General features: G+C 53.4%; 53 protein-coding genes (2 of these 53 running past the window's edge). 23 read left to right on the top strand and 30 right to left on the bottom strand.

Translation table 11 applies throughout. The annotated features are described in order from the left end of the window. Positions 1 to 265 carry the 5' portion of an aminopeptidase PepB gene (gene pepB, locus CBE72_RS02490; RefSeq protein ID WP_100142162.1) on the bottom strand. It extends 1,013 nt beyond the left edge of the window, so the window shows 265 of its 1,278 coding nt (coding positions 1-265); it begins with the start codon at positions 263 to 265; its stop codon lies off the left edge, out of view. A gap of 164 nt (positions 266 to 429) precedes the next feature. Between pepB and sfsA the strand changes: the two genes are divergently transcribed. From sfsA to CBE72_RS02530, 8 genes are all read left to right on the top strand, one after another. Then, the gene (sfsA, locus tag CBE72_RS02495; protein WP_100142163.1) at positions 430 to 1,134 is read left to right on the top strand and encodes a DNA/RNA nuclease SfsA; all 705 of its coding nucleotides are present in this window, start codon (positions 430 to 432) and stop codon (positions 1,132 to 1,134) included. 168 nt (positions 1,135 to 1,302) lie between these two features. Beyond that, positions 1,303 to 1,746: an RNA polymerase-binding protein DksA gene (dksA, locus tag CBE72_RS02500; protein ID WP_100142164.1), complete on the top strand. Its 444-nt coding sequence runs from the start codon at positions 1,303 to 1,305 to the stop codon at positions 1,744 to 1,746. A 68-nt stretch (positions 1,747 to 1,814) separates the two neighbouring features. Continuing rightward, positions 1,815 to 2,684, top strand: a complete 870-nt coding sequence (gene gluQRS / locus CBE72_RS02505) for a tRNA glutamyl-Q(34) synthetase GluQRS (RefSeq protein ID WP_100142165.1) — start codon at positions 1,815 to 1,817, stop codon at positions 2,682 to 2,684. A 113-nt stretch (positions 2,685 to 2,797) separates the two neighbouring features. Beyond that, on the top strand, positions 2,798 to 4,183 hold the full coding sequence (gene pcnB / locus CBE72_RS02510) for a polynucleotide adenylyltransferase PcnB (RefSeq protein WP_229672014.1): 1,386 nt from the start codon (positions 2,798 to 2,800) through the stop codon (positions 4,181 to 4,183). 1 nt (position 4,184) lies between these two features. Further along, positions 4,185 to 4,673 carry a 2-amino-4-hydroxy-6-hydroxymethyldihydropteridine diphosphokinase gene (gene folK, locus CBE72_RS02515; protein WP_100142167.1) on the top strand — a complete coding sequence of 163 codons (489 nt, stop codon included), beginning with the start codon at positions 4,185 to 4,187 and terminating at the stop codon, positions 4,671 to 4,673. Between the two features lie 77 nt (positions 4,674 to 4,750). Beyond that, positions 4,751 to 5,545 (top strand): 3-methyl-2-oxobutanoate hydroxymethyltransferase, encoded by a 795-nt coding sequence (gene panB, locus CBE72_RS02520; RefSeq protein ID WP_100142168.1) that lies wholly within the window; start codon positions 4,751 to 4,753, stop codon positions 5,543 to 5,545. A 21-nt stretch (positions 5,546 to 5,566) separates the two neighbouring features. Then, on the top strand, positions 5,567 to 6,412 hold the full coding sequence (panC, locus tag CBE72_RS02525) for a pantoate--beta-alanine ligase (RefSeq protein WP_100142169.1): 846 nt from the start codon (positions 5,567 to 5,569) through the stop codon (positions 6,410 to 6,412). A 163-nt stretch (positions 6,413 to 6,575) separates the two neighbouring features. Further along, on the top strand, positions 6,576 to 7,082 hold the full coding sequence (locus CBE72_RS02530; RefSeq protein WP_100142170.1) for a DUF4124 domain-containing protein: 507 nt from the start codon (positions 6,576 to 6,578) through the stop codon (positions 7,080 to 7,082). Between the two features lies 1 nt (position 7,083). Here CBE72_RS02530 and CBE72_RS02535 read toward each other — a convergent pair whose 3' ends face one another. The 5 genes from CBE72_RS02535 to mpl all read right to left on the bottom strand — a co-directional run bounded on the left by CBE72_RS02535 (position 7,084) and on the right by mpl (position 11,474). Beyond that, the gene (locus CBE72_RS02535) at positions 7,084 to 7,854 is read right to left on the bottom strand and encodes an ABC transporter permease (RefSeq protein ID WP_071238549.1); all 771 of its coding nucleotides are present in this window, start codon (positions 7,852 to 7,854) and stop codon (positions 7,084 to 7,086) included. Further along, positions 7,851 to 8,789 carry an ABC transporter ATP-binding protein gene (locus CBE72_RS02540; RefSeq protein WP_100142171.1) on the bottom strand — a complete coding sequence of 313 codons (939 nt, stop codon included), beginning with the start codon at positions 8,787 to 8,789 and terminating at the stop codon, positions 7,851 to 7,853. Before CBE72_RS02540 ends, CBE72_RS02535 begins: the two co-directional genes overlap by 4 nt. 126 nt (positions 8,790 to 8,915) lie before the next feature. Further along, positions 8,916 to 9,446, bottom strand: a complete 531-nt coding sequence (gene hpt / locus CBE72_RS02545; RefSeq protein WP_025010043.1) for a hypoxanthine phosphoribosyltransferase — start codon at positions 9,444 to 9,446, stop codon at positions 8,916 to 8,918. A 7-nt stretch (positions 9,447 to 9,453) separates the two neighbouring features. Continuing rightward, positions 9,454 to 10,095 carry a flavin prenyltransferase UbiX gene (locus CBE72_RS02550; RefSeq protein WP_025010042.1) on the bottom strand — a complete coding sequence of 214 codons (642 nt, stop codon included), beginning with the start codon at positions 10,093 to 10,095 and terminating at the stop codon, positions 9,454 to 9,456. Further along, entirely contained in the window at positions 10,092 to 11,474 is a 1,383-nt protein-coding gene (gene mpl, locus CBE72_RS02555; RefSeq protein WP_100142172.1) for a UDP-N-acetylmuramate:L-alanyl-gamma-D-glutamyl-meso-diaminopimelate ligase, read from the bottom strand. The genes CBE72_RS02550 and mpl overlap by 4 nt, the downstream gene beginning before the upstream one ends. Positions 11,475 to 11,726: 252 nt before the next feature. On the opposite strand from mpl, the gene CBE72_RS02560 reads away from it, so the two are divergent. Then, the gene (locus CBE72_RS02560) at positions 11,727 to 14,801 is read left to right on the top strand and encodes a DUF2339 domain-containing protein (RefSeq protein ID WP_100142173.1); all 3,075 of its coding nucleotides are present in this window, start codon (positions 11,727 to 11,729) and stop codon (positions 14,799 to 14,801) included. Positions 14,802 to 14,932: 131 nt separating this feature from the next. On the opposite strand, the gene CBE72_RS02565 is transcribed toward CBE72_RS02560, so the two are convergent. The 5 genes from CBE72_RS02565 to CBE72_RS02585 all read right to left on the bottom strand — a co-directional run bounded on the left by CBE72_RS02565 (position 14,933) and on the right by CBE72_RS02585 (position 20,158). Then, positions 14,933 to 16,222, bottom strand: a complete 1,290-nt coding sequence (locus tag CBE72_RS02565) for an O-acetylhomoserine aminocarboxypropyltransferase/cysteine synthase family protein (RefSeq protein WP_100142174.1) — start codon at positions 16,220 to 16,222, stop codon at positions 14,933 to 14,935. Positions 16,223 to 16,353: 131 nt separating this feature from the next. Further along, positions 16,354 to 16,968, bottom strand: coding sequence for a disulfide bond formation protein B (locus CBE72_RS02570; RefSeq protein ID WP_100142175.1), 615 nt, complete (start codon positions 16,966 to 16,968; stop codon positions 16,354 to 16,356). Positions 16,969 to 16,978: 10 nt separating this feature from the next. Continuing rightward, on the bottom strand, positions 16,979 to 17,593 hold the full coding sequence (locus CBE72_RS02575) for a thiol:disulfide interchange protein DsbA/DsbL (protein WP_229672013.1): 615 nt from the start codon (positions 17,591 to 17,593) through the stop codon (positions 16,979 to 16,981). A 48-nt stretch (positions 17,594 to 17,641) separates the two neighbouring features. Next, complete coding sequence (locus tag CBE72_RS02580) at positions 17,642 to 19,402, bottom strand: aryl-sulfate sulfotransferase (protein WP_100142176.1); 1,761 nt, start codon at positions 19,400 to 19,402, stop codon at positions 17,642 to 17,644. A gap of 15 nt (positions 19,403 to 19,417) precedes the next feature. Beyond that, the gene (locus tag CBE72_RS02585; protein WP_100142177.1) at positions 19,418 to 20,158 is read right to left on the bottom strand and encodes a nucleoside-specific channel-forming Tsx family protein; all 741 of its coding nucleotides are present in this window, start codon (positions 20,156 to 20,158) and stop codon (positions 19,418 to 19,420) included. A 213-nt stretch (positions 20,159 to 20,371) separates the two neighbouring features. Here CBE72_RS02585 and CBE72_RS02590 point away from each other — a divergent pair, with 213 nt between their 5' ends. The 4 genes from CBE72_RS02590 (at position 20,372) to CBE72_RS02605 (ending at position 24,220) form a co-directional block, all read left to right on the top strand. Then, positions 20,372 to 21,100 carry a TetR/AcrR family transcriptional regulator gene (locus CBE72_RS02590; RefSeq protein ID WP_157929025.1) on the top strand — a complete coding sequence of 243 codons (729 nt, stop codon included), beginning with the start codon at positions 20,372 to 20,374 and terminating at the stop codon, positions 21,098 to 21,100. Positions 21,101 to 21,331: 231 nt separating this feature from the next. After that, entirely contained in the window at positions 21,332 to 22,669 is a 1,338-nt protein-coding gene (locus CBE72_RS02595) for a Na+/H+ antiporter NhaC family protein (protein WP_100142179.1), read from the top strand. A gap of 103 nt (positions 22,670 to 22,772) precedes the next feature. Continuing rightward, positions 22,773 to 23,447, top strand: coding sequence for a hypothetical protein (locus CBE72_RS02600; protein ID WP_100142180.1), 675 nt, complete (start codon positions 22,773 to 22,775; stop codon positions 23,445 to 23,447). Between the two features lie 59 nt (positions 23,448 to 23,506). Then, positions 23,507 to 24,220, top strand: coding sequence for an RNA pseudouridine synthase (locus CBE72_RS02605; protein ID WP_100142181.1), 714 nt, complete (start codon positions 23,507 to 23,509; stop codon positions 24,218 to 24,220). A 60-nt stretch (positions 24,221 to 24,280) separates the two neighbouring features. Here CBE72_RS02605 and CBE72_RS02610 read toward each other — a convergent pair whose 3' ends face one another. The 3 genes from CBE72_RS02610 to CBE72_RS02620 form a co-directional block, all read right to left on the bottom strand. Beyond that, positions 24,281 to 25,900, bottom strand: coding sequence for a hypothetical protein (locus tag CBE72_RS02610; protein WP_229672012.1), 1,620 nt, complete (start codon positions 25,898 to 25,900; stop codon positions 24,281 to 24,283). 126 nt (positions 25,901 to 26,026) lie between these two features. Then, positions 26,027 to 26,536 (bottom strand): hypothetical protein, encoded by a 510-nt coding sequence (locus CBE72_RS02615; protein WP_100142182.1) that lies wholly within the window; start codon positions 26,534 to 26,536, stop codon positions 26,027 to 26,029. Further along, positions 26,529 to 27,278: a winged helix-turn-helix domain-containing protein gene (locus CBE72_RS02620; RefSeq protein WP_100142183.1), complete on the bottom strand. Its 750-nt coding sequence runs from the start codon at positions 27,276 to 27,278 to the stop codon at positions 26,529 to 26,531. Before CBE72_RS02620 ends, CBE72_RS02615 begins: the two co-directional genes overlap by 8 nt. Before the next feature lie 431 nt (positions 27,279 to 27,709). Between CBE72_RS02620 and CBE72_RS02625 the strand changes: the two genes are divergently transcribed. Next, the gene (locus CBE72_RS02625) at positions 27,710 to 28,531 is read left to right on the top strand and encodes a cytochrome c3 family protein (protein ID WP_100142184.1); all 822 of its coding nucleotides are present in this window, start codon (positions 27,710 to 27,712) and stop codon (positions 28,529 to 28,531) included. A 10-nt stretch (positions 28,532 to 28,541) separates the two neighbouring features. Beyond that, positions 28,542 to 29,087, top strand: coding sequence for a hypothetical protein (locus tag CBE72_RS02630; protein WP_100142185.1), 546 nt, complete (start codon positions 28,542 to 28,544; stop codon positions 29,085 to 29,087). Here CBE72_RS02630 and CBE72_RS02635 read toward each other — a convergent pair. The 7 genes from CBE72_RS02635 to CBE72_RS02665 form a co-directional block, all read right to left on the bottom strand. Beyond that, positions 29,084 to 29,692: a hypothetical protein gene (locus tag CBE72_RS02635; RefSeq protein WP_100142186.1), complete on the bottom strand. Its 609-nt coding sequence runs from the start codon at positions 29,690 to 29,692 to the stop codon at positions 29,084 to 29,086. The genes CBE72_RS02630 and CBE72_RS02635 overlap by 4 nt on opposite strands. Then, the gene (locus tag CBE72_RS02640) at positions 29,685 to 30,476 is read right to left on the bottom strand and encodes a hypothetical protein (RefSeq protein ID WP_100142187.1); all 792 of its coding nucleotides are present in this window, start codon (positions 30,474 to 30,476) and stop codon (positions 29,685 to 29,687) included. Before CBE72_RS02640 ends, CBE72_RS02635 begins: the two co-directional genes overlap by 8 nt. Before the next feature lie 156 nt (positions 30,477 to 30,632). Continuing rightward, on the bottom strand, positions 30,633 to 32,087 hold the full coding sequence (gene nhaD, locus CBE72_RS02645) for a sodium:proton antiporter NhaD (protein ID WP_100142188.1): 1,455 nt from the start codon (positions 32,085 to 32,087) through the stop codon (positions 30,633 to 30,635). 221 nt (positions 32,088 to 32,308) lie between these two features. Continuing rightward, positions 32,309 to 33,046 (bottom strand): DUF481 domain-containing protein, encoded by a 738-nt coding sequence (locus tag CBE72_RS02650; protein WP_100142189.1) that lies wholly within the window; start codon positions 33,044 to 33,046, stop codon positions 32,309 to 32,311. Between the two features lie 152 nt (positions 33,047 to 33,198). Beyond that, complete coding sequence (locus CBE72_RS20580; RefSeq protein WP_338091990.1) at positions 33,199 to 33,381, bottom strand: DUF2474 family protein; 183 nt, start codon at positions 33,379 to 33,381, stop codon at positions 33,199 to 33,201. Next, positions 33,365 to 34,372, bottom strand: coding sequence for a cytochrome d ubiquinol oxidase subunit II (gene cydB, locus CBE72_RS02660; protein ID WP_100142190.1), 1,008 nt, complete (start codon positions 34,370 to 34,372; stop codon positions 33,365 to 33,367). The genes CBE72_RS20580 and cydB overlap by 17 nt, the downstream gene beginning before the upstream one ends. Before the next feature lie 2 nt (positions 34,373 to 34,374). Then, positions 34,375 to 35,772 carry a cytochrome ubiquinol oxidase subunit I gene (locus tag CBE72_RS02665; RefSeq protein WP_100142191.1) on the bottom strand — a complete coding sequence of 466 codons (1,398 nt, stop codon included), beginning with the start codon at positions 35,770 to 35,772 and terminating at the stop codon, positions 34,375 to 34,377. Between the two features lie 141 nt (positions 35,773 to 35,913). Between CBE72_RS02665 and CBE72_RS02670 the strand changes: the two genes are divergently transcribed. Next, positions 35,914 to 37,329: an aminotransferase-like domain-containing protein gene (locus CBE72_RS02670; protein WP_100142192.1), complete on the top strand. Its 1,416-nt coding sequence runs from the start codon at positions 35,914 to 35,916 to the stop codon at positions 37,327 to 37,329. Between the two features lie 162 nt (positions 37,330 to 37,491). Here the strand turns inward: CBE72_RS02670 and fba are convergent, their stop codons facing one another. The 4 genes from fba to tkt all read right to left on the bottom strand — a co-directional run bounded on the left by fba (position 37,492) and on the right by tkt (position 43,078). Continuing rightward, the gene (gene fba, locus CBE72_RS02675) at positions 37,492 to 38,559 is read right to left on the bottom strand and encodes a class II fructose-bisphosphate aldolase (RefSeq protein WP_100142193.1); all 1,068 of its coding nucleotides are present in this window, start codon (positions 38,557 to 38,559) and stop codon (positions 37,492 to 37,494) included. Between the two features lie 113 nt (positions 38,560 to 38,672). After that, on the bottom strand, positions 38,673 to 39,848 hold the full coding sequence (locus CBE72_RS02680; protein ID WP_100142194.1) for a phosphoglycerate kinase: 1,176 nt from the start codon (positions 39,846 to 39,848) through the stop codon (positions 38,673 to 38,675). A gap of 87 nt (positions 39,849 to 39,935) precedes the next feature. Continuing rightward, positions 39,936 to 40,952 (bottom strand): erythrose-4-phosphate dehydrogenase, encoded by a 1,017-nt coding sequence (epd, locus tag CBE72_RS02685; protein WP_039033068.1) that lies wholly within the window; start codon positions 40,950 to 40,952, stop codon positions 39,936 to 39,938. Between the two features lie 131 nt (positions 40,953 to 41,083). Then, positions 41,084 to 43,078 (bottom strand): transketolase, encoded by a 1,995-nt coding sequence (gene tkt / locus CBE72_RS02690; RefSeq protein ID WP_100142195.1) that lies wholly within the window; start codon positions 43,076 to 43,078, stop codon positions 41,084 to 41,086. 445 nt (positions 43,079 to 43,523) lie between these two features. On the opposite strand from tkt, the gene metK reads away from it, so the two are divergent. Next, entirely contained in the window at positions 43,524 to 44,675 is a 1,152-nt protein-coding gene (gene metK, locus CBE72_RS02695; RefSeq protein ID WP_100142196.1) for a methionine adenosyltransferase, read from the top strand. A 59-nt stretch (positions 44,676 to 44,734) separates the two neighbouring features. Here metK and CBE72_RS02700 read toward each other — a convergent pair whose 3' ends face one another. Continuing rightward, a complete protein-coding gene (locus CBE72_RS02700) occupies positions 44,735 to 46,057 on the bottom strand; it encodes a dicarboxylate/amino acid:cation symporter (protein WP_100142259.1) in 1,323 nt (440 codons plus the stop codon). Between the two features lie 268 nt (positions 46,058 to 46,325). Between CBE72_RS02700 and CBE72_RS02705 the strand changes: the two genes are divergently transcribed. Then, positions 46,326 to 46,775 (top strand): GNAT family N-acetyltransferase, encoded by a 450-nt coding sequence (locus CBE72_RS02705; RefSeq protein WP_100142197.1) that lies wholly within the window; start codon positions 46,326 to 46,328, stop codon positions 46,773 to 46,775. Positions 46,776 to 46,777: 2 nt separating this feature from the next. Here the strand turns inward: CBE72_RS02705 and CBE72_RS02710 are convergent, their stop codons facing one another. The 3 genes from CBE72_RS02710 to CBE72_RS02725 all read right to left on the bottom strand — a co-directional run bounded on the left by CBE72_RS02710 (position 46,778) and on the right by CBE72_RS02725 (position 52,449). Further along, complete coding sequence (locus CBE72_RS02710) at positions 46,778 to 48,142, bottom strand: L-serine ammonia-lyase (protein WP_100142198.1); 1,365 nt, start codon at positions 48,140 to 48,142, stop codon at positions 46,778 to 46,780. 15 nt (positions 48,143 to 48,157) lie between these two features. After that, positions 48,158 to 49,471 (bottom strand): aromatic amino acid transport family protein, encoded by a 1,314-nt coding sequence (locus tag CBE72_RS02715; protein ID WP_100142199.1) that lies wholly within the window; start codon positions 49,469 to 49,471, stop codon positions 48,158 to 48,160. 416 nt (positions 49,472 to 49,887) lie between these two features. Beyond that, positions 49,888 to 52,449, bottom strand: coding sequence for an acylase (locus CBE72_RS02725; protein WP_100142201.1), 2,562 nt, complete (start codon positions 52,447 to 52,449; stop codon positions 49,888 to 49,890). A gap of 233 nt (positions 52,450 to 52,682) precedes the next feature. Between CBE72_RS02725 and yjjX the strand changes: the two genes are divergently transcribed. Continuing rightward, entirely contained in the window at positions 52,683 to 53,219 is a 537-nt protein-coding gene (gene yjjX / locus CBE72_RS02730) for an inosine/xanthosine triphosphatase (RefSeq protein WP_100142202.1), read from the top strand. A gap of 238 nt (positions 53,220 to 53,457) precedes the next feature. Further along, on the top strand, positions 53,458 to 54,435 hold the full coding sequence (locus CBE72_RS02735; protein WP_100142203.1) for a bifunctional helix-turn-helix transcriptional regulator/GNAT family N-acetyltransferase: 978 nt from the start codon (positions 53,458 to 53,460) through the stop codon (positions 54,433 to 54,435). A 130-nt stretch (positions 54,436 to 54,565) separates the two neighbouring features. Here CBE72_RS02735 and CBE72_RS02740 read toward each other — a convergent pair whose 3' ends face one another. After that, complete coding sequence (locus tag CBE72_RS02740) at positions 54,566 to 54,943, bottom strand: hypothetical protein (protein WP_100142204.1); 378 nt, start codon at positions 54,941 to 54,943, stop codon at positions 54,566 to 54,568. Positions 54,944 to 55,183: 240 nt separating this feature from the next. Here CBE72_RS02740 and CBE72_RS02745 point away from each other — a divergent pair, with 240 nt between their 5' ends. The 3 genes from CBE72_RS02745 to CBE72_RS02755 form a co-directional block, all read left to right on the top strand. Continuing rightward, positions 55,184 to 56,224, top strand: a complete 1,041-nt coding sequence (locus CBE72_RS02745) for an NADP(H)-dependent aldo-keto reductase (protein WP_100142205.1) — start codon at positions 55,184 to 55,186, stop codon at positions 56,222 to 56,224. Between the two features lie 79 nt (positions 56,225 to 56,303). After that, the gene (locus CBE72_RS02750; RefSeq protein ID WP_100142206.1) at positions 56,304 to 57,518 is read left to right on the top strand and encodes an aminotransferase class V-fold PLP-dependent enzyme; all 1,215 of its coding nucleotides are present in this window, start codon (positions 56,304 to 56,306) and stop codon (positions 57,516 to 57,518) included. Positions 57,519 to 57,521: 3 nt separating this feature from the next. Beyond that, a protein-coding gene (locus tag CBE72_RS02755; protein WP_100142207.1) for a SufE family protein crosses the window boundary here: on the top strand, positions 57,522 to 57,671 show its beginning. The gene runs 300 nt beyond the window's last position; 150 of the gene's 450 nt are visible here — the first part of the coding sequence; it begins with the start codon at positions 57,522 to 57,524; the stop codon falls past the right edge of the window.

The raw sequence follows: 57,671 nt of genomic DNA on the forward strand, positions 1-57,671 counted from the left end.
CCCACTGGATCTCATGACCGCCTTTGGCAGTGACAAAGCCCTGGGCAAAGGCCCACTGACTGTTGAGGTCCCACCCCTCTCCCACCAAAGACACCTGATTGATCCCCTGGTTACGCAGCTTGCGGGCAGCCATCTGAATTTGTCGCAGGGCATCGTTTCCCTGCAGATGGATCTGAGCCTGCTCAGCATTGTAGGTGACATCGGCCTTGCCCCAATGGGCCGCTGGGGCCTCATGGGTCAGCGCTATCTTCATGGATTGACTCATTTCGATTCCTTCTTCTTTTATATGTAGTGAACGCTAGGCGCCACAATTACGTCCAGTGTACTGCATTCCAGCCCGGCACTTGAAGCCCCGCGCCGAATGAGAATTGTTGCCAACTGTAAAGCCTGCTAGGCTTTGGAGTTTTCAGTCACTTCAGGGAGATGGGGATGGAGTTTATCCCACCACTGCAATCCGGCATTTTGATCCAAAGGTATAAACGCTTTCTGGCCGATGTCAGGCTGGATGATGGCACTGAGATTACTCTGCACTGCCCCAATACGGGTTCAATGAAGAACTGCCAGTTCCCAGGGGAGCGGGTTTGGTTCTCCTTTTCTGACAATCCCAAGCGTAAGTACGCCCACACCTGGGAACTGATGCAAACCCCTGGAGGCGACCTGATTGGAGTCAACACTGGCCGGGCCAATGCTCTGGTAGAGGAAGGGATCCAAACGGGTGTCATCAAGGAACTACAGGGATACCAAAACCTCAAGCGGGAAGTGAAATACGGGGATGAAAACAGCCGTATCGATATCTTTCTCAGCGAAGGGGCAGAGGCCGATTGCTATATCGAAGTGAAGAACACCACACTCTTGGAAGCGGGGCGTGGTTACTTTCCCGATGCCGTCACCAGCCGCGGTCAAAAACACTTGCGGGAACTGCTGTCCGTGGTCAAAAGTGGCCAACGAGGGGTATTGGTGTTTTTAGTGCAACATACCGGCATAAAAACCGTATCAGCGGCCCGCCATATCGACTCAAAATATGCCGATTTATTGAACGAAGCCATAGAGGCCGGGGTCGAAGTGCTGGCCTATGCTACAAGCCTTTCACCTCAAGGCTTCAGGGTGGAGTCTCGGCTCAAATTTGTCCGTTAGCGCGACACTCAAAAGTGATAAAAAGTTGATTTAATCGGGTTTAGCAGACATATTCAAATAATTAACAATAAGTAAATCGAAATATTTGCCTAGGTAGAGAGATTCTGATATAGATAGCGGCCGTTCATAAGAATGCCCTACGACGCAAATGGAAACAGGAGATGCGTTATGCCTGAAGGCACTAAAAAACTTGGTGTACTCGCTATCGCTGGTGTAGATCCTTACCAGGAAAAACCCGGTGAGGAGTATATGAACCCGCAACAACTGAGCCACTTCAAGACCATTCTTGAAGCCTGGCGGAATCAGTTGCGTCAAGAGGTGGACCGTACTCTCACTCATATGCAGGATGAAGCTGCAAACTTTCCGGATCCGGTCGACCGTGCCGCCCAGGAAGAAGAGTTCAGCCTCGAACTGCGCGCCCGCGATCGCGAACGCAAATTGATCAAAAAGATCGAAAAGACACTGCAGAAAATTGAAGAAGATGACTTCGGTTTCTGCGAATCCTGTGGCGTTGAAATCGGCATCCGTCGTCTGGAAGCCAGACCAACAGCCGATCTGTGTATCGACTGCAAAACGCTAGCAGAGATCAAAGAAAAGCAGATGGCAGGTTAATCTAATCTGCCACAGCGCGGGGCCTAGTGTTAAACTGGCCCCGCGATTTTTTTGTTACTCAGCCCTTAATGAACACCACTTCCTACATAGGCCGTTTCGCCCCCTCGCCTTCAGGCTCTTTGCATTTTGGCTCTCTTGTTGCCGCCCTCGGCAGTTATCTACGCGCCCGCTCAAAGCAAGGGCTGTGGTTGCTGCGAATAGAAGATATCGACCCACCAAGAGAAGTCAGCGGCGCAGCCGATGACATCATGCGCACACTGGAAGCCTTCGGCTTACACTGGGATGGCGAAGTGCTGTACCAAAGCCGACGCCTGCAAGACTATCAGCAACATATTGATGCCTTACTGGAATCCAATCAGGCCTACTATTGCCAGTGCACCCGCAAGCAGATCCAGCAAAGAGGTGGCGTTTACGACGGCCGCTGCCGGGAGTTGCAACTCAAACAAGGCGCCATTCGTATTCACAACCAACTGGCGGTGGCTCAGTTTACTGATGGTCATCTGGGTGAAGTCTGTGTCGACCCGGCCTTCGCCGCAGAAGACTTTATTATCAAGCGCAGCGATGGTCTGTACGCCTATCAACTGGCGGTAGTGCTGGACGATGCCTTTCAGGGCATCACAGAAATCGTCCGCGGCGCCGATCTCTTGGAGGCCAGTTGCCGACAGATAAGCCTGTTTCGGCAATTCGGGTTTCAGGAACCGAGTTTTTTTCATCTGCCGCTGGCCAGCACCCAGGCAGGACTCAAGCTATCCAAGCAGAACCATGCCACGCCGGTGGATAAACGCCATCCACAGCCGGCGCTGCTGGCGGCACTCGAGTTTCTCGGCCAGGCGGCTGTCACGCCCCAAACCGATGTGACTCAGATGTTGTCCCAGGCGGTGGCTCAGTTTGATCCAGACAGCATTCCCAAACAGACAGAGATCCTCATCGGCCGCTGATATACTCATCGCCCGCTATTTGGTATATCATAGCCGCCAGTTTTTAACCCTTATTTTGCGTTAACGTTCCGAGGTGTCCCATTTTTCGCCGTATCAGTCAGTTTTGTAAGCAGTTGTTTGACGACAGTCAGACAGCCAAGGCTCAACAAGAAGACAACACAGACACAGGTTTAAGCCTGGAGGTTATCCCGCGCGATGGCCACAGCATTTCCCGCAGACAGATTAGCGAGAATGCGCTCAAGGTTTTGTATCGCCTGCATAAGTCTGGCTTTAACGCCTATCTGGTCGGTGGCGGCGTACGCGATCTGCTACTGGGACTGGAGCCGAAAGACTTTGACGTGGTCACCAATGCCACTCCGGAAGAGATCAAGAAGCTGTTTCGCAACTGCCGACTGGTTGGTCGTCGTTTCCGCCTGGCCCATATCGTCTTTGGCCGGGATGTTATCGAAGTGGCTACCTTCCGCGGCCACCACGGCAACAGCGAAGAGAAGATTTCCAAGGTCAATTCGGCCGGACGACTGCTGCGCGACAATGTTTATGGCGACATAGACGAAGACGCCGAGCGCCGCGACTTTACCGTCAACGCCCTCTATTACAATATTGCCGACTACTCCATTCGCAGCTATGGCGGCGGTATTCATGATCTTAAGGCCAGAACCCTGCGACTGATTGGCGATCCCGAGACCCGTTATCGGGAAGACCCAGTGCGTATGCTGCGGGCCGTGCGCTTTGCCACCAAGCTTGGGATGTCCATCGAAAAACGCACTGCGGCCCCGATCAAGAACCTGGCTCCGCTGCTTAAAGATATTCCGGCGGCGCGTATGTACGAAGAAGTACTCAAGCTGTTCTTCGCCGGTAAGGCACTGAACAACTATCAGATGATGCGCGAATATCAACTGTTTGCACCGATATTCCCTCTGGTGGAAAGCCTGCTGCGGGACGACCCTAAGGGCCCTGCCGGCAGACTGCTGAGCGAAATGATGCACAACACAGATGTGCGCGTCGGTGAAGACAAGCCTGTGACTCCGGCCTTCTTCTATGCCGCACTCCTTTGGTATCCGCTGCAAAACCGCGCCCAGGATATCGCTCTGGAAAGCGGTCTCAGCCCCTATGATGCCTTCTTTGCCGCCATGGGCGATGTACTCGAGCAGCAGTGCCGCTCGGTGAGCATTCCCCGCCGCTTCAGTACCCCGGCCCGGGATATCTGGCAGTTACAGATGCGTTTTGAACGCTCTCAAGGCGGCCGCGCCTTTAAGCTGATGGAACATCCCAAGTTCCGCGCCGCCTACGATCTCTTGCTGCTCAGGGCCAATGCCGAAGGCGGCAATCTGGCCAAGCAGGCCAGTTGGTGGCAACAGTTTGTCGAGTCTGATGACGATAAGAGGCAGCAACTGGTACGCAGCGGTAACAAAACAAGCGGCAGCCGCAACCGTAACGCCAATCAGCGCCGACGCCGCAAGCCACGTCGCCCAAGTGAAAAACCACAGGCGGCCGAGTAAGATGATCGGAGTCTATGTGGCGCTGGGCGCTAACCTGGACTCTCCCGAGCGCCAGCTTGATAGTGCTTGTCTAGCGCTGCAACAGCTGGCGCAGCAAAACAGCTTTCGCGTTTCATCTTACTATCGCTCGGTTCCCATGGGCGATATTCCCCAGCCGGACTATATCAACGCGGTGGCCTATTTCGAGACCGAACTGGCACCGCTGGAACTCCTTGACGCCTTGCAGGAAATCGAACTGCAACAAGGGAGGCAACGTTTAGTGCGCTGGGGCCCCAGAACCCTGGATCTGGACCTGCTGCTCTACGGCGATCAGCAGATACAGACTCCAAGGCTCACAGTGCCGCACTACGGCATCAAGAGCCGCGAGTTTGTCCTCATTCCACTGGAAGAGCTCAATCCTTCACTGGTGCTGCCCTGCGGCACCGGCATAGCCACACTGATCACTAATGCCATGCGTCAATCGCTGCAATTGATCCATCCCTCAGGCTGAGAACCTGAGCCGGATCGTTGCAGTCCCAGTCCGCATGGCATATAACACCACTTCACTCGGTTAATAAGAAGAGCATTATGTCCAAAATAACCACAGCTACCCTGCGCAAGTTCAAGCAGGAAGGCAGAAAATTTACCGCTCTGACCGCTTATGACGCCAGTTTTGCCGCCGCTTTTGACAGCGAAGGCGTAGACGTCCTGCTGGTAGGAGACTCATTGGGAATGGTTCTGCAAGGTCACGACGATACCTTGCCGGTCAGTGTCGAGGAGATGGCCTACCACACCCGTTGTGTTCGCCGTGGCATCAGTCGCTGTCTGTTGATGGCCGATCTGCCCTTCATGAGCTACGCCACCCCCGAACAGGCGATGACCAATGCCACCAAGCTGATGCAGGCCGGTGCCAACATGGTCAAGATTGAAGGTGGCCAATGGTTGCTGGAAACGGTTTCCATGTTGACCGAGCGCGGCATTCCCGTCTGTGCTCACTTGGGACTGACACCACAATCGGTGCACGTTTTTGGTGGTTTCAAGGTGCAAGGCCGCGATGCCGACAACGCCCAACGGATCCTGGATGAGGCCAAGGCGCTGGAAGGTGCCGGGGCCCAGCTGCTGGTACTCGAATGTATCCCGGCAGCGCTGGCAAAACAGATAACCGACGCGCTGCAAATTCCGGTGATCGGCATAGGGGCCGGCAAGGATACTGATGGTCAAATCCTGGTGATGCACGATGTACTCGGGATCTCCAGCGGCTATATCCCACGCTTTTCCAAGAACTACCTTAAGCAGACAGGTGAAATCCGTGAGGCCGTGAAGGCCTATATCAACGAAGTTCAGCAGGGACAATTCCCCGCTGAAGAACACACCTTTAACTGAGCCGGGGAGTTTCGCAAGATTATGCTGACCACAGCCAAAATAGACGAGATCCGCACCCGAGTGCGGGAGTGGCGCCAAAAGGGAGAAACCATAGCCTTTGTCCCTACCATGGGCAATCTGCACCAAGGGCATGTGAGTTTAATCCTAGAAGCCGCGCGCCGCGCCGATCACGTGGTAGCCTCGATTTTTGTCAACCCATTACAGTTTGGCAAGAATGAGGATCTCGATGCTTATCCCCGCACTCTGGGCGCCGATCAACAGAAACTGACCGAAGCCGGCTGCGAGCTACTGTTTACCCCAACACCCGAGCTTATCTACCCCAAGGGGCTGGACGCCCAGACCTTTGTGGAAGTCCCCGGGATCTCCGATGAACTTTGCGGCGCCAGCCGTCCAGGGCATTTTCGCGGGGTCGCGACCATAGTCTGCAAGCTATTCAATATAGTACAGCCGGATATCGCCCTGTTTGGCCGTAAGGACTACCAACAGCTTCAAGTGATCAAGACCATGGTGAGCGATCTGTCGCTGCCCATTGAGGTCATAGGGGTAGAAACTGTTCGCGAGGATTCCGGCCTAGCGCTGAGTTCGCGCAATGGTTACCTCACCGAGGCCGAAAAGGCACGGGCGCCCAAGCTCAAGGCCGCCATGGATAAACTGGCCGAGGCGATTGTACTGGGGCAGGATATCGACCAGGCCGTCAACGATGCCAAGGAGTTTCTGCGCGCCGCCGGGCTTGAACCCGACTATCTGGAAGTGCGTGAGGCTTCAAGCCTCAAACCCGTGAGCAGCGATGACAAGTCGCTGGTGATCCTGGCCGCCGCTTATCTGGGAAAGGCCCGCCTCATAGACAATATGACGCTGTCACGCTGATCTCTTTTCTTTAAAAGGGGGGAATCCTCCCCCCTCTTTCTTCCGAAGACCTTTTTCCAGGTCGCCAAAAAAATTTCCTTAGTCAAAAACTGGTCTTCAATAAAGGTTTGAGTCATATTGGTTACACTTGTTTTAAATACGTAACCCAAGGATTCCCGTTCCCATGTTGCCCGGACAGCTCAGATTCTGGCTCTTTACGGCGCTGCTGCTCTCTTGGCAAATTCAAGCCGCTACCGTCTATAAATGTATCAAAGAAGACAAGGTGGTATTCAGCCAGCAGCCCTGCCCGCAAGCCTTTACCCAGCACAGAATTGAATATCAGTATGGCTTGACTACGGAAACGGCCGAGGGAGAAAGCGTTGATCCGCTGCAATCCCTTTTGGAGAACGACAGCCTGCCCGAAGACAAGCTGTTGCGCCGACTGGAAGCCGAAGTCTATCGGCTGCAACAACAAAACAGCTATCTGGAAATACTGCGGGCCAGTGAGCTACAAAAGCAGGAGCGGCAAGGCTATTGGCAGAAACTGGCGCGGGAAGATCCCGCGTTTATTGAGCAGCGCGACAAGATAAACGCCCACTTTGATGAGCTCAAACGCGCCAATGATGACAAGATAGCCAAGCTGCAGCAACACAGACAGTTGCTGCAGCAGAAAGCCGAGGCTCAGCCCTGAATCAGCTGCGCAGCCCTATCCCACGAGAGATCAGGTAATAGGCCAACAACCACAGACCCACACAGAAGCCCAGCATCACGCCAATGGACAGCGGCACGCTCATATCGGCAAATCCCAGGAAACCGTAGCGGAACACGTTGATCATATACACCACAGGGTTCAGCGCCGATACGCCACGCCAAAAGTCAGGCAACAGCGACAACGAGTAAAACACCCCACCAAGATAGGTCAGCGGCGTCAACACAAAGGTGGGGATAATGCTGATATCATCGAAACTCTTGGCAAACACGGCATTGATAAGGCCGCCAAGGGCAAACAGCACTGAGGTCAGAAACACAGTGACTATCACCAACCCCAAGTGCTGCACACTGAGATCGACAAAGAACATGGCTACCAGGGTCACTATCAGGCCCACCAACAGTCCACGGGCGACACCGCCACCGACATAGCCTGCGATCATCACATAGTGGGGCACAGGCGCCACTATTAGCTCTTCCAGGTTACGCTGAAACTTGGCGCTAAAAAAGGAAGATGCCACATTGGAATAAGAGTTGGTGATCACCGACATCATGATAAGGCCCGGGGCGATAAACTCCATATAGGACACCCCGCCCATCTCACCGATGCGACTGCCCACCAGATTACCGAAGATCAAGAAATACAATGTCATAGTGATCGCCGGCGGTACCAGCGTCTGTACCCAAATGCGGGTAAAACGGGTAATTTCCTTGATTAAAATACTCTTGAAGGCAACCAGATACAGACCTCTCATGCCTTGCCTCCTTGGGCATTTTCAACCAGTTTCACAAACAACTCCTCCAATCGATTGGCCTTGTTACGCATGGATAGCACCTCAATCCCCTGTTCGCTCAGTAAACCGAAGACGGCGTTCAAGCTGTGGGACTTCACCAAGTCCACTTCCAGGGTCATAGGATCGGTAAGCCTGACGCTAATATCGCCAAGCTTGGGTACCTCAACAAGCGGCTGCTTGATATCCAACACAAAGGTTTCCATATCCAGTTTCGACAGCAGGGATTTCATACTGGTGCACTCCACCAGCACACCCTTATCGATAATGCCTATGTTGCGGCAGAGCATTTCCGCCTCTTCCAGATAGTGGGTCGTCAGTATGATGGTGACCCCTTCAGCGTTGATTTTTTTGAGAAACTCCCACATGGAGCGCCGCAGTTCTATATCCACCCCGGCGGTGGGCTCATCGAGGATCAAAAGTTTGGGCTCGTGCATCAAGGCCCTGGCTATCATCAAACGCCGCTTCATGCCGCCGGAAAGCTGCCGGGATTGGCTGTTGCGTTTGTCCCAGAGATCCAGTTGCCTGAGGTATTTCTCGGCCCGCTTGTGGGCCTCGGCTCTGGGCACACCGTAATAACCGGCCTGGTTAACCACGATTTGCAGCACTGTCTCAAACTGGTTGAAGTTGAATTCCTGCGGCACCAGGCCGATACACAACTTGGCCTGCTCCAGTTCTTTATCCAGATCATGGCCAAAGACCCGCACACTGCCGCCACTCTTGTGCACCAGCGAGCTTATGATACCGATAGTGGTGGACTTACCGGCACCGTTGGGGCCAAGCAAGGCAAAAAAGTCGCCCTGAGCCACATTCAGGCTAATCCCTTTGACGGCCTCGACGCCGCCCTTGTAGGTCTTCTTAAGATTGTCCAGCTCCAACGCCAGAGCTTTGGTCGTCATAGATGTTTCTCCTAAAGAGCCTCCAATACCTGAGGTATCGGCAGCGGCCCGGGACGCAAAAAGCAAGACTCCCGCCGTGGCGGGAGTCTGTCTTACTATATAAACAAAGCCGACATCACAGCTTGCTTACTCCTGCGGGATCACCTTGGCGATATAAGGCAGGTTGCGATACTGCTCGGCGTAGTCGATACCATAACCGACCACAAATTCATCAGGAATAGTAAAACCGACAAAGTCTACCGGTACATCGACTTCACGGCGATCCGGCTTATCCAGCAGAGTACAGAGTGTCAGGCTCTTTGGCTCACGCAGCAGCAGCATTTCGCGTACCTTGTTGAGCGTGTTGCCCGAGTCAATCAGATCTTCGACGATCAGCACATCACGATCGGCGATTTCCGACTGAACATCTTTGAGTATCTTCACGTCTCTGGAGCTGGTCATGGCATTGCCATAGCTGGAAACAGACATAAAGTCGATCTCTACATGGCCCTTAATCCGACGGCAGAGATCGGCCATAAAGACCACTGAGCCCTTGAGCAGGCCGACCATCAGCAACTTGTCGGCATTGGCATAATGCGCATTGATGCGCTCGGCTAATTCATCCAGTTTCTGGTTGATCTCTTCTGCCGAGATCATCACTTCGGTGGTGTGTTTCATATCACTCTCAATTGTCGATCTCACTGTCTTTGGGTTTGTCATAACCCCAGCGATCCGTTAATGCATGTTCGACACCCAGATGATCAAGGATCCGGGCGACCATGAAGTCTATCAGATCTTCAATGGATTTGGGATGGTGATAAAAGCCGGGTGCGGCCGGCATTATGATGGCGCCCAGTTGGCTGAGTTTCAACATATGTTCAAGATGAATGGCGTTGAAAGGTGTCTCTCTGGGCACCAACAACAACTGACCGCGCTCCTTGAGCACTACATCGGCGGCCCGCTCCAGCAGGCTGTTGCTCATACCTGTGGCCACCGCGGCCAGGGTGCCGGTTGAGCAGGGACAGATCACCATCTGCTTTGGCGCCGCCGAGCCAGACGCCGGTGGAGAAAACCACTCATCCTTGCCGAGCACCCTCAGCTCACCGCCTTCGGGAAACAGTTTTCTGAGCTGCTCGGTGGCCTTGTCCGGCGCGCTACTGAGTTTAAGCCCATGTTCCGTTGCCAGCACCACCCGAGCGGCGCTGGACACCATCAGAAAAACCCGAAACTCGGCCTTGAGCAAGCACTCCAGCAGCCTCAGCCCATAGGGCGCTCCGGAGGCGCCGGTCCAGGCGAGGCTGATACTCTTAATCTGCTGATATTTCACGCTTTGACCTCGCCACTTCTGGCTTTAAGGGCCTGGAGCAACTTTTGATGCAGGCCGCCAAAGCCGCCATTGCTCATGATCAGCACGGTATCGCCGGGCTTAGCTTCACCACTGACCTTGGCCACTATCTCATCTATGTCGTTCAAAACCTGCACCGGCAGCGGCGCCGCCTGCATGGCCGCGGCAATATCCCAATCGATATTATCCGCCTGATACAACACAGCCTCATCGGCCAGGGCCATGGCGTTGGCCAGAGTGTCTTTATGTACCCCTTGCTTCATGGTGTTGGAGCGAGGCTCGAGCACGACAGTGATTTTGCCCTGGCCCACCTTGGCGCGCATTCCCTGAAGAGTAGTGGCGATTGCCGTTGGGTGATGGGCAAAATCGTCATAAACACTGACACCCTCTACGCTGCCCAACAACTCGAGACGACGCTTGGGCGGGGTAAAGTCTGCCAGCGCCTTGAGCGCATCTACCGGCAAGACCCCAACATGACGCGCCGCAGCTATCGCCATAGTGGCGTTGTCTATGTTGTGATGCCCAATCAGGTCCCAGCTCAAAACGCCCTGGGATTCACCGCGGAAAAATAGCTCAAATTCGTGACCATCGTCTGCCAGCATTCTGGCGCTCCAGTCCCCTTGGCCCGCTTCATGGCTCAAGGTTTCCTGCTCACTCCAGCAGCCCTTGGCTATCACGCCGGCAACCGCCTGGCTGTCTTGCGGCCAGATCACCCGGCCATCCCCCGGCAGGATTCTGAGCAGATGGTGAAACTGCTTCTGTATCGCCTTGAGATCGTCGAAGATATCGGCATGGTCGAACTCCAGGTTGTTGATCACCAGGGTTCTTGGCTGGTAATGCACAAACTTGGAGCGCTTGTCGAAGAAGGCGCTGTCATATTCGTCGGCCTCGACCACAAAGAAGGGCGACTCGCCCAACCTGGCCGAAATGCCGAAATTCTGCGGCACCCCACCAATCAAAAAGCCAGGTTGATAGCCGCAGGCTTCGAGGATCCAGGCCAACATGCTGGCGGTTGAGGTTTTGCCATGGGTACCGGAAACGGCCAATACCCAACGTTCGGGCAATATATGGTCATGCAGAAACTGCGGGCCCGAGGTGTATTTCAGGCCGCGGTTGAGTACGGTTTCCACACAGGGGTTGCCGCGGCTCATGGCATTGCCTATCACCACGAGATCCGGCTCGGGATCCAGCTGTGAAGGGTCAAACCCCTGAATAAGATCTATCCCCTGCTGCTCAAGCTGGGTGCTCATGGGAGGGTATACATTGGCATCAGAGCCGGTGACCTTATGTCCCATGGCGCGGGCCAGCAGTGCCAAGCCCCCCATAAAAGTGCCACAGATCCCCAGAATATGTACGTGCATTAAGGCCATCCTTCTGCAGTGAGTCCGCTCGCCCCTCGTTGGGCGAGTTTGCATGCCGCTCATTGTACCTATGCCACCGGCAAGACGCGAGAGGCCTCTGCCAGCTGTCCAGCTTTCTCTCATCTTCGCTAAGCAATGTGATTAATAGATAAAGGAATTTCCCAAAACCTGAGCCGAACGCTGGTCAGGACAGAGCCGCGCGTTTAAAATGCCCGCAGCCTACGCAAATGCGATTAGCATCAGGAAAGCAGCATGCAGTTAACGGAAGAACTCCAACATCTCAGGCGCGAGCTTGAAGATCTCAAACTCAAAGAGACTAACCTGGAAATCAGGACAGATATCCGCCTCGACGCGATAGAACAAAGAATCGAGGCGCTGTTTGCGGCCGTCAATCAGCTTGCCGAAGAGCAAGCTCTGCCTTTGACGCCCAAGGTTGCCGAGCCGTCAGCAATGCCTGAACAAAATGAACCTCAGGCCGAGCCAAAAGCCACCGATTTGTCTTTCGAGTCACAGGCTCAGCGCCAGGACGCCTGGCAGCGCAGGGCCGATATTCAGCCTATCGAGCACACCAAACCAACAACAGCTGAAATAGCCGCAACACCAATTGCAGCCAAAGCGCAAACCGCCGCCCCCAAAGTATCCCCCCAAACACAAGCGGGTCGAGGGCAGCAGACTCCCAACTGGGGGCGTAAGTTTGATCAGGCTGTGGCCGCCTTTTTTGCCGCTATGCTGAGCCCGCTATTGGGACTCTTCGCACAAGCCAAAGATTTTTATCAGCACTATCAAGCCAAAGGTCAGGGCCCGGTATTTATGATGACCCTGGCCGGGATCATCGCCATGACCCTGGGCTTTGGTTATCTGCTGCAGTATTCCATGAACCACTGGCTGTCGGACACAGGAAAGGCTTTGACTGGCTTTGTCTGCGCCAATGGCATTCTGGCCTTGGGAGCCTTTATCCGCAAACGGCAACGAGCAATGGCCGATTTCGGCTCGGGTCTGGTGGGCCTTGGGCTGATTATCAACTATCTGTGCGCCTATTTTGTCGGACCCTACTTCGAGCTGGTACCGGATGGAGTCAGCTATCTGCTGCTGTTGCTTATCACTGTAGCCGGTTACAGTCTGGCGCTGAAACTGGAAGCCAGAGTCATCAGCATAGTCGCCTTGCTGGGTGGCTCCCTGGCACCACTGATGCTGCTTTCCGGCAGTCAGGCGCCTTTGATGTATCTCCCCTTCCTGCTGCTGATTGGCGGCTGCTCTTTACTCTTGAGTCACAAGATACGTTGGCCTGTGCTGCTGGAAACGACAGCCATACTGCACATCGCCTGTATCGAGAGCCTGAGTTTCTTTGTCGAGCTGCCGCTGCAAGGGCAAGGGATAATGGGAGTTCTGGCGCTCATCTCCCTGCACGGCCTCTTCTATGGCTATGGACTTGGCAGCCTTTGGCTGTTTGGCCGGGAAAGTCTCAGCCACAGGCTGCTGGCTCTGCCGGCGGCCTTGCTGGCCTTTTTGGTCTATAGCCTGAGCCAGTTCAGCCCCCACGCCGGCGAGCTGCTGCTGGCCAACGCCGCTGTGCTTATCGGCCTGTCGCTCTGGCTTAAACAAGACAAACAGCTGCAGACGCTATTGTGGCTGGCGACCGGTGCCTGCCTCGGTTTTGCCGCGCTCAGCCTGCTCAGTGGTGAGCTGCTGGGGCTGGTGTTACTGCTCGAAGCCTTGCTGTTGATGTGGCTAGGTTGCCGTGAGCAGCAAGCCTCGCTGCGAATCGAGGCCATCACCCTGCTGGCTCTGGGACTGTTCATCAACCTGTTGGCCCTTGGCGATATGATCAATGAAGCGCCGGCACTCTTGTCACTGCCGCTGCTGGCTTGGGGGCTAAGCACGCTTAGCTTGTTTGGCTTTAACCAACTGCTGGGCAAACAGCCCGAACTCAGCCGCTGGGAGCAACAACTGCTGCAGCTGGGACGCGAGCTTGCCAACGTGCTGCTGGTGTCTTTAGCCCTGGTTAGCGCTTGGCTGATGAGTGAACACTACTTCCTGGTGATAATTCCCGGATTGAGTCTGGCCTTGCTGCTACTCGCGCGCAGGCAACAACTCAGGGTCAGCGAGGCCTTGGCCTGGGCCTTGTTGTTACCGCTGGCGGCTCAGGTGATCTTCGCCGTTGTGGAGGTGCATAGCCTGAGTTTCCGCGCTCAGCCGCTGTATGCGCAAATCGCCAGGGTAGAGCTGTTCCTCTGTCTATTACTGGCCTGGTATGCATACCGGCGCTTCCATCCCCAGGGCGAACTTAAGCGTTTGGCCTGGTACGCTCGCCTGGCCTGCCTGGTGCTCTTGCCACTGCTGTGGCTGCCCAAAATTGCCCTTGGCTTTGAAGATTGGCTGGCCCCGGCCTTGTGGTTATCCTGCTTTGTCAGCTTAGTATTGGCCCGCAAGTTCAGGCAGCCGATACTGAAACGCGAAGCGGATGTGCTGCTGGTGCTGGCTATAGCCCAAACCGCTTTTGCCTGCCTGGCAGGACAATGGCCCGGGCTTGTCGCACTGCTGCTGGGCAGTCTCTATTCTGGTCTGCTGCTGTGGCGCTATCCATCCTTGCCAAGGCTCTGGCAAGGCCCCTGCCGACTCGGCTGGCAGTTGTCACCCTTCTATGGCGCGCTGCTGCTGGCGGTGGTGAGTCACAGCCTGGAGGTATTGTTCAGCCACACGTTGGCACTTAGCAGTGTGGTGCTGAGCGGCTACTTCTTTATCCTGCTCAGCCGCAAACCGCTCAAGGCCCTGCGCCCGGGTTACCCCTTTGCCTTTGCCAGCTTCTTTATCGCCTTGCTGCTGCCCTGGCTCAGTTGGCTCGACAGCCTGCAGTCGTTGCAGCTCGATGCCCTGACTCGGCCTTCTGAGCCTTGGTTGATGGCGCTGGCACAAGCTTGCAACCTGGCCTTGCTGGCGCTGTTTATCCGTAAACGGCCATTGGCCATGAGACGCTATCGTCAGCAGTTGCCGACCAATATGGTGTTTATCGCCTGGCATGCTCTGTTGCTGCTGGCCTATCTGCCACTGGCCTACCAGATGCCAACCGGATTCGATGCCACCTTAAGCACAGTGCTCATGGTGTCCCACGGCTGCTGGCTGATGTTCCTCAGCCTGCGTCCCGGCTGCCAGATTATGCTCAAACTGGCCGCAGGTCTGTTTGCCATCAGTTGCCTCAAGGTATTGCTGCTGGATATGGCCGCCGCCGATCTGCTGCAAAAGATCATCGTCTTTATGCTGATTGGTGCCTTGCTGCTCGGGGTGGCTTACTTCTACCAGAAGTCCAGAGCCCGATTGCTGTCACAATAATGGCTGATATGACGGAGCGCACGACAGCCACAAAGGCGCAAAGCCATTAACAAAAGCCCCCGTATTGGCGGCGGGGGCTTTTTGAGACAGTTAGTCTGTGCTTACGACAGTTCGGCTTACAACAGATGTGTTTAGCGACCGACTCCCCCCTGGGAAACTTCCAGGGCCTGGGCCACATCGCTGATGATGTCGTCTATGTGCTCAATTCCCACAGAGATCCGGATTAGATCTTCACTCACCCCGGCGCGAGCCAACTCCTCGGCGTTGAGCTGCCTGTGGGTCGTGGTGGCAGGATGACAGGCCAGTGACTTGGCATCGCCTATATTCACCAGACGCAAGATCATCTGCAGCGCATCGATAAAGCGCCCACCGGCCTCTTTGCCCCCCTTGATACCAAAGCTGATGATACCGGACGCCTTGCCTGAGGTGATTTTGTCGCAATTGGCCTTATAAGGGCTGTCTGCCAGGGCGCCATAATTGACCCAGTTCACCAATGGGTGGGACTGCAGGTAACTTGCCAGCGCTTCGGCATTACTGCAGTGGCGCTCCATCCTCAGACTCAAGGTCTCCAACCCCTGCAACAGTAAAAAGGCGCTGTGTGGTGATAGAGCCGCGCCGGTATTACGCAGCGGCACCACCCGGCAACGGCCGATATAAGCCGCCGCGCCGAAGGCATCGGTATACACCACCCCATGGTAGGAAGGGTCCGGCTGATTGAGCACAGCAAATCTGTGTTTATTGGCAACCCAGTCAAACTTGCCCGAATCGATGATCACCCCGCCCACTGTGGTCCCGTGGCCACCGACGTACTTGGTCAGCGAGTGGACAACAATATCGGCGCCATGTTCGAAGGGGCGGCACAGTACAGGGGTAGCCACTGTGTTATCCACCACCAAGGGCACGCCATGTTTGTGGGCAATTTCTGCCAGACGCGCAATATCGACAATATTACCGGCGGGGTTACCTATGGATTCACAAAATACCGCCTTAGTGCGCTCATCAATAAGCGACTCCAGGGTATCGAAGTCATCGAACGACGCCATGCGCACCTCTACTCCCTGGCGCGGCAGAGTGTGAGCGAACAGGTTATAGGTGCCGCCGTAGAGCTGGCTGCTGCTGACTATGTTGTCGCCCACTTCCGTCAGCGCCTGCAGCGCATAGGTGATGGCCGCCATTCCCGAGGCCAGCGCCAGCGCGCCAATGCCACCTTCGATGGCTGCCATTCTGGCTTCGAGCACGGCGTTGGTGGGGTTCATGATGCGACTGTAAATATTGCCGGGCACCTTGAGGTCAAACAGATCGGCGCCGTGTTGAGTATCGTCGAAAGTATAGGACGTCGTCTGATAGATGGGCACCGCCGCCGACTTGGTGGTGGCTTCCGATTCATAACCATGGTGCAACGCCAGGGATTCCAGTTTCATCTCGCGCTCCTTGATGACAGATAATGCTGACTGAATGAGTGAACAATCAAATTAACAGATAGACGTCCAGATGTCCAAAAAAAAGAAACCACCCCTGAGGGTGGTTCTTGCCAGGCGCGATTAGCTGTCTGTTATGGCTTGGCCTTGAAGCTCGCCAGCCAACCCACTATTGCGCCGCCAAGGCCGATGGCAAACACTGAATAGGCTATGATGCAATAGTGCGCCATATTCATGCCAAACAGTGACCAGTCATCTTCACCACAACCGCCGGTAGGAGCGAACTCAAATGGCAGCCACTTATCCAGCGGCAAGCCCAGAGGGAAGTGCGGCTCGGTGGAGCAGGCAGAGCCTGCCGCCGAACCTGCCTCGGCAAAGAAGTCCATCGACTCATCCACTACCAGGTGCGCGGCATCGTGGATATTCATCAGTTGAATCGACCAGGCCATTCCCTGGATCACGCCGTAGAGTGCCAGGGCAACCCCCAAGGCCTTGAGCACATGGTTCTTCGGATTGATCAATATGATGGCACCGGCCAGTACTATGCAGCATTGGCTGAAGCGTATGTAGACGCACAGCTCACAGGGGTCCATCTCCAGAAACACTTGAAAATAGCCCATAGCGGAAGCGAGCAAAAATACCGCCGCGCCCAGCATTATGCTCCAGAGTACTCGCCCCTGTTGCCAGCGAGCCAGAGTGGGAACGGGAGCCTGGGTAAACTTCCGAAACAACATACTCAATTTATTCATCCGTGACTCCTTACTTGGCGGCCAGTTCGGCCACCAATTCATCGAGCATCTGCATGCTGCGAATAGACTTGGTGTTGATCAAGTACTTGCCATTGACCACCAGTGCCGGGATCCCCTGGATCTTGGCGACTTCCACGCCTCTGTCCCATTTGCTCAGCAGTTGTTGCACCTCAGGGCTATTCTTGGCCGCTTCAAAACCGGCGCGATCCAGGCCTGCGGCCTTGAGGCCAAAGTCGATGACTTCATCGGCAGAGGCAAAGCGGGCCTTGTCGTCATGATACTTCTTGTACAGTGCCATCTTGACTGTCTTGAAAGCCTGCTCGGATTGGGTTTGGGCATAAGCCAGCACCAAGGCTTTCTCCATGCCGAATGGCGGCTTGGTGGTGATGTGATAATCATCGAAGGTCACTCCCTTGGGCAGGTTTTTCACCATTCCGGGGATCACTGACTTGTCGTACTTGTAGCAGAAGGGGCAGTTAACCGAATACACCTTCACCACTTGATTGGGGGCATCGAAGCTGGCGGCCCCCAACAGTTGATAGTGTTCGCCTTCATTGTATTTGGCGGCAGAAACAGAGCAGGACAACAACAGGGCACTCAGTGCCAACAGACTTTTCTTCATCATGATACGGACTCCAAACAGGCGGCAGCCCAGCTGCCGCCACAAAAATAATTAACGATTGAACATGCTTTCGGGGTGAACCACAGTAGAGCGATAGCCAGGCTCGTGTTTCATCAGGGTCTTCACCTTGATTTCGACCTTGACCTCATTGGTCTTGGGATCCACTTCAGTGATCCAATGCTCGGGAGCCTTATCCCCTTCCAGCAGTCCGGCAGAAGCCGAGGCCATAAACATGGTCTTGTGATCCGCTTGCCACTCTGTAATGGAAGTGATTGGGCTATACCACTCGTACCCCCGCTCCTTGCCGTATTCCCAGGTCTGCTGCACTGTCATCTTGCCCATGTCAACCTTGTACTCGACGCCGCGGGAATACTTCATGGTTGGCAGCGCGGGTTGTTCCAAACCGCGACCATCGCCGTTGTCAAACACTGTGACTGTACCTCTGTCCGGTACCGGCCAGGCGGTGTGCTGAGTCCAGGTCCAGTCAAAGTTGCCTTCGCAGCCCTTGGCGTCACACTTGAGCGCCCGGCCTTTGGCATCCACGGGTTTCAGTACCTTGGCGGCCAGTTCTCCTTTCCAGCCTTCGGGAGTGCCTAGGATCCACTTGACCTTGTTATCACGGCCAACCTTGATCACCGCAGACTGGTGGCGTGAGCTGACAATGATGCTGTCATCGGCAGGGTCATAACCTATGGAGTTGATATGCAGCCAGTTGCGACCGGTTCCGACCCCGGCAACATCGCCGTAAGGTTCGCTGGCCAGCTCTTCGGCTGTCTTGGTTTCACCGGCCTTGGAGACATCCACGTTCAGACAAACAGCACCCATATCCAATGACTTGAGCACAGTGTCACGCATAGGGTCGAGTATCTTGTTGAAATCCCAAACCTTAACGACATCACCGTTCTGATCCACTTCAATCACATGGTCGCGCACTGTGTCGACCTTGAGTCCATCCGGCGTGACATAATCACGCTTACCCACCCTCAGCAGCAGGTGACCATTGGGCATTTCGGTGATCTCATGAGAGAAACCATTGAAGCCCCGCGGGAGTTCGCGCTTGAAGATAGGCTTGCCGATAAAGTCATACTTGGCGTAGTAAGGCACCTGGAACCCTTGATGCAATTCAAACATCAGCCCCTGACCAAAGATCAGCTTGCCATCACGGGTCTGCTTGAAGGACATGGAGCCGCCCGGACGGTCATAGATAACATCGCTGTTCAGATGCCAACGCACATCGCCGTTGGTATCTATGATGTTCTGGGTCGGGATCCAGTCCCAGTGGTCACGGATATTGGGTGGGATCACCTGACCATCAACCAGATAGAATCTGTCTTCAAAACCTTTGGCGACTTTGACCGGCTCATATTCATATTGAGTACGGTCATTGCCATCGATATGCAGGTGAGGCAATGCACTGGTGCGGATCTTGTATTCCTCGGTCACTGACTTACCGGCCAGTTTGTAGCTGACCTCAACCCGGTTCAAATAATCGGGATAGAGGCCAAATACCGGAATACCGCTGTGGGTGTTGAGTTGAGTCAGTCCCACAGGGTACTGAATATCAATCCCTTTCTTTCCTTTGCCTTTGACCGTGACCTTGACGTCACTGATGGACTTGCCACCGAGATCGATCACCGCCACCAAGGGGCTGAACTTGTAAGGATCCACATAGACATAACCCAATTGCCCCTGAGGCACGGCGCTGGAACTGGTACCCGGCAGATCGCCGCCGGCAATCACCTGGGCTGAGAAACCAGTCAATGTCAGACTGGATGCCGCCAACATTAAATAACACAGTCTCTTCATTTTCATCTTGTCACCTTCCAATTAGAGTTGATATTGCAGAGAATAAAAAATAGCGTCGTGATAACCTTGTTTTCCCAAGTTATTTTCAGCGTATCGATAACTCAGAATAAAACTTAAATTCTTAGTAAAAGACCAATTAACAGATACAGCTCCATTAAAACCAAAATCCTTTCCATCACCGGACAAAAGCAAATAATCATCTTCACGATCAAAGAAGTGTTCTTGCCACCAGGTTAATTTAAATTCTTGTTGAAATAGATTTAGTTGATGACTTGCCAGTAAATAAACATAACCACCGTTGAAACCACCTTCAAAATTGGCATCAAAACTTTTATAAGTGGCATCGACAAAATGCCCGGCCAGTGCAACTTGCAAATAGGTGTCGCCATAACTCTTGTCCCAGCTCAGGCCCAACATGGTGTTGGTTTCGCCCCAACTGGGTTTACTCTTATCAAACACTTGGCCATAGAGGTTCCAGTCTGTCTCCCCTAAGTTAATCTGACCAATCACATTAATCTCTGTGCCGTAGTAAGCCCCATCATCCGGGTCTTCCCACTTTACATGGCCATAAATATCACCATATGCGTTGCCAGCGGCACCTTTCAGAGTGATAAAGGGATTATTGTCTTTGGCCTCGCCAAAATAATCCGATGCTTTGGATTGCCAATCCATCATCCCAGCTTCGACCGCCAACATAGCCGCCTGACAGTTGCCACCAAGACAGGCAGAGATAATTAATGGGCATAACAATTTCGTATTCATATTCAATCCTTACTTCCCGACCTGAGTTAATTATTTACAGAATCGGAGATGAATAGGTGAACTGAATCACAGGAAAATATGGTCTTTATTCTTTTGTTAAAACCTTTAATGAAGATCATTAAAAAATAAAATTTTATTTTTTAATGAGCAAGATCACAAAGCATTAAACAGGGGGCAACAAGGCTATCGCAACTATTTATAATGAGCTAAATCTTGCTTGAGTATTTGACTATGGATAAACCCGAGCATAACCGTATACGAGAAGCTATTTTGGATTTGGCAGAGTCTGTTATTGCCAAAGACGGAATATTGTCACTGAAAGTATCAGACATCACCAAGGGACTGGGCATTTCCACGACCCTGTTCTACAGCATCTTTAAGACCAAGGAAGATATTCTGGTAGCACTCACCGGCCGCGCCTTTGATCAGGTGCTGGGGCTGCGTTGGTGGCTCAATCTGGAGGGCTACTCAGGGCTGGAGAAGTTTATCGCCTATATTCTCAATGAGATCCAATTTACCGAAACCTACTGCCTGCGCAGTTCCATCTCCACCATCTCCTGCAACAAACTGATCTTCAACAAGGCCAGTGCCACCTATCTGCGTCACCTGAATCGACTGGCCATGGATTACTGGGAAACCCCGATCCAGCTGTTGACTCAGGCAAGAGAGCAGCAGGAGATCTTGGCCAGTGATGTACAGATCCAGCAGTTTTGCCATCTGTTATGCACCTATCTGAGAGGCCGTGAGTTAGTGGGAAACACCTACGCCGGTAAAGAATACAGCCAAGATGTCAGGTTTGATAACGCCCGCCTGCTCACTCAACTGCTCAAGGAGTTGTGTCCAGATAAAAGGCTCAATCCTCAAACCCTTGCCAGGGCGCAGCAGTTACGCCGCGAATTACCCCAACACAGGGCTCAGCGCCAACAACAGCTGAACACTTGAGAGAATCAAAGGCCCTGAGTAATTGCACAGCAACCGGGATTTAAGCCGCACAGTGCACAAAATCAGCACAGAAGTAAAAACATCTAGACGTCTAAATTGACAGGCGACTGGCTATCCCCTATTCTTTCGCCTAATTTGTCAGGAGATGATGCCGTTAAGACAATGCAATTCAGCGAGTTTGGCTGCTGCGGAGGGAATGCCCGGCCGAACGTGATTTACAGAGAGTAGATTTTGACCCAGAACAACACTTCTCCAGCCGTTAAAGCTCCGGCCTCATTTGTGGCCCTGCTGCCACTGTTTCTGTTTCTGGCGCTGTTTATCGGTGCTGGGGTCTATTTCCAAAGCCAAGGAGTAGACTTCGCCTTTTATCAGTTGCCGAGCCCGATAGCGATATTGCCAGCGATTGTACTGGCCATTTTGCTGTCCAAGCAAAGGCTCAACCAGACCATGAACACCTTTATGGCGGGGATAGGCCACAACAACATTATCGCCATGTGCCTCATCTACCTGCTGGCCGGAGCCTTTGCCGCCGTGGCCAGTGCCACCGGTGGGGTCGATGCCACTGTAGCCCTGGGACTGCAACTAATCCCGGCCAATCTGTTACTGCCCGGCTTCTTCATTATCGCCGCCTTTATCGCCACCGCCATGGGCACCTCCATGGGCACCATTGCCGCCGTGGCTCCGATTGCACTCGGGGTTGCCGATCAGGCCGGAATCGAGCTGCCACTGATGGCTGGCTCTGTGATGTCTGGCGCCCTGTTTGGTGACAACCTATCTATTATCTCTGATACCACAATTGCCGCGACCCGCACTCAGGGCTGCGAAATGAGAGACAAGTTCCGTGAAAACCTGATCTTTGCCATTCCGGCAGCGATTGTGACCCTGCTGCTATTCGGTTTTCTCTCTTCCGGTCAGGCCGAACTGCCACCGCAGGAAGTCGACTTTGTTAAGGTATTGCCCTATTTGAGTATTCTGGTGCTGGCCGTCGCCGGGTTGAACGTGTTCGTGGTACTGGCCATCGGCATTTTGCTAGCCGGGATAACAGGGTTTGTCACTCAGGATTACTCGCTGCTGACCTTCGGCCAAGACATTTATAAAGGCTTTGGCAATATGCAGGAGATCTTTATCCTCTCCATGCTGGTTGGTGGCCTGGCGGCCCTGATGCAACAGCAAGGTGGTCTGAGCTTTGTCAGCCAGCAGATAGAGAAGCTAATAGCCCGCTTTTCCCGCGCCAAGGGTGAAGCCTCCTGCCGCGCCGCAGAGCTAGGCATGGCCGGGATTGTCGCCCTGACCAACTCCTGTGTGGCCAATAATACCGTCTCGATTGTGGTCAGCGGTGATATCGCCAAAGATCTGGCAGCCAAACATGGGGTTACTCCCAAACGCGCCGCCAGTGTTCTGGATATTTTCGCCTGTATTATTCAGGGACTTATTCCCTACGGTGCCCAGGCCTTGCTGATAGCTTCCCACTTCAAGATCTCCCCTCTGGAAGCGGTTGCCAATACCTGGTACTGCATGATCCTGGCCCTGGTCGCCGTGGTGATTGTGATACTGCGCCCCCGCAGTTAAACTAGCGAGCGCAACAACCAAACAAACCGGTCTCTGCGACCGGTTTTTTGTCGCCGCTATTTGGCGACTATGATTGAATCCTAGTACTCATACGAGCCATTTCATGCCCCTGTACGAGCAATACGATAAACAAGATCCGCAGCGCCTGGCATTTATGATGTCTCTGGTAGGCGTCAGCATAGCGGCGCTGGGTATGATTTCCTCCTTCTGGGCCGCCTATGACAGCATGGGCAGCGCTATTTTTAACATGCGAATCGACAGATTGGGGGACTATTTAAGCTCGCCGTTGGCCTATGTTTACAACATCTCAATGATGACCGGAGGTGTCTGCTTCATACTGGCCATGGGGGGGCTCTGGTGGCAAAAACACAGTGCGGTGGCAGGCTTGCTATCACGCTCAGGCATAGCCGTTGGCCTAGGAATAGTGGCGCTGGGCGTGTTTCCCTACAATGAGCTCTTTGCCCACCAGCTGGCGGCCATTTTCTTTATCATCAGTACATTATTGATGTTCACTCTCTGCTGCTATTGCTTTGTCTCCCACAGAGCGCTCTGTAACCTGCCGCTGTGCCTGTTTAGCCTGCTGGGAATAGTGTCCGCCATCGGCCTGTTATCTCAGCTGCAATGGCCATCGATGAATTATGCCTCTTGTCCGGTGCAAACCCTGTGCCCTTCGGTATGGTTTATGTGGCTACACTCCATCGCCACTGTGTTTGCCGGCCTCAGCCTGTCGGCTACGGTTTATCGGCTGTGGCACTGGTCGCAGCCGATCAACGACTGACACGACGCTGGCAATAAAGGCCTGAAATGACCCAAGCAAACTCATCTCAACAAGCCACAATGCGCCTCGCTCACTATCTGGCGCAAACCGGCCTCTGTTCAAGACGCGAAGCTGCTAGGCGTATCGAAGCCGGGGAGATTTTTCTGGGTGACAAACTCGCCAAACACACAGACAGAGTCACCCTGGTAGCCGGGCAGCGCCATTGTCTCGAAAAGCTGTTTTATCGAGGTGAACCCATATCCCTCCCTGAGCCGTACACCTATCTGTTATTCAATAAACCCGTTGGCGTAGATTGCCGCCTGCTCAAGAATGACCCCAGCAGCCTGTTGCATTTATTGCCTCAGGATAAGCGGCTGTATCCGGCCGGAAGACTGGATAAAGACTCCCGTGGCCTGTTACTGCTCAGTAACGATGGTGAGCTGACCCATAAATTGATGCACCCGGATTTCTGCCACAGCAAGTGTTACCGGGTTACTGTGGAGCGGGCATTTACTGACGAGTTTATCCATACCTTGAGAAGCCCGATGGATTACGGTCATGGCCAGGTGTGCTCATCACAGGTCACGCCAGTTTCAGCAAACAGTTTTGAAATTATTCTGACTCAGGGTAAGAAGCGGCAAATTCGCCGCATGTGTCGGCTTTTAGGTTACAGAGTCATAGATCTTTGCCGCACCGGGATAATGACTCTAACGCTCGACCACCTTGCCGAAGGGGAATTTAGGCAGCTGAATCAAGATGAAATCACCACTCTCAGGCAGCTGTGCCAAAACTGAATCCGCGCCTTACCACACTTTGGCTCACTCAGTAGACGGCTGCCTGAAAGCAGCCGTTTATCAGGGTTGACTGCCCACACTGTCCTTGGGCTCCCTGGGGGCTTTGCTCGGCTCAGAGGGAGTGTCTGTATTGCCAGTGTGTTGCAACTCAGACAAAAGATGCGCCGCATGAGTCACAGAGGCTATGTTGGCCTTATGCTCCTCATCCGCAGCACTGGCGCCGGGTTCGCTTGCACGTTCTTCCCTATTACGCCTAACATCGCTGTTGATCTTGACCTCCGGATCATAAGGCAGGTCTTCAATCCCAGGTAAAGAATCAGGAATATCGCTGGGGCTGACATCCACTATCTGTGAGCGATTCATGGTGATCTTGTATCTGGCATACCTTGGGGCCTGCTTGCCCTCTTTGAGTACGGCCACCAGGTTTATCTGATAGCGGCGCTCCACCGATTCATTACTGATCCTGCCATCAGTTTCAGTGTAAATTTTGGCCTTGCCGCGCTCCAGATAGCGGGCAAAAGGCACCAGACTAAACACCACCTGTTCCTGTAATGTATGGTAGCCGGAGAGAAAATCGGTATCAGCCACCTTGGTCTGAATACCATAGTGAAGAATTTCGGCATCGACCTTATTTTGACTGTGGCGCCGCCGGAGGATCTCTTTGACATCATCAGGAAGATCTTGATTTCGCATAAATTCTAGCCAAACCAACTGTTTGGCTATAAATTTTTGGTTGGTCGTATCTCGCAGTATTCGACTCCAGCGTGGTCGTCCCCGCTGGATATAACGCCAAAGGGCATTACGAACATCGTCTTTAAAAATTTCCCGCGCACCATAAATCAGCGCCAGCACCAGCACCAATACCAGGGTTACGCCGCTGAATATCCCCTGCGCCTTGATAATCAAGGCCGATACCACCAACATCACCAGCGCAGTGGCAACCCCAGTAGTCATTCTCTTCAGCCCAGTACCCAAGGGTTTCAGTTCCTCTTTGAGTACCACCCCTTGCTGAATCAGCCGTCTAAGCAACAACATCTTGTTGGCGATTCGATTAGGATCCTGCAGAGTCTGCACCGAGTTGTAGTGCCGTTCGGCGCGATAGTTATTTTCTACCCGACACAAGGTGATCACCTTATCGGAAACACAGTTGAAATCACTGCTTCTTGGACCATGAGCCAATAACTTCAGCAGTTGCTGCTCACAAAACCAGGACAGGTAGTTATCGGCATTCTCGAAGTAGTGCTTCCATTTGGGATCGGCCGGTTCGTTACGGCGAAACTTCTTCAACAAAATCGCCGTCTGTTCGGTCAACTCCTCCAGCAAAGGGTAGAAACTGTCCGGCTCGGCTTGCCTGGAGATCTCTTTAGCATCGTTTTCCATCGCTACCACAAACTGGTAGGCGAACAGATTCAGATAGAGACGAAACTCTTCGACTGTACGTTTCTTCTGACTCACAAAACGGGATTGCACCAAGGGCAGATGCAAGCCGTCAGAATAATAGGAACGTCTACCGAAAATGGCACTGAAATAGTATTCCTCTTCATTCAGACTCTGCGGCCCTATGCCCATCTCCTTGGGCAGGGAAAAGTAGAGATCCAGCTTGCGCTGCTCCCCAACCCCCATCAGGTGGCTGAACTTAATGGATAGATTTTCTTCCTGCTTAATTCGTAGCTTGGACACAATAATGGCAACGCTATCAATGAACGGATGAAAGAACCTGACTATAGCCCAAGCACACTGTGAATGGGATAGCTGGCGGTGGCATTTCGAAAAGGAGAAAGGAGCGGGTCGGCACAGATCCAACCATTAATGGATCAGGCGACAACCGCAAACCGTATTGCTTGGTTGAAACAACACTATGGCATAATCTTTGGCGTCATCGGCATCGAGAATTTCCAGCGCCAGATGATGCAGGCCTTCATTGCTGAGGTTAAAGCTGGAAATATAGGAGAGGTATTGCATGTGGGCGGGCCTGGCGCCCTTGCCGGAAATTTCCTGTTTATCCGTGACCAAAATTTGATAACGCCCCGCTTCTTCTGAGGCCAGTTGTCCCTGCATTAAAATGCTACCGGCCGGAGTGCCGTCCATGTTGAAGTAACGATAGTTGACCAGGGCGCGCTTACCCTTGGTCTGCAAGTCCAGCAAAAGATAATGTTGGGCATCGTCCCCTAGTTGCAATTGGCGATCATAGAGTTCTGAACTGCAGTTGAGAGCAAGCGCCGGATCGGCTTGACTGAAACGGTATATCACCAGCAAACAGCCGAGCAGAAAGATCAGGATTGACAGATTTATCATCCAAAGCCAACGTCTAGCCACAGAGATCAACCTCCTTGAGCCAAGGTACACTGACAAATGCCTTAGTCTGCCGACCATCACTTATCTTCAAGTTACGCACCACCGATTGCCCCAGGTATTCCCCTCTCAGCGTCAGGTTCAGCACCTGTTTATCGTGAGACAGGGATACATATAACTTGCGCCAAGGGCTGCTCTGACACTGGGCTAACGCAGAGGTCAATATCTTACTCTGTTCGCTTAACAGTTGATTATTGGTGCGGGAGTTGGAATAGAAGAACAGTTCCATTCTTTGACCCGAAGGCAAAATCAATTCCTGCTTGTTCAGCGGAACCGTTGGCGTCACCCGCGGTAAGCGATACAAATAAAACACGCTCACGCCCAGCATCAGTATCAACACCAACCCCACCAGTAGTTGCTTGGGACCGGCATTCAAGCGCGATTCCATCACTCCGGTATGAGGCTTACGAACCACAGAGGAACGCAACAAATACCCCTGCCCTTTGACCGTTTCGATCAATGATTCATATTCGGGTCCCAGAAAGGCTCGCAACATACAGACGGCCCGTGCTACGGAAGAATCACTTAAAGGAGGATGAGTATCATCACCGGCACGCAACTCCATTCGGGACACCAAACGCCCCTGATTGGCAAGCAGGAGTTTCAGCACCTGCAGCTCCGCCCGAGGAAGATGCCAACTATCTCCCCTACCTTTATGTTGTAACTCACCACTGGTTTCATCAAACCAGCAGTCGCCTATCTGCATTATATTCCTCCTGTTTTAGTGGTTATCAGTCTATGCAAAAAATCTAATCACTACTGTGATCCTCTTAACCCTGAAACAGGAAAAAGTTTAAAAAGTGATCCATCTCAGCCCAAGGCACCGCTAAAACAGAAACAAGTAATATTTTGTGAGCCAGTTCCGGCTGATGAAGTCCGCGAAGATTACAACCAAGATGGCTCTAAACCGCCTTAATTAACATGAATGAAACAAATTCAGTGATGCAACTCAAATATTAATCGCAACAAAAGATGTTTAACATAAACCCCAATCTATTTAAATCATCAAAAACACGGTAACAAGAGCACAAATCTTCATGTGTGCTGAATCACACTTTTCACAATCCATCCCCCTATGCTGAAGACAACCGACCAAGTCGGCAAAAAAACAAAGACAACAAACAAAGGGTGATACATATGAGCATCAACAGACGTCAGGCCTTGGGCCAGATCATTGGGATAAGTGCCGCAGCCGCCGGAGCCAGCCTCACGGCCACTTGCGCTTTTGCAGCCACAGATGAGTCAGGAAACTATCGCCTGGCATTAGGAGAAAAACTCAAATATGCCCCATTGGATGCCATGGAAACAGCTAAACTCGCCTATGAAACCGGCGGTGGTTGCATGCATCAGGTATTTCACGCCATGGTAACCAAACTGGCACAATCGACCAGCGTCGATGCCGACAAGTTTGCCACAATTCCAACGGCACTGGCCGGCTATGGTTTTGCCGGGGTCACAGGTCAAGGCACGCTTTGCGGCAACCTCAATGCGGTAGGCATGTTGGTTAATATTCTCGATGACATCAATGGCCAGAATGCTGCCGTCATAGGCTCGCTGTTCCGCTATTACGAGAATACCGAACTGCCGCTGTCCAGTGATGCGTTCGTTGCCGGGATCGGCTCCACCGCCGAAAAGACCGCCCTGGTGGTCAAGTCCTCGGTTGCCAACAGCGTGCTATGTCACTCCTCCATCAGTAACTGGTCCAAGGCTTCAGGCAAGACCTTCTCCGAAAAAGGTGAACGTTGCTACCGCTTGTCGGCCTCGATTGTCTATCACCTGGTGGAACTCCTGAACCGAGCCCACAAAGGTGAAGACTTAGGCGCCCTGCCTGAGAGTAAACCCAGCGCAGAAGCCCAGAGCTGTCAGAGTTGCCACGGTGCCAGCAGCACCATGGGCCCGGCCGCCAGTGTCAAGACAGACATGGAATGTACTACCTGTCATACCGGACACTTTAATTGAGGACTATCCAATGAAAATCAGCTATCTGAGCCTGCTGCTCGGCTCGGCCCTGCTCCTGGGAGGCTGTGGCAGCGATGATGACAATAACAATGGCGGCGGAGAGGTTACGCCACCGCCACCTCCTCCTCCGGTTGAGACCCCAAGCTTGGATATCGGCGAGGCCAGCAGCATTGAGTTAACCCTCAATAGCTTCAATCCCGATTCGGGAGAAGTTATCTTTGCCTTGCAAAACACCGAAGGCAAAGCGCTCACCAATGCCGCCAAGTATCGCATTACCTACTTTGGTTATCCGGCTGAAGAGCAGGCTTCCACCAAGCCCAAGGCTTGGAAACGTTGGCATGTTACCTATAGCTACAGTTGTGACCCGGCAGCCGAATGCCCAGAGCCACTCAGGGCACTGGATGATGTTGGCAGTTACAGCTTTAGTCCATCAGGGCTGGATTGGGATGCCGATGCCGCCAATGGTGCCGTCAGCCGCTACAAAGTCGCTATCGAGGTTTTCGGGACTGAACTCAGCAATGAAATAACCCTGCTGTCTCCCACGAGCGCCAATTAATCCATTAAGCCGCTGAACCAAGTGTTCAGCGGCGTTTCCGCTTCATTGAACGAAGTCTCCCTCATACGGCAAGCCCATAAATGATCCCCTGGGGTCACCCGTAATAAAGCATAATCAGATAAGACATCCATCTCCAATACATGCAGTTTGATGTCCAAACTGGCGCTTTGTTCGAGCGATTTTTTGATTTGACGCTTCATTCCCAATAAGTAGGAGGGCAATTCATCCTCTGCAACATGTAACCATTCCTGGTGTTTATCCAGATTGATTGAATAACTCATAGAACCGGCTTCAACCCCTTTGAGGGTGCCGCTCAATTCGATATCGACCCAGGATTGCTCAATATGATGATATCCCACTCGGATCAGAGCTCTATTACCCTGGGAGAAGATCCTTAATCTCAGCTTCTTCTCTGCTGAATGGGGATCGGGTAACAATGGGTCTATCAGCGTCGCTTCACAATTAAAATGGGGATTGAGGTGGTTGGAAATCCGCTTATCGACCCAAAGGATCCCGGTGCCAATAACCGCCAGCAACAAAAGCTGAATAATCCAAATTCGGTGTCGTTGCAGTTGTTGCCACAGCTTGAATATCGGCTCATTCACAATCTAGTGCCTCCTGCAGCCATGCATACTCAGGAGAGCAGGCCGTCATCTGTGCCATCGTCAGTTTATAAGCTTTGATGTGGTCGCCATCCATATTTTCACCCCTGGCGATCAGGCTGATGGCTTTGGTTTCATCACACAGAGATACAGTGACGGTACGCCAACGACTATCCGGACAGCGTTTAATCCAAGCCTCTATCCCAGCGGCAAATCCTGCCATGGACGTCAAGGTTTGATGATCACCATAAAAGCGTAAAAACACTTGTTCACCGGATGGATGCGAGACGACCATCACTTTATCGGGGACTTCCAAGTAATTGAGTGGCCCGACTCTGGATGAAATAAACCATAAGGCCAAAATAATGAGAAATAACATCCAACAATAATGACGCCAAAGGGTACGCCCCTTAGGCGAAAGCGGCATAGGCTTGCGAGATGTGATGCGGTTGTGCAGCAAAAAACCTTCTCGATCAATCTGCTCCAAGAGCCCCGCGTGCTCTGGTCCCAGATATTGTTTGATATTTTCTACGGCTTGTTCGAGCAGGAAGACCTGTTCGGGGGGAAGTTTGGCAGCTTGTACCAACTGCATCCGGGACACCACTCGTCCTCGCTGCGCCAGCAGTGTAGTCAGCGTAACCTGTTCCACGAAAGAAAGTGTCCAGCTCTTGTGTGAACCACAGTGTTTGAGCGTGCCTTTATCGGCATCAAACCAACAGCAACCTATCTGCATACTATTGTTCACATAAAGGACAATAAACGCAGTATAAAAGAAAAAAACACCCATCCAGAATAATCCGCATGGGTGTTTATATCCTTTTAACGAGAAGCGTGAACTACTTCTCAGAGCAGAGATTTAGAATTAAAAAACTTAACAAACAATCTCATACAGAAACATCACCAAGGTGCCTACCGGCTTTGTCTCCGTCTGTTCGCCCCCTTGTTAGAAGGTCGAACTGTTGATCCACAGATGCACTAATATGCTGGCAATGTAACCAAGAGCGATCACCGGAGTCCATTTGAGGTGAGCTCCGAAGGTATATATCCCGCGGGCCTGGCCCATCAGGGCCACCCCGGCAGCACTACCAATAGATAGCAAACTGCCCCCGACACCGGCGGTCAAAGTCACCAGCAACCATTGTCCCAGCGCCATATCCGGATTCATGGTCAGTACGGCAAACATCACAGGGATGTTGTCTATGATAGAAGACAGCACTCCAATGGCGATATTGGCATAGGTGGGATCCCACTGGGTGTACATGGCGTGAGACACCATACTCAGATAGCCCATAAAGCCCAAGCCGCCGACACAAAGCACCACGCCGTAGAAGAATAGCAAGGTGTCCCACTCGGCTCTGGCAATACGGCTGAAGACATCGAAGGGCACCACGTTACCTAGTTGCTCCAGACGCTTTTCATCCTGCATCAGGCGCGCCTTCTCCTGCGCTCTTGCCAGTGCTTTCGGGAAATTCTTCCTCAGATAGAAACCAAAACACTGCAGCAATCCAAGGCCTGTCATCATGCCAAGCACAGGCGGCAGCCCCAGCAGTGAATGGGTGCACACTGCCATGGCTATGGTAAACAGGAACAGCAGCACTATCCGCTTGGCGCCCGTCTTGGTGTAGACCTTTTCAACCAAGGCATCAGATTTTTCCCTGGAAATAAACAGGCTCATGATCAGCGCCGGAACCAGGAAATTCACCAGTGAGGGCAGGAACAACTTAAAGAACTCGGAAAAGTGCACCATACCCTTTTGCCATACCATCAGGGTGGTGATATCCCCAAAGGGACTGAAGGCACCACCGGCATTGGCGGCCACCACGATATTAATACAGGAAAGGACGATAAAGCGGCGATTTTCGGCGCCCATTTTCATTACCACGGCGCACATCAGCAACGCGGTGGTCAGGTTATCGGCAACCGGTGAGATGAAGAAGGCCAGGAAACCGGTAAGCCAGAAGATTTGATACAGGCTAAATCCTTTACTGACCATCCAACAACGCAAGGCATCGAACAATCGGCGCTCTTCCATGGCGTTGATATAGGTCATAGCCACAAGCAAAAACAGCAACAGTTCGGCATATTCGAGCAGGTTGTGTTTGAAGGCGGCCTCAGCCACTTCCGACATGCCATTCTGGGTATAGACATAACCTATCATGCCCCAGATAAGACCGGCAGCAACCAGCACAGGTTTGGACTTTCTCAGGTGCAGCTTCTCCTCCCCCATCACCAGCAAATAGGCGATGGCAAACAGAGTCAGAGCCAGGTACCCCACGGTTGAGTCGGTCAGACTCAGGTTGTTTACGGCTTCCGTGCTAGCCAGGACCGCAGGCGAAAACAGTCCGGACAAAATTCCTCCTAAGGCTGCGCAGCCCCCATGCAAACGCATCAACTTCATTTCAATTATCTCTCGGTAGGAAATTAGCTAAAACCTAGCACAAGAAACCGAAGGCAAATCTTGATAAAACGCAAAATTCTGCAATTTAAGTGAGCAAGAACAACCTATAAGCGACAGGTTGAACAAAGGACCGCACAAAAAACAGCAATAAAACAACCATAGATCACAAAAGCGCCCGCAGGCGCTTTTATCTGGTTCACACTTTTTATGTCACGGCTTTTTTAGAAAGAATACAGCAGTGTCATGTTGGTTTCAGTGTCAGTGCTCTTTTTATCATCCAGCGGATCGCTGTTATAACGCACTATCACGGCAAACTTCATCGCCAGCGCACCTATGATATTGGCGGTCAGCGATGTCTCGGAGCGGGCATCTAGCTTGTCGCCATAGTCGGCGATAAACAGTTGACGGAACTTAGAGGTCTTGCTGATCTCCAATTCATAGTTGATCACCCCGTGAGCGACCCAGCTGGCGTCGGAGTTATAGCCCAGAATGGCGCTCTGCTCGCTGTCCAGGCGTTGATACTGATAACCTGGACCTATCTCGGCATCCAGGAAACTCTTGCTGCCCTGAAAAATACGGTAGCCGTAACCGGCCGCACTGTTGAACTTGTAATCATAACCTGTAAAGGGATCGGCTTCGTAACTGGTGTTGGCAAACAGATAGCTGCGCTCATCCAGACGATAGTTACCCTGAACACCACCAAAGTAACGCTTGGCGGTAACTTCTTCAGAGTCTTCCTTGTACAGTCCTTCGAGCAGATACTGGTTTTCCCAGTTGCCCAGTTCGTGTTTCATCGCCAGGCGAGCCTTCACCGAAGAGGTTTCAGTGTTACCTGTGGTCAGGGTTGCCCCCAACTCCGCCTCACCGGCAAATGTCTTCTCGCCCTCGACAAAATCAGCCCCAGCGTGAGCAAAGGGCGCGACCAACAGAATGGCTGCAGCGCTAAGCAGTTTTTTCATTCTTGTACATCTCCGTTCAAAGCAATCCCCTAAAAAAACGGGCGCCATAGTAACATCTATGTAGCAAAATGCGAAACAGCTCGCATTTTGTCACAGAAAAGGCCTAAATCCTGACACTAATAACGGGCTTAGCCTCAAAGGGGACGAACAAATCAGGCCTTCAACCCGGCCGCAGACATCAGCAGTCGCAACAGCGAAGAGACACTCAGCAAAGAAAGCACACTCAAGCACCAAAGCAGCAGCATCCAACAGCCTGGACGGCTATCGAGCCAAGCCTTAGCCGGGGCCAACAGCCGGATGGCCCGGCCCCTAAAAGCATTAATGATAGGCATCATCGGCGCTCACCTTGCCTCGGAACACATAATAGGTCCAGCAGGTATAAACAAGAATAATCGGGATAATAAACAACGCCCCCACCAGCATGAAGCCTTGGCTCTGGGGTGGGGCCGAAGCCTGCCAGATATTGATACCTGGAGGAATAATATAGGGCCAGATGCTGATCCCAAGACCGCAGAACCCCAGTAATACCAACAGCAGTGTCATCACAAAGGGTTGGTAAGTATCTTGCCTTTGCAGGCCCTGATACAGATTCCATCCCAGCAGCGCCGTCAATAAAGGCACGGGTGACAGGAAAATAAGGTTCGGCAGCGAAAACCATCGCTCGGCGATTTGGGGATGTGCCAAAGGCGTCCAGATACTGACCAGCACTATCGCCACCAGCAAGCCTATGAGCAAAGAGCGGCTCAGCAAAAACATCTGTTGCTGCAGATGCTCCTGGGTCTTCATGATCAGCCAGCTGCTGCCAAGGAGCCCGTAAGCGACCACCAGACCGACACCGCATAAAAGCGGAAAAGGCGCCAGCCAATCGAGCTGCGAACCGGCAAAGCTGCGATCTATGACGGGGAAACCGGATATCACAGCCCCCAGCACCACCCCCTGGAAGAAGGTCGCTGCCACAGAGCCGATGGCAAATGCCCTGTCCCAGGCTTTTCTGTGGCCTTCAAACGCCTTGAAGCGAAACTCAAATGCCAAGCCTCGAAAGATCAGCGCCACCAGCATAAAGGTCAGCGGAATCGACAAGGCATCGATAATCACCGCATAAGCCAACGGAAAGGCACCGAACAGAGCTGCCCCGCCCAATACCAGCCAGGTTTCATTGCCGTCCCACACAGGTGCCACTGAGTTCACCATGATATCTTTGTCATGCTGGTCTCCAACCAAGGGCAGCAGTATCCCCACTCCCAAGTCGAAACCATCCATGACTATGTACATCAAAGTGGCGAAAATAATAATCACAAACCAGATAACAGCCAGATCGATACCCATACTCAGCTCTCCTTATGCAGCTCGTCGCTGTGAAACTGTGAAATTCGCCCGACCAACGCCGGGCTTTCGGATAAGTCTTCCTCGACCTTGGGCCCCTGACGGATAAGATTGAGCAGATAGAGATACCCCAAACCAAACACCAGGCTGTAGACCACAAAGAACCCCAGCAGGCTAAGGCTCATATGCAGCTCGCCATGGGCGGAGACCGCATCCTGGGTGCGCATTACCCCATGAATGATCCAGGGTTGCCGCCCCACTTCCGTGGTTATCCAACCGGCCAACAGCGCTATGAGTCCCGATGGTCCCATGCACAGACTGAAGCGCAGAAACCAGCGGCGCTGGTACAGGCCACCACTGCGCCTGAGCCAAAGGCTGACGACACCGAGCAGCAGCATCAACATGCCCAATCCGACCATGACCCGAAATGACCAAAAGACGATAGGGACATTGGGCCTGTCTTCCACGGCAAACTCCTTCAGCGCCGGCACCTGGGCCTGGCTGTCGTGCATCAGGATCAAACTGGCCAGCGCCGGGATCTTGAGGGCATAGTCAGTGGTTTCTGTCTCCATATTGGGCCAGCCAAACAGAATAAGCGGTGTCGGCTCACCTGAGCTGTTGTCCCAGTGGCCTTCCATGGCGGCGACTTTGGCCGGCTGATGCTCCAGGGTATTGAGCCCGTGAATATCCCCAAGCAAGGCCTGCAAAGGTGCACAGGCGAGGATCATCCACAGCGCCATGGAAAACATCTTGCGCACCGCCGGGCTGTCGTTGCCTTTAAGCAGGTGCCAGGCGCCCGATGCCGCCACCATCAAGGCGCAGCAGATAAAGGCGGCCACCGCCATATGCGAAAGACGCGGAATAAAGGAAGGGTTGAAGATAACCGCCAACCAGTCTGTCGGTACTACTTGACCGGCTTCAATGACAAAACCCTGCGGCGTGTGCATCCAGCTGTTGGAGGCCAAGATCCAGAACATGGACATTAGGGTGCCGAGGGCGACCATACAGGTGGAGAAGAAGTGCAGCTGATCGCCGACTTTTTTCCAGCCAAACAGCATCACCCCCAGAAATCCGGCTTCGAGGAAGAAGGCGGTCAACACTTCATAGGTCAACAGAGGGCCGGTAATACTGCCGGCAAACTCGGAAAAGCCGCTCCAGTTGGTGCCGAACTGGTAAGCCATCACTAACCCGGAAACCACCCCCATACCAAAGTTGACCGCAAATACCTTGGACCAAAAATGATACAACTGCTTGTATACCGGATTACGCTTTTTGAGCCAAAGCCCTTCCAGTACCGCGAGATAACTTGCCAGGCCAATGGTGATGGCCGGGAAGATAATGTGAAAAGAAACCGTGAAGGCAAACTGTATGCGTGCCATTTCGAGTGCATCCAGTCCAAACATGAACCACCTCAAAGGGTCAATAAACCTGGCTGGCATCTTAAGGACTGAGACAAAACTATAATAGATACAGAAAATACGATTTTATATATAACAGATTGAATAATTGTTATGCTGGGCACTGGCAATAAAGCAGAGTAAACCATGGCCAAATATGAAACCCTGATCCAGCAATTGAGGCAGCAGATACAGAGCGGTGTCTGGCAGGTGGGTGACCGCTTACCTTCACTCAGGGAGCAGACTCAGCAGAGCCAGATGAGTTTGATGACAGTGATGCATGCCTATCAGGTGTTGGAGAGCCAGGGCTGGATAATCTCCCGCCCCCGCTCAGGTTACTTTGTCGCCCCGAAAGTGGCTGCCCCCAAGCCTCAAGGTCTGCACCAGTCCAGTGCTGTGACCCGCGCCGAGTCGGTGGATATCAACGCCTTTATCTTTGAGGTGTTGCAGGCCAGTCGCGATCCGGGGATCACGGGGTTTGGCTCCGCCTACCCGGATCCCGGGCTGTCGCCCCACAAACAGTTGAACCGGGCCTTGATTTCAAGCGCCAAGACCCTGGATTCCGCCAGCGCTCTGGACAATCTGCCCCCCGGGAACCCGGCGCTCAGGCATATCATAGCCCAGCGCTACGCGGCGCAGGGAATGAGCATCTCGCCGGATGAAATAGTGATCACCGCGGGGGCACTGGAGGCATTGAACCTGAGCCTGCAGGCGGTCACCCGTCCCCGGGATTGGGTGGTGATAGAAAACCCCGCCTTCTACGGCGCGCTGCAATCGCTGGAGCGCCTCGGCCTCAAGGCGCTCGCCATTCGCACCCATCCCCAGGAAGGGATAGATCTACAGTCTCTGGCCCAGGCGCTGCAAACTCACAGGGTCAAGGCCTGCTGGTTGATGACCAACTTTCAAAATCCCCTTGGCTGCAGTATGAGCGATGACAAGAAGCGTCGTTTGCTGAAACTCTTGCAGGAACACGACTGCTTTTTGATTGAAGACGATGTCTACAGTGAACTCTATTTTGGCAAGGAGAAGCCCCTGCCGGCCAAGGCCTTCGACCCGGACAACAGAACCCTGCACTGCGGCTCCTTCTCCAAGTCTCTGGTGGGCGGTTTTCGCGTCGGTTGGGTGGCCGCCGGCAAGATGGCGCTCAGTATTCAAAAACTGCAACTGATGAGCACCCTGGCCACCAGCACCCCGGTGCAATTGGCGCTGGCCCATTACCTTTCGACCCGCAGTTATGAGACCCACCTGCGACAATTGAGGCGCACCCTGGAGCAGCGAAAGTTTGCCACCTGGCAGGCATTGAAGAGCCGCTTACCCGACAGTGTCAGAGTGCATTTTGGCGATGGCGGCTATTTTCTCTGGGTAGAGTTACCCGAGGGGCGGGACACCACAGAGCTTTATCGCCAGGCGCTCAGGCAAGGAATAAGCCTGGCGCCGGGACAGATGTTCTCGGCGCACCGGGAGTTCAGCCACTGTTTTCGCATCAACGCCTCACTGCCTGGCGGGACAAAGTTGGAGCAATCAATCGCCAACCTAGCCAAGCTTATCAAAAAGGCGTTGTGATGACTCAGAGCCATCCGGATAACACTCCGCCAACCTCAACCCTATCACCCAAGTGTGTCGTAACAGCCAAGGCGCAACAACTCGCACCCACCTCAGATTTACACTCTGGAAGCTAAAAGTAAAAAAGCCCGCGAATGCGGGCTTTCAATACAGAGAACGGGATTACAGGTTGATCTGTGGGTCCAGTTCGCCGGTCTGATAACGCTTGTACATGGCCTGCAGTGACAGCGGCTTGATCTTGGAGCCCATACCGGCACAACCGAAGGCTTCGTAGCGCACGGTACAGATGTCGGCCATGGCTTCCATGGAGGCCTTGAGGAATTTGCGTGGATCAAACTCAGTTGGGTTTTCGGCCAAGAACTTACGTACCGCACCGGTAGATGCCAGACGCAAATCTGTGTCGATGTTAACCTTACGTACACCGTGCTTGATGCCTTCAACAATCTCTTCCAGCGGCACGCCGTAAGTTTCAGGGATCGCGCCACCATACTGGTTGATGATCTGCAGCCACTCCTGAGGTACAGAAGAAGAGCCGTGCATGACCAGGTGAGTGTTGGGGATACGGGCGTGGATCTCTTTGATGCGGTCGATACGCAGCACATCGCCGGTAGGCTTGCGGCTGAACTTGTAAGCACCGTGGCTGGTACCTATGGCGATGGCCAGGGCATCCACATGAGTGTCGGCCACGAAGCGGGCGGCTTCTTCTGGGCTGGTCAGCATCTGCTCGTGGCTCAGAGTGCCTTCGGCACCGATACCGTCTTCTTCACCGGCCATACCGGTTTCCAGGCTACCCAGACAACCGATTTCACCTTCAACAGAAACACCACAGGCGTGGGCAAACGCCACTGTCTTGCGGGTGACATCGACGTTGTACTCATAAGAGGCAGGAGTCTTGCCGTCAGACATCAAGGAGCCGTCCATCATCACAGAGCTCATGCCGAGCTGGATGGAACGCTGACACACGTCAGGGTGGGTACCGTGATCCTGGTGAATACACACAGGGATATCCGGATACTGCTCGAGGGCCGCAGCCATAAGATACTTGAGGAATTGAGGACGGGCATACTTACGGGCACCGGCTGAAGCCTGCACAATCACAGGGCTGTCAGTGGCTTCGGCGGCCTGCATGATGGCACGCATCTGCTCCAAGTTGTTGACATTGAACGCCGGGACACCGTATCCATGTTCGGCGGCGTGGTCCAGCATTTGGCGTAGGGAAATAAGGGCCATTTTTTACTCCAGTAATAGGGTGAATTGCTTCACCGAGGTCGCTATCGCTTGGATTTAACTTGATGCTCCCGGCAAAGCCGGGAGCGGTTTCTTTATAATTCTTTTGACTTTGCTCAGTTACCGCGGGCCTTGAGCATGGCCACTGCCGGTAACTCTTTACCTTCGAGGAACTCGAGGAAGGCGCCGCCGCCGGTAGAAATGTATGACACCTTGTCGGCAATGCCGTATTTATCCACGGCGGCCAGAGTATCACCACCACCTGCGATGGAGAAGGCCGGTGACTCGGCGATCGCCTGGGCGATACGCTTGGTTCCTTCGCCGAACTGATCGAACTCGAACACCCCAACCGGGCCGTTCCAGACTATGGTACCGGCTTGTTGCAGGATAGCTGCCAGAGCTTCGGCGCTGTCCGGGCCTATGTCGAAGATCATCTCATCGTCGGCAACCTCGGCCACTGGCTTCAAGGTAGCCACGGCTGCCGGGCTGAACTCCTTGCCAACCACTACGTCGGTAGGCACAGGGATATCACCGCCACGGCTCTGGGCATTGGCCACCAGGCGCTTGGCTTCATCGATAAGGTCGGCTTCATAGAGTGACTTGCCCACAGGATGGCCAGCGGCGGCAATAAAGGTGTTGGCGATACCACCACCCACCACCAGTTGATCCACTATGCCGGACAGAGACTCAAGCACTGTCAGCTTGGTCGACACTTTGGAGCCACCGACAATCGCCACCAAGGGACGCGCCGGGTTATCCATCGCCTTACCCAGGGCATCCAGCTCTGCCGCCAGCAATGGGCCGGCGCAGGCTATCGGGGCAAACATGCCGACTCCGTGAGTCGAGGCCTGGGCGCGATGAGCGGTACCGAAGGCATCCATCACATAGACATCACACAGGGCTGCCAGCTGCTTAGAAAGCGCCTCGTCGTTTTTCTTCTCACCCTTGTTGAAGCGGACGTTTTCAAACACCACGACTTCGCCTTGGGCAACTTCGACGCCATCCAGATAGTCTTTTTCCAGACGCACCGGGCAGTCCAGCGCCTTGGCCAGATAATCCACCACAGGCTTGAGGGAAAACTCCTCATTGTATTCGCCTTCGGTTGGTCGTCCCAGGTGGGACATCACCATCACGGCGGCCCCTTTTTCCAGTGCCAACTTGATGGTGGGCAGTGACGCCCGCAGACGCGCATCGCTGGTGACGACACCATCGGCCACCGGCACGTTGAGATCTTCACGGATCAGCACGCGCTTACCCTGAAGATCCAGCTCTGACATCTTGATAATTGCCATTTTTACGCTTCCTTCTTAATCAAAAACAAATCTGTTTCACTAAGGGCGGCAGCTTCCCTGCCCCCTGGAATAATCTGTTGCAGTCTCTCAGGCGCTGCGGGCCTTGATCATCGCCAATGCCGTATCCAACATGCGGTTGGCAAAGCCCCATTCGTTGTCGCACCAAAGCAACAGCTTCACCAGTTGGCCATCACTGACCCGGGTCTGGGTACCATCGACCACGCTGGAGCGCGGATCATGATTAAAATCGCATGATACCAGAGGCTCATCAGTATAGCCCAGAATCCCCTCGAGCCTGCCATGGGTCGCCTGTTCCAGCACCTGGTTTACCTTGGCAATATCCACTCTGTCGTTGAGGGTCACAGACACATCGATGGCGGTGACATTAATAGTGGGCACCCGTACAGAGATAGCCTCAAACTTATCCTTCATCTGCGGCAAGATACGCTCTATGCCTCGGGCAAGCTTGGTATCTACCGGAATAATCGATTGCCCGGCGGCGCGGGTTCGGCGCAGATCGTCGTGATAGGCATCTATCACCTGTTGATCATTCATCGCCGAGTGGATAGTGGTAATGGCACCGCTCTTGACCCCGAAATGCCGATCCAGCACATCGATGACAGGGACAATACAGTTGGTGGTACAAGATGCGTTGGACACCACAGTGTGCTCGGCGGCCAACAGTTCCTGGTTGACACCATAGACTATGGTGGCGTCAACATCCGCCGAAGAGGGGTGACTTATCAATACCTGGCGGGCACCGGCCTGGATATGAGCCTCGCAACTCTGTCTATCAGACAGGGCGCCGGTGGCTTCGAACACTAAGTCGATATCCAGCTCGCCCCAGGGCAGTTTGTCCGCCTCCGGCTCGGCCAACAGGGTAATACTATCGTCCCCCAGTTGCATCATGCCGTCGGCAAGGCTCGCGCGGCTATGGAAGCGACCATGGGTGGTGTCATAGTTGGTGAGGTGGACTATGGCCTCGGGCTTAGCCAGTTCATTGATAGCAACGATCTGAATTTGCTGCCTTTTACCCGATTCGTATAAGGCACGGAGAATTGAACGGCCGATGCGGCCATAACCATTGATTGCGACTCTGATCATGGAGATCCTGTTCCTCTAATGAGGGATGCTGATTGGGTAACGGCCTGACTTCCCGACAGGCCGTTGCACTTCCTGTGCGGCATTCCATTGCCTGGTTGCCGCACAGTCATTTCCAATCAGGCAGGCGCGGCTCAGACGAGCAGAGCCTTACCGGCTTCAACCACTTTATCGACAGTGAAACCGAACATCTCAAACAACTGATTGGCAGGCGCCGACTCACCGAAAGTCGTCATGCCAATAATGCGGCCATTCAGGCCGACATACTTATACCAGTAATCGGCTATGCCCGCTTCCACGGCCAGTCGTTTTGTGACATTGGCTGGCAGTACAGCTTCTTTATAAGCCGCGGTTTGCTGGTCAAATACGTCGGTAGATGGCATGGAAACCACGCGCACCTTGGCGCCAGTAGCGGCCAGCTCAACCTGGGCCTTAACCGCCAACTCGACTTCGCTGCCGGTGGCAATGATGATCAGCTCAGGCGCGCCTTCGCAATCCACCAGCACATAACCGCCCTTGGCCACATCATTCAGTTGTTCGGCGCTGCGTGGCATCTGGGTCAGGTTCTGACGCGAGAAGATCAGCGAAGTTGGGCCGTCTTTGCGCTCAATGGCGTATTTCCAGGCGATAGCAGATTCTACCTGGTCACATGGGCGCCAGGTGCTCATGTTAGGAGTCATACGCAAAGAGGCAATCTGCTCAACCGGTTGGTGAGTCGGGCCGTCTTCACCCAGACCGATGGAGTCGTGGGTATAGACCTGAATGTTCTGCACCTTCATCAGCGCAGCCATCCGCATGGCGTTACGGGCGTATTCCATAAACATCAGGAAGGTGGCACCGTAAGGTACAAACCCACCGTGCAGGGCAATACCGTTGATGATGGCGGTCATACCAAACTCACGCACACCATAGTGCAGGTAGTTGCCGCTGGCATCTTCGGCCGAAATAGCCTTGGAACCTGAGTACATGGTCAGGTTGGAAGGTGCCAGATCGGCACTGCCCCCTAAGAATTCAGGCAACATTTTACCGAAGGCTTCCAGTGCATTTTGCGAGGCCTTGCGAGAAGCGATATTGGCAGGATTGGCCTGCAGCTGCTCTATGTAGGCTTTGGCATCGGCGTCAAAGTTGGCAGGCAGTTCACCGTTGAGGCGACGCTTGAGCTCGGCGGCCAGCGCTGGGTGAGCGGCTTCATAGGCAGCGAACTTGTCGTTCCAGCTACTTTCGGCGGCCTTACCGGTTTCCTTGGCATCCCAGGCAGCATAGATTTCAGATGGGATCACAAATGGATCGTGCTTCCAGCCCAGGAATTCACGGGTGGCGGCAATTTCAGCATCACCCAGCGGCGCACCGTGGCAATCGTGAGAACCGGACTTGTTGGGAGAACCGTAACCTATGACGGTCTTGCAGCAGATCAGCGATGGACGCGGATCGGCCTTAGCGGCTTCAATGGCGGCGTTAATAGCCTGTGGGTCGTGACCATCGACACCGGCAACCACGTGCCAGCCGTAAGCTTCAAAGCGCTTGGGAGTATCATCGCTGAACCAACCTTCAACATGACCATCGATGGAGATACCGTTGTCATCCCAGAAGGCGATCAGTTTGCCAAGACCCAGAGTACCGGCCAGAGAACAGGCCTCATGGGAGATACCTTCCATCAGACAGCCGTCACCCATGAAGACATAAGTGTGGTGATCGACAATATCGTGACCTTCGCGGTTAAACTGAGCCGCCAGAGTCTTTTCTGCAATCGCCATCCCCACGGCATTGGTGATGCCTTGACCCAGAGGCCCTGTGGTGGTTTCGATGCCAGGGGCATAACCATATTCAGGGTGGCCCGGAGTACGAGAGTGCAGCTGACGGAACTGCTTGAGATCGTCAATACCCAAATCATAACCGCTCAGATGCAGCAATGAGTAATGCAGCATGGACCCATGGCCGTTTGACAGCACAAAGCGGTCACGGTCGGCCCATTGAGGGTTCACAGGGTTGTGCTTGAGGTGATCCCGCCACAGGACTTCGGCAATATCAGCCATCCCCATGGGAGCCCCAGGGTGGCCGGAATTGGCCTTTTGGACTGCGTCCATACTTAAAACACGGATAGCGTTAGCGAGTTCTTTACGGGAAGACATGCTCTCTCCTGCTTATTTCTTAGAGGTCTTGGGCAAAATGGAGCCATATTTTCCCCCACCGGGCAGAAGGACGCAAATAAAATTCACCTTCTCGGGTCGTCATTGATATCGACAAGCTCACCTACTGCCTACACTTAAACAACAAAGGCAAAACACCCACCTAACAAAGTGAACGGTAATCAGGCTCAAAAACAACTTTCACTTCAGGCATGGGATCTATATCGCAGACAAAAAACACTGAAACCGCGACAAATTTAACCTTCATATTTCAGCAAAATAGCTGAAAACAGTGAAAAAAGGTTTTAGTTGTTCACGCCCATTCCTGCGTCTTGGCGCACAAATATTTGCGACAAGGGGTGTTATCCAGGTTGAATTCAACTAAAATGGCCGTCTAGATGTAGATGCTTCTACACGTTTGAATTCCAAAGACGAGATTTTCCGAATTATGGCAAAACACTTGTTTACCTCTGAGTCGGTCTCAGAAGGACATCCAGATAAAATCGCCGATCAGATTTCTGATGCGGTACTCGACGCGATTCTGGCTCAGGATCCCAAGGCCCGTGTAGCCTGTGAAACCCTGGTCAAGACAGGCATGGTACTGGTGGCCGGTGAAGTCACCACCTCAGCCTGGGTTGATATTGAAGAGCTGACCCGTAAAACCGTTCGCGATATTGGTTATACCCACTCAGATATGGGTTTTGATGCCGACAGCTGTGCGGTACTGAACGCCATCGGCAAGCAGTCCCCCGATATCAATCAGGGTGTAGACCGCGCCGATCCCAAAGAGCAGGGTGCCGGTGACCAGGGTCTGATGTTTGGTTACGCCAGCAATGAGACTGACGTGCTGATGCCGGCTCCTATCACTTACGCTCACCAGTTGGTTAAGCGCCAGTCAGAAGTACGCAAGAGCGGCGCTCTGCCTTGGCTGCGTCCCGATGCCAAGTCTCAGGTGACTTTCGCTTACGAAGACAACAAGATTGTCGGTATCGATGCCGTGGTACTTTCTACCCAGCATTGCGACAGCGTCAGTCAGGCGGATCTGGTAGAAGGCGTGATGGAAACCATCATCAAGCCGGTACTGCCTGCCCAGTGGCTGAATAAGGACACCAAGTACTTCATCAACCCAACCGGCCGTTTCGTTATCGGTGGTCCCATGGGTGACTGTGGTTTGACCGGTCGCAAGATCATCGTTGATACCTACGGCGGCATGGCCCGTCACGGTGGTGGCGCCTTCTCAGGTAAAGACCCATCCAAGGTTGACCGTAGCGCCGCTTACGCTGCCCGTTACGTTGCCAAGAACATAGTGGCTGCCGGTCTGGCGGATCGCTGTGAAATCCAGGTATCTTACGCCATTGGTGTGGCCGAACCGACTTCCATCAGTGTGGAAACCTTCGGTACCGGCAAAGTCTCGCAAGAGCTGCTGATCCAATTGGTTCGTCAGCACTTCGATCTGCGCCCATACGGCCTGACCGAGATGCTGGATCTGGCGCGCCCCATCTATCAAGGCACTGCCGCTTATGGTCACTTCGGCCGTGACGAGTTCCCATGGGAACAAACCAACAAGGCTGAAGCGCTACGCGCAGATGCAGGTCTATAATAGATTCTGCCAACCTAAAAAAACCGCCGAAAGGCGGTTTTTTTATGACTTATACGAACTCAGCTCTCAAGCTTTTTTCCATCTGAGGCTGCATTCTGCTCTGCAATTAAGGCACTCTGTGCCATGTCTGCATTGTAGTGCTCAATATCCAGTTCATCTTCTGATTTGGCGATCACAGTGGTAGCCACTAAGTCGCCAGAGACGTTAACCACGGTGCGGGCCATATCCAGAATACGGTCAATACCGGCAATAATCGCCACCCCTTCCAGCGGCAAACCAACGGTAGTCAGCACCAGAGTCAACATCACCAAACCGGCGCCGGGCACACCCGCAGTACCTATGGAAGCCAGTGTCGCGGTCAGAATAATAGTGATGTAGTCCACCCAGGTGAGGTCTATGCCAAAGGCTTGTGCCACAAACAGCGCGGTCACACCTTGATAGAGAGCTGTACCATCCATGTTGATGGTAGTACCCAGTGGCAACACAAAACTGGAGATCTTCTTATTCACCCCCAAGTATTCACTGGCACACTTCATACTGGCCGGCAGACTACCGGCTGAGCTTGAGGTGGTGAAGGCAACCGCCATCGCATTACTGATCCCCTTGAAGAACTGCAACGGATTGAGGCGAGCAAACACACTCAATATCAAACTGTAGAAACCGACAATATGCAGGAAACAACCGACATAAACAGCCACAATCACCTTAATGAGTGGCAACAGCATCTCCATGCCATACTCACCGGCGACCCAAGCCATTAAGCCAAACACCCCATAAGGCGCCAACTTCATCACCATATCGGTCAGCTTGTACATGGCTTCTGCCAGGCTCTCGAATACCCGAATGGCCGGTTTACCATGCTCACCAATCAACACCAAGGCAACCCCCAGTGCTACGGCAAATACGATCACCTGCAATATCTGCCCTTCAGCCAAGGCCGATACTGGGTTAGTCGGTACTATATTGATCAGGGTTTCCATCACTGACGGGGTTTGGGCCGCCTTTTCAGTACCTACCTCTGGGGTCATATTCAGCCCGGATCCGGGACGGATCACAGAGCCGACCACCAGCCCCAAGCTGATAGCGATAGATGTGGTACCCAGATAGAAGGCAAAGGATTTAAAACCTATCCGTCCCATCTTGGCAGTATCCTGCATTGAGGTCACGCCCACTATCAATGAGCAGAATACCAATGGCACTATCAACATCTTGATAGTGTTGACAAATAGAGTCCCGATAGGTTTGAGGTTACTGGCCTGTTCTCCAAGCCATAACCCAACCAGGATCCCCAGCACCATACCGATAAGAATTTGCAACCACAGGGGCACAGCCATCCAGCGTGACCATTGACGGCCAACGAATGAAGGTTCGTGTTTTGACATGTGTAAACCTTGATATTTGAAAAAGAGAGGGGCCATATCCTTGGCGGATGGCCGAGATCAGACATCAAGGCCGGTGCGCGATTTTAGCACAGGGGGTACCCCTTAGAGATGATCTACATCACGCTGCCCGGCTCTCATCATAGCTGGCAACCTAAATAGCCATGTTCAAAATCATCGTACTTTGCGCCCGGATAAGACTGCTGATAAATTGTGCCCCGCCCCACAAACAATCCAGGGGCAAAAGCAAATAGAACACAAAGGAATAATTATGCTAATAAGAAAAGGTACCCCAAGAGACGCCGAGGCCCTGGTGGCCTTCAACCAAGCGATGGCACAGGAAACCGAAGGACTGTCACTGGACAGCGACACCCTGAGCCGTGGCGTCAGCACTCTATTGGAAAACCCCGCCAAAGGTTTTTATCTGGTGGCGGAGATCGATGGAGAGATTGCAGGCTCCTTGATGGTTACCTATGAATGGAGTGACTGGCGCGCCGCCGACTACTTCTGGATCCAGAGTGTCTATATCAAACCCGAGCACAGACGCAAGGGGATCTACCGCGCCCTGTATCAGGAGGTCAAAGCGCTGGCAGAGCGCCAAGGGGGCGCCGCCAGCTTCAGGCTCTATGTCGAGCAGGAAAACGCTCGCGCCCAGCAAACTTACCAATCACTGGGCATGAGTCAGAGCCATTACTTGATGTATGAAGAAAAGCCCGCCTGAGTTCAGGCGCAGATACTGGTAACCTTAATGGCCAGGCCACCCTGACTGGTTTCCCGGTACTTGGCGCTCATGTCCTTGCCGGTTTCATACATGGTGGCTATCACCTTATCCAGGCTGACTCTGGGTTCACAGTTACGTCGCAGCGCCATTCGGGCCGAGTTAACCGCCTTCACGGCGGCAATGGCGTTACGCTCAATACAGGGCACCTGAACCTGCCCGGCGACAGGATCGCAAGTAAGCCCCAGATTGTGCTCCATGCCGATTTCGGCCGCCATACACACCTGGGCTGGGCTGGCTCCCATCAGCTCGGCCAAACCGGCCGCCGCCATGGAGCAGGCAACCCCGACCTCCCCCTGACACCCTACTTCGGCGCCCGAGATAGAGGCATTACGCTTGTAAAGCCCACCTATGGCCGCGGCGGTCAGCAAGAAGCGACTGTACTCCTTCTGCCCCAAAGGACGAATAAACTTGTCAAAATAGGCCATCACTGCCGGAATAATCCCGGCCGCTCCATTGGTCGGCGAAGTCACTACCCGGCCACCGGCCGCATTTTCTTCACTGACCGCCAAAGCAAACAGGTTCACCCAATCGACTATGACCATAGGATCGCTGGAAAGGCGCTCTCCGGTTTGCAATTGTCGCAACAGTGCCGGTGCCCGCCTTGGCACTCTCAATGGCCCGGCCAGAATCCCTTCGGTATGACATCCCTTGTCGATGGCTTGCTTCATTGTGTGCCAGATATTACCAAGACCACGGTAGATGCGCTCCTCCGGAGCCAATGCCTTTTCATTGGCCAGCATCAAGGCACTGATACTCATGCCATGTTCGCGGCACAGTGACAGTAACTCTTCGGCATTGGTAAAGGGATAAGGTACGCTCTGCTCACTCGCAACTTGTTTGCCAAAGTCGGCCTCTTCCACCACAAAACCACCGCCGATGGAATAGTAGGTCTTGCTGCTCAATACCAACTCACCGGCCCAGGCGGTGAGCCGCATGGCATTTTCATGCAGCGGCAGGGTCTCACTGTGAAACTGCACGGCATCGGCCGGAAAGGCCACCTTGTGCCCGTGTCCGAGCACGAGTTCACCACAGGTCTGCACCTGTTGGATAAATGTCGGAATCGCATCTATATCCACAGTCTCCGGACTATTGCCCGCCAACCCCATGATGATGGCGATATCGGTATGGTGGCCCTTGCCGGTCAATGACAGAGAACCGTAAACATCGACACTTACCCGGGTCAGTCGACTCAAACGTCCTTCAAGATGCAACTGCTCGACAAAATCCCGCGCCGCCTTCATAGGGCCTACGGTATGGGAGCTGGAAGGGCCCACACCTATCTTGAAAATATCAAAGGTACTGAACATGCTCACCTCAGTAGCTTAGCCTTGGAAGAAGGAGTAAAAAATGGCGGTCATAGACATCAAACCGGCCACGATCACAAAGATGTTGCTCAAGCGACCGCGATAGGCCTTGAGTGCCGGTACTTTGTAAACGGCATACATAGGCATAAGATAGAGAATGGCCGCAATCACTGGGCCGCCCAGAGCTTCAATCATCGTCAGGATACTGGGGTTGGCAATCGCCGCGCCCCAAACGGTCAGGAACATAAACAGCTGAATACCGCGATTCAGTCCCTTGTCGCTGCAACGCTCTCGAACAAATGGCAACTGTTTGGAGGCAATTCCCTTCAATCCTTCAGTGGCTCCGAGATAGTGGCCGAAGAAAGAGGATACTATGGCCACAAACGCAACAACCGGCCCCACATAGCTGATAAATACACTGTCATGGATATTGGCCAGGTAAGACAAAATCGGCAGGTTGGATGCCTTGGCTTGTGCCAGTTGTGCCGGACTCATGGCCAGAACACAAGAAAACACAAACAACATCACAAACCCCAGCAGCATCATGGCGGTATTGCGCAAGATCATATCGGCCTTCTTGGCCGCATTGGCACCATGTTCCCGCTTTAGCGATACCGCAAACTGGGAAATAGCCGGAGAATGGTTAAAGGAGAAGATCAACACAGGGATGGTGACCCAAACAATACCGAGAAACTCTCCGGCCGATGGAACTTGCATCAAGGCATCCATCTTCCAATCGGGAATGAGATAGAGCGACATAAACAGCAAGATGCCGACCAGAGGATAGACCAGGAATTGAGTCACTTTGAGCATCAACCGCTCACCGGCTACCATCACGGCCATCATACCGGCAATCAAAGCCCCGGACAGTAACCAACGCGGTAAGGATGCCATCCCCAATTGATGCACCATAAAACTGTCAACCGTATTGGTGATACTCACGCCATAGATCAACACAATCGGATAGATGGCCAAAAAATAGAGCCAGGTAATGGCGCGACCGGCACCAACACCGAAGTACTCCTCGACCACTTGAGTGATATCACTGCCTTCAATCTTCGAGGCACAGACAAAGCGAGACAAGCCCCGGTGAGACAGATAAGTCATAGGACCTATCAAAATGGTCAGCAACAACAGCGGCCAAAAACCACCGAGACCGGCATTCATAGGTAAAAACAGGATCCCGGCGCCCACGGCTGTGCCAAATAAACTCAGCATCCAAGTGGTGTCCTGGGCCGTCCAGGGCAGCGAGCGGGAAACTTGCACCTTGTCCGTAACAGTGGGGGTCAGTACAGCGTCTTGAACCTGCGTACCTGTGATCTCTTGTTGCATAAGGATTACCTTAACTTCGGCTGAAATTGGCGGCAAGCATAGCCAATCACCCGGCAAAGAAATTGATCTGAACCGCTATTCGCACCACAGAACTTGGGCTCTACGTCATAACTGGGATCCAGATCGGCCTTTAGCTGTAATAAAATTTCAATTCAGCAACAAATTAATTTCAGCCTGTAAAACCGCGGAAACACAGGTGCTACCTTGAATCTCAATCGATAAAGCCCAAGCACAGAGGAGAAAACCGGCAGCCGTGACCGCCGACACACTCAAAAGATAAATGAGACAAAGCACAGCAAACCCGGAATAAAATCCGCCAATGATCACAATCAAAATTGTAATTTTATTAACAGCCTGGCAGCAGACAAAAATGCCGCTCATCAAGATGAGCGGCATTGAAGCAGAATGAATAGTGCTTAACGCTCGAGCGTCAGGTCCATCTTGGATACGGTTGCCGCATCAATATCCGCTTCTTTGAACAGCAAGGGGCGGAAACGTTTCTCACTGGAGTAGAGCGCGGTCTGATCGGCAAACTCGGGACGCAGAATATTGCTGGTCTCTGAGTAGGTCAGTATCCCTCTCGCCTCCGGGCCCTCATCGGTAAAGCTCACCGCCATCATCCAGCTGGAGCCATAACGAATCTGATAGCCCTTGGCGCTCAGACCGGAATCCAGCGCTTTGCCGCTCAGTACATCGGTTGCCGGAGCGTAAGAGTGCTGCGGGATCAGCGTATCGTCACCACTGGTCTTGGTGGAAAATACGTTGAAACCACCCTCGGCATGATGACTGCCGGGCCAGGGCAAACGCACACCACTGGCGCTGCCATCCGGCAATGAACGCTCGACAAACTGCACACTGCCAAGGGGCGCATCAACGGCAAAACCGGCCGCTTCCAGGTTGAGCGCGGCATGCGCCAGCGCAGTGAGCGCCGAACCGTCAGAACTCAGTCCTGTGGGAGTGGTCGCCGGCTGTAGATAATCAAAGCCTTGGGTCAACATGGTTTTGTCATTGAACAGGTGGGCGAATTCCCGAAGCAAAGCGCCGCCTTTACTGTCGTTGTCCTGATGACCATTCCAGGCCTTGAGCGCCGCGCAGGCAGCACTGATATCCTTGGCAAGGGTACCGACCATTACAGGTTCACTGCCCTTTGCCTCACACTGGGCAATCAGATCATCCAAAACCATTTCGGCCAGATAGCTGCGGTTGTTGAGCACTGCCGCCTCCAGTTCATCCAGGTTGAACTTGCCATCACTACCGGCGGCATCACCAAGCAGCTTGAGACCCATACGGGTTCTCATGCTCAGTTGGCCACGCTCCGGGCCATACATGGGGGAGAAATACTCCAGCGGCTCGGCCGGGTTGGTAGACCAGAAGGAGTTATTGGAGTTTTGCACAAAGTCTGTGCGTTCCAACTTGGGCGCCCGCTCGAAAGGCGTGGAGCCATCGAAGGCGAACAGTGAGGTATTGCCCGGCAATATGGTAAAGCCCGCCTGCGCCTTGGCCGCCTTGATCTCAGGGGAAGTTTTCAGCAATACCACAGCCGCCTCGGATAATCCCGGCACGGTAGAGTCATCGATATAGAAGGCGTTGCCTTCCCTGTCGGCATACATGGTGTTATTGAAGATCATGCCGTCATAGTCTTTAAATGCCTGCACAAACTCCTGTTTGTTGGCGGCCATGTTCATCGCCAGCCAGTGATCCACGGGATCCATGGTCGCCATGTTGGCATCCTGCAACATAAAGGCCTGGCCATCATCCCAGCCAAAAGGTGCCTGGGTGGCAGGCGCTTCGACTATAGGTCCCTTGGGAGTGGTATAGATATCTTTTTCGGCTACCAGCATACCCGCCGGACCGGCATTGACCAGCACCTGCACGGTTTCCTTGCTGATAGGCATAGGCTCACCATCAAACAGATACTGCATTCGGTCGCCGGAAACCAGCTCCAGGTTATAGACCACAAAATGTTCGGCGGTGGAGAAGGTATGGGTCCAGGCGAGATCTTTGTTGAAACCAATATTGATTGGGCCCGGCATGCCGACCAGAGAGCCACCCATCACATCCAGGTGTCCGGGAATGGTGGCATGGGACTGCCAAAACCTCAGGTTACCTGTATGCGGAAAGTGCGGGTTCCCAAGCACCATGCCCTTGCCGTTTTCCGTCTTGTCTTTGCCAAGGCCCCAGCCGTTGGAGCCCAGTTCACCCGGGTTGGTCTCCGGGGTTGAAATATTAGCGGCTCTGGCAATCAGCTTGCTGTTAATGTCATTGACAAAAGCGGTCTGGGCGGCAGAGGCCGGAGCCGGGCCGACTATTCGTGGCAAATATTCATCACCATCACCCGGATTGGCGTAAAAGATCAGATCCAGGAAGTTGGCCGCCCCCGGTAACAGGGCAATTGAAAACAGGTAGGTCACCACATCTTCAGCTTCAATAGGCTTGACCCAGGGCTGCCCGGCACAGAAGGGCTCAGCCTGTTGCTTGCCTTCGGCCACATCGCTCAAATACCGGTTGTAGCCGGCGACAAACCCGCTGATCAGAGCCCGGGAGTTTTCGCTGAATTCAGGCCATTTGGCCTCGGCCTGAGCTCTGACCTTGAGCGCCTTGTAGGCAAAGTCGGAGATCAGGTTGCCATTGTCTTCCCGGGCCGGGATCCCTGTGGTGAAGTCCAGGCTGGCATGGGGGCCGAAATACATGGAACGCTCTGAGTTGGCCTTAACAAAACCGTCGGCCAGGATGCACAGATTGTCCTGCGCCTGCACATAGCCGTTACCGAATCCCAGGCTTTCCAAATTGTCGGCTTGAATATGAGGTACACCGAAACTGGTGCGCCGAACACTGACCGAGAGCTTGCCGTCCGGTGCAAATGCCTGCAGTGTGTTGTCGACCGGAGGCGGGTTCTGATCATTATCGTCATCCGAACAGCCAACGAGTGCCAGGGTGCCTGCCAGCCCCATGGCGTACATGAGTTTGTTGAATTTCATTATAATTATCTCTTTTTTAATGCCATTTATCCGACAAGGCCCAGCCCCTTGAACAATACAACTCCCCAAAAGCCATACGGGTCTGTCGTGGCGCCTATGTCGTGTCCCTCGGTGCACCTTGCGTTGTGATTTACGGCGCGTCACAATGACGCCCAATTCAAGGTCGCACCTCCGACCATTTAAACAATGATTCAAATAGCCGTCCACATTTAAGACTCATCAAGCAAACAAATATGAAACAAAATCAATTACAGATAGTGGTGGGTTCTACCAACCCGGTAAAACTCAAAGCCGCCGAGAATGCGGTCCGCGCCCTACATCCCGACGCCGAGATCCACTGCCAAGCCATGAAGGCACCATCCGGTGTGGCGGAGCAACCCATGACAGATTCCGATACCCGCCAGGGAGCCATCAACAGGGTGGAATGGTGTAAGGCACATGCTGATGCCGATTACTATTTGGCAATGGAAGGTGGGGTGGATAATTTCCCCCAGGGGCCGGCCACCTTTGCCTATGTGGTCATCGCCACCAAAGAACGCCTCTGCGTCGGCCGCAGTGCTCACCTGCCCCTGCCGCCCAAAGTTTATGCCGCGCTCAAGGCCGGTGAAGAACTGGGGGATGTGATGGATTCGCTGTTCAATACCGTCAATGTCAAACAGGCAGGTGGCGCCATAGGGCTCTTGACCCAAGGGCATGCTACTCGCGAGAGTATTTATCACTCGGCCTTGCTGCTCGCATCGGCGCCACTGCGTTACCCGGAGCTTTACTAATACCAGTCACCGCTGTTATTAATAGGCGCTGTTACCAATGAACAACGCGATTAATCGCAGTGGTGTTTACATTGACCGGCTTCCACGCAATTCTTCCTATTGCCTGTAAAGATGCCCGGCCATTACCCAACCTCGCCATGAAACAAGCTGTTGCAAATAGATACAGACTGAGCTAAGTTGAATTCAGCATTAGTTGCTTGTCGCAACCAATTTATCTATTTGCGAGGTTATCCCTTAGATGTCCCTCAACATCAAGCCCCATGTTACTGAGACAGACAATCAGCAAGAATCGCCTCTGGATGAACTGGCCCAAGTCAGCCCTGTGCTCAGACACCTGTCACGTCACTTGGTCCGGCAGCTGGGCATGTTGTCCGGCGCCTGCGGACAGCTGCCGCTGACCCCGGTGCAGGCACACACACTGCTGGAGCTGGGACAGCAAGATCTCAGCATTAAAGAACTGAGTAGCCTGCTCAATATCGATAAATCCAATGCCAGCCGTGCCGTCAGTCATCTGGTTAACAAACAACTGGCCCAAACCAAGGCCAATCCCAGAGACAATCGTTGTCTGCAGGTCAGCCTGACTCCGACCGGGCATAAGATGTTGCAACAATTGGATACTCAGCAGGATAACCAATTTGCTGACATTCTTGCCCAGTTAGCACCGAGCGAGGTGACCCAACTGGAAACCAGTCTGCGCAGCTACAACAAGGCGATTACCAAGGCCAAGAGTCAACAAGGGGTGGTGATCAGGCCACTACAGGCGGCAGACGATGCCGAGCTAGCCGCCGTGATACGTGCAGTATCGGCCGAATATGGCCTGACACCCGATAAGGGTTACAGTGTTGCCGACCCGACCCTGGATCACCTGAGTCGCCAATATGGTCAGCCAGGCAGCCAATATTGGGTAATTGAAAAACAGCAGCAACTGCTCGGCGGTGCCGGCATAGCCCCCTTGCCCGGCGAAGAGGGCGTATGTGAGTTGCAGAAGATGTACTTTATGCCCGCACTGCGAGGCCTGGGGCTCTCCCGCCGTTTGGCACTGCAATGTCTCAGCTTTGCCCGCGAGCAGGGATATAAGGCCTGTTATCTGGAAACCACCAAACTGTTGCCACAAGCGCTCGGCCTCTACGTCAGCCTGGGCTTTACCGTTTTGCCCAAGCACCTTGGCAATACCGGCCACAGCGCCTGCGAAATCCCCATGTTGCTGACACTCTAGCTGAGCAAGCCTCTAACCAAGCAAGCCGCTGCCACAGGAGGCTCTGGTGGCAGCTACGGCCCACGCTTAAAAAGCGCACCAACACAATAGATGCAATGCCGCTGTGATTACTACGGCCATTTGCAGAGTTTTATACCTCCGGCACCTTGGGCCAGTTGGGTTTATTACGAGCAACCCAAGCCTGTAACTTCCGCCTTGCAGAATCGGTTCCTACATCAATATCTAGGAAATCACAGATAGATTTCCATGTGGAGAATCTACCTCTCATATTTAATTCGGGGACTTCCTTAATCCACTCTGATGGTCTAGGAGAGGATTTAACCTTCGACTTATCAGGTAATGACTCCAATAAGCTTTCTAGAATTTTGTCAGCATTTGCCCCTTCAGATGGGATCAGTTCCAACAAGCGAATAAGTGCTTCATTAAATGTAATATTTTCAAAAGGTTGTTTTTTAACTAACAACTCAATCCTTGATGCTACTTTTTCGTCGACATGATAGCTAGGCATAGTAATCTCCAATATTCATCAGGACATAATATAAACTACACCCTCGAAAACTAGATTTCTAGAAATTTCTAGAAAAACTTTAAAAAAGACTGGTTGAGAACAGTCCATACTTCCCATTCCTTCACTTCCCGCTCAACAAACTGAAAAACAACAAAAGTGACACGAAAACGGTTTTATTTATTGACAATCAACCTCTGTCACTTGTTAGCTTGCAGATAAGGAAATTATCGGGAGCTTTCAATGGAATACAGACGTATCCCCCACTCCACTCTGGAAGTGAGCAAACTGTGCCTCGGCACCATGACCTGGGGCGAGCAAAACAGCCAGGCCGACGCCTTCGCCCAGTTGGATATGGCCCTAGCCGAAGGGATTAACTTTATCGACACTGCCGAGATGTATCCGGTGCCGCCCAAACCCGAGACTCAGGGTGAGACCGAACGCATTCTTGGCGCCTATCTCAAGGTCCGCGGCAACAGAGACAACCTGGTGATTGCCACCAAGGTGGCGGCTCCCGGCGGCAAGAGTGACTATATCCGCAGCAAGATGGCACTGGACTGGCGCAATATCCAGCTGGCGGTGGATGCTTCACTGCAGCGCCTGGGCGTAGACTGTATCGATCTCTATCAAATCCACTGGCCCCACAGAAACTGTAACTTCTTCGGCGAACTCTTCTATGAGCAGCAGGAACAGGAGTCGATGACCCCCATCCTGGATACCCTAGAAGCCTTGAGCGAAGTGATCCGCGCTGGCAAGGTACGCTATATCGGGGTCTCCAATGAAACGCCCTGGGGCCTGATGAAATACCTGCAACTGGCCGAGAAACACGGCCTGCCGCGGATTGTCAGCGTGCAGAACCCCTATAACCTGCTGAATCGCAGCTTTGAAGTGGGCATGAGTGAAATAAGCCACCGCGAAGAGTTACCGCTGCTGGCCTACTCGCCATTGGCCTTCGGTACCCTCACAGGCAAGTACTTAAATGGCCAATGGCCAGCAGGCGCCAGGTTGACCCTGTTCAAGCGCTTCGCCCGCTATACCGGCACCGAGTTGGCGCTTGAGGCCACCGAGGCCTACGTCAAGCTGGCCCAAAAATTCCACCTGAGCCCGGCACAGATGGCACTGGCATTCGTCAACTCCCGTCCCTTTGTGGGCAGCAATATCATAGGCGCCACCAATCTGGAGCAGTTAAAGGAGAACATTGCCGCCTCGCAGCTTAAGCTGAGTGATGAACTGCTCAGTGAACTCAACTCGCTGTCGAGCCGCTTTCGCCTGCCCTGTCCTTAAGGGTTGAGATATTTCGCCTTGCATTGGGCGCACAAATCCATAAAGATCTGTGCGCCCTTTTGATTGAAGATCCACAGCTATGAGCACTCCACAGTTGCGCGCCCAGTTTCCCGCGCTCACCCAGATGTTGGGGGATTATCCCCTGGTCTATCTCGACACGGCCGCCACCAGCCAAAAACCCCGGCGGGTGCTGGAAGCGATGGCGCGTTTTTACCGTGAAGATTGCGCCAATGTGCACAGAGCGGCCCATCAGCTTTCCGCCCGGGCGACCCAGGCCTACGAAGCTGTGCGTGATGCCTTGCAGCATTTTATCCATGCCACCCGGCGGGAAGAGATCATCTTCACCCACGGCACCACCGAAGCCATCAACCTGCTGGCCTGGGGCCTTGGCGAGCGATTTGGCAAGGATGACCTCATTCTGGTCGACAGCTGCGCTCATCACGCCAATCTGCTGCCCTGGCAACAACTGGCCAAACGCAGTGGTGCCAGGCTGGAACCCATTCCGCTGGATAAAGATCTGCGCCTCAATAAGGCGGCCTTTAGTCTGCTGCTCCAGCAAAAGCCCAAATTGGTGGCCCTCAGCCATGTCTCCAATGTATTGGGTACGGTCAATGACATACAAGCCTTGTGTCAGGATATTCGCGCCGCCGGCGCCATCAGTGTGGTGGACGGTGCCCAGGCCGTCGCCCATCTGCCGCTGGACATGCAGCAACTGGGGTGCGACTTTTATGCTTTTTCCGGCCACAAGATGTATGGCCCCAGCGGCATAGGTGTACTCTGGGGCCGCTATGAATTGCTGGACACCTTGGAGCCACTGCTGACCGGCGGTGAGATGATAAAAACCGTCAGTTTCCAAGGCAGTACATTTGGCGACTTGCCCAACCGCCTCGAGGCCGGCACCCCGCCGATAGCCGAGGTCATAGGTCTGGGAGAGGCCGTCGCCTTTCTCGAACAGCAAGACAGACAAGCCCTGGCACTTGCCGAACAAAAACTGCTGAACAAGCTGCAACAGGGGTTATCCGCCATTGCCGGGGTCGAACTTTACGCCGCTCACGGGGATAATCTGGGCGCCGTGGCCTTTAATCTCAAGGGCGAGCATCACCAGGATGTAGGCATACTGCTGGATCAACAAGGCATAGCGGTACGCTGCGGCCATCATTGCGCCATGCCACTGATGTCGCTGATGGGTATCAAGGGCTGCTGCCGGGCCTCTGTGGGGATCTACACTGATGAGCAAGATATCAAACGTTTTCTCGATGCCCTGAAGGCAAGCGCCGAACTACTGGGATACTGAACCATGACAGAAACACTCACTGCTGCCGACTTTATCCAGTTTGCCAAGCAAACCCAGGCGCCGCTGGCCGACTTATTTGAAGCCGTCTCCTCGGCCAATAATTGGCAGGACAGATACCGCCAGTTGATGCAAGGCGCCAAGCTGTTGCCGGCC

The organism is Shewanella carassii (assembly GCF_002777975.1).
GTDB classification, from domain to species: Bacteria; Pseudomonadota; Gammaproteobacteria; order Enterobacterales; family Shewanellaceae; genus Shewanella; species Shewanella carassii.

What these genes read in the sequence shown, in the direction of transcription:
- sfsA (WP_100142163.1), top strand. Translation starts at nt 430, where the DNA reads ATGGAGTTTATCCCACCACTGCAATCCGGCATTTTGATCCAAAGGTAT.
- dksA (WP_100142164.1), top strand. Translation starts at nt 1,303, where the DNA reads ATGCCTGAAGGCACTAAAAAACTTGGTGTACTCGCTATCGCTGGTGTA.
- gluQRS (WP_100142165.1), top strand. Translation starts at nt 1,815, where the DNA reads ATGAACACCACTTCCTACATAGGCCGTTTCGCCCCCTCGCCTTCAGGC.
- folK (WP_100142167.1), top strand. Translation starts at nt 4,185, where the DNA reads ATGATCGGAGTCTATGTGGCGCTGGGCGCTAACCTGGACTCTCCCGAG.
- panB (WP_100142168.1), top strand. Translation starts at nt 4,751, where the DNA reads ATGTCCAAAATAACCACAGCTACCCTGCGCAAGTTCAAGCAGGAAGGC.
- panC (WP_100142169.1), top strand. Translation starts at nt 5,567, where the DNA reads ATGCTGACCACAGCCAAAATAGACGAGATCCGCACCCGAGTGCGGGAG.
- CBE72_RS02530 (WP_100142170.1), top strand. Translation starts at nt 6,576, where the DNA reads ATGTTGCCCGGACAGCTCAGATTCTGGCTCTTTACGGCGCTGCTGCTC.
- CBE72_RS02535 (WP_071238549.1), bottom strand. Translation starts at nt 7,854, where the DNA reads ATGAGAGGTCTGTATCTGGTTGCCTTCAAGAGTATTTTAATCAAGGAA.
- CBE72_RS02540 (WP_100142171.1), bottom strand. Translation starts at nt 8,789, where the DNA reads ATGACGACCAAAGCTCTGGCGTTGGAGCTGGACAATCTTAAGAAGACC.
- hpt (WP_025010043.1), bottom strand. Translation starts at nt 9,446, where the DNA reads ATGAAACACACCACCGAAGTGATGATCTCGGCAGAAGAGATCAACCAG.
- mpl (WP_100142172.1), bottom strand. Translation starts at nt 11,474, where the DNA reads ATGCACGTACATATTCTGGGGATCTGTGGCACTTTTATGGGGGGCTTG.
- CBE72_RS02560 (WP_100142173.1), top strand. Translation starts at nt 11,727, where the DNA reads ATGCAGTTAACGGAAGAACTCCAACATCTCAGGCGCGAGCTTGAAGAT.
- CBE72_RS02565 (WP_100142174.1), bottom strand. Translation starts at nt 16,222, where the DNA reads ATGAAACTGGAATCCCTGGCGTTGCACCATGGTTATGAATCGGAAGCC.
- CBE72_RS02570 (WP_100142175.1), bottom strand. Translation starts at nt 16,968, where the DNA reads ATGAATAAATTGAGTATGTTGTTTCGGAAGTTTACCCAGGCTCCCGTT.
- CBE72_RS02575 (WP_229672013.1), bottom strand. Translation starts at nt 17,593, where the DNA reads ATGATGAAGAAAAGTCTGTTGGCACTGAGTGCCCTGTTGTTGTCCTGC.
- CBE72_RS02580 (WP_100142176.1), bottom strand. Translation starts at nt 19,402, where the DNA reads ATGAAAATGAAGAGACTGTGTTATTTAATGTTGGCGGCATCCAGTCTG.
- CBE72_RS02585 (WP_100142177.1), bottom strand. Translation starts at nt 20,158, where the DNA reads ATGAATACGAAATTGTTATGCCCATTAATTATCTCTGCCTGTCTTGGT.
- CBE72_RS02600 (WP_100142180.1), top strand. Translation starts at nt 22,773, where the DNA reads ATGCCCCTGTACGAGCAATACGATAAACAAGATCCGCAGCGCCTGGCA.
- CBE72_RS02605 (WP_100142181.1), top strand. Translation starts at nt 23,507, where the DNA reads ATGCGCCTCGCTCACTATCTGGCGCAAACCGGCCTCTGTTCAAGACGC.
- CBE72_RS02620 (WP_100142183.1), bottom strand. Translation starts at nt 27,278, where the DNA reads ATGCAGATAGGCGACTGCTGGTTTGATGAAACCAGTGGTGAGTTACAA.
- CBE72_RS02625 (WP_100142184.1), top strand. Translation starts at nt 27,710, where the DNA reads ATGAGCATCAACAGACGTCAGGCCTTGGGCCAGATCATTGGGATAAGT.
- CBE72_RS02630 (WP_100142185.1), top strand. Translation starts at nt 28,542, where the DNA reads ATGAAAATCAGCTATCTGAGCCTGCTGCTCGGCTCGGCCCTGCTCCTG.
- CBE72_RS02640 (WP_100142187.1), bottom strand. Translation starts at nt 30,476, where the DNA reads ATGGGTGTTTTTTTCTTTTATACTGCGTTTATTGTCCTTTATGTGAAC.
- nhaD (WP_100142188.1), bottom strand. Translation starts at nt 32,087, where the DNA reads ATGAAGTTGATGCGTTTGCATGGGGGCTGCGCAGCCTTAGGAGGAATT.
- CBE72_RS02650 (WP_100142189.1), bottom strand. Translation starts at nt 33,046, where the DNA reads ATGAAAAAACTGCTTAGCGCTGCAGCCATTCTGTTGGTCGCGCCCTTT.
- CBE72_RS20580 (WP_338091990.1), bottom strand. Translation starts at nt 33,381, where the DNA reads ATGATGCCTATCATTAATGCTTTTAGGGGCCGGGCCATCCGGCTGTTG.
- cydB (WP_100142190.1), bottom strand. Translation starts at nt 34,372, where the DNA reads ATGGGTATCGATCTGGCTGTTATCTGGTTTGTGATTATTATTTTCGCC.
- CBE72_RS02665 (WP_100142191.1), bottom strand. Translation starts at nt 35,772, where the DNA reads ATGTTTGGACTGGATGCACTCGAAATGGCACGCATACAGTTTGCCTTC.
- CBE72_RS02670 (WP_100142192.1), top strand. Translation starts at nt 35,914, where the DNA reads ATGGCCAAATATGAAACCCTGATCCAGCAATTGAGGCAGCAGATACAG.
- fba (WP_100142193.1), bottom strand. Translation starts at nt 38,559, where the DNA reads ATGGCCCTTATTTCCCTACGCCAAATGCTGGACCACGCCGCCGAACAT.
- CBE72_RS02680 (WP_100142194.1), bottom strand. Translation starts at nt 39,848, where the DNA reads ATGGCAATTATCAAGATGTCAGAGCTGGATCTTCAGGGTAAGCGCGTG.
- epd (WP_039033068.1), bottom strand. Translation starts at nt 40,952, where the DNA reads ATGATCAGAGTCGCAATCAATGGTTATGGCCGCATCGGCCGTTCAATT.
- tkt (WP_100142195.1), bottom strand. Translation starts at nt 43,078, where the DNA reads ATGTCTTCCCGTAAAGAACTCGCTAACGCTATCCGTGTTTTAAGTATG.
- metK (WP_100142196.1), top strand. Translation starts at nt 43,524, where the DNA reads ATGGCAAAACACTTGTTTACCTCTGAGTCGGTCTCAGAAGGACATCCA.
- CBE72_RS02700 (WP_100142259.1), bottom strand. Translation starts at nt 46,057, where the DNA reads ATGTCAAAACACGAACCTTCATTCGTTGGCCGTCAATGGTCACGCTGG.
- CBE72_RS02705 (WP_100142197.1), top strand. Translation starts at nt 46,326, where the DNA reads ATGCTAATAAGAAAAGGTACCCCAAGAGACGCCGAGGCCCTGGTGGCC.
- CBE72_RS02710 (WP_100142198.1), bottom strand. Translation starts at nt 48,142, where the DNA reads ATGTTCAGTACCTTTGATATTTTCAAGATAGGTGTGGGCCCTTCCAGC.
- CBE72_RS02715 (WP_100142199.1), bottom strand. Translation starts at nt 49,471, where the DNA reads ATGCAACAAGAGATCACAGGTACGCAGGTTCAAGACGCTGTACTGACC.
- CBE72_RS02725 (WP_100142201.1), bottom strand. Translation starts at nt 52,449, where the DNA reads ATGAAATTCAACAAACTCATGTACGCCATGGGGCTGGCAGGCACCCTG.
- yjjX (WP_100142202.1), top strand. Translation starts at nt 52,683, where the DNA reads ATGAAACAAAATCAATTACAGATAGTGGTGGGTTCTACCAACCCGGTA.
- CBE72_RS02735 (WP_100142203.1), top strand. Translation starts at nt 53,458, where the DNA reads ATGTCCCTCAACATCAAGCCCCATGTTACTGAGACAGACAATCAGCAA.
- CBE72_RS02740 (WP_100142204.1), bottom strand. Translation starts at nt 54,943, where the DNA reads ATGCCTAGCTATCATGTCGACGAAAAAGTAGCATCAAGGATTGAGTTG.
- CBE72_RS02745 (WP_100142205.1), top strand. Translation starts at nt 55,184, where the DNA reads ATGGAATACAGACGTATCCCCCACTCCACTCTGGAAGTGAGCAAACTG.
- CBE72_RS02750 (WP_100142206.1), top strand. Translation starts at nt 56,304, where the DNA reads ATGAGCACTCCACAGTTGCGCGCCCAGTTTCCCGCGCTCACCCAGATG.